Below are 54,924 nucleotides of genomic sequence, written 5' to 3'. Positions count from 1 at the left end.
GAGAGGCGGCGCATATCGATCTGCGTCGTGGGCGTGCCCTTGCCGGGGAAAAAGCTTTCTGCGGTCAGCACGACATAGAGATTGCCGTCCTCACGCTCAATGATATTGCCCTTGCGAATCGAGCTGGCGATGACTTTCACAGGTTCGGTTCCTTCATTGCCGGCGCGCCGGCTCGCGTTCATTGCCGGCTTCGGCCGGGCTGGTCTATGAACGGGGTAAGACCATATTTCGCGCGCGTCGGCAAATCCGGCCGCCGGATCGGACCGTCCCCGTAATTGGAGTCCTCATGACGCGCGTTTCGCCCTGGTGGGCTCGGGATGTTTACGCCGATCGCAAGCCATTTCTCAAGGCGCGCGGCGCAATAACGGTCGCGACGCGGCGTTTTTTTGAAGGGGAGGGCTTTGCCGAAGTCGAAACCGCCGCGCTGCAGGTTTCCGGCGGCAATGAGACCCATCTGACCGCTTTTGGCACGCAGATGATCGGGCAGGACGGCGCGCGTTCGCAGCTCTATCTCCACACCTCTCCCGAATTCGCCTGCAAGAAGCTGCTGGCCGCGGGTGAGGAGCGGATTTTCACTCTGGCGCGGGTGTTCCGCAATCGCGAGCGCTCAGCGCTGCATCATCCCGAATTCACCATGCTCGAATGGTATCGCGCCGGCGAACCGACCTTGCGCATTTATGAAGACTGCGCCGGGCTGATGGCGGCGGCGGCGCGGGCGGCGGGGACGCGCGATTTCTCCTGGCGCGGCCGGGTCTGCGACCCCTTCGCGGAGCCGGAGATCGTCACGGTCTGCGAGGCCTTTGCGACCCACGCCAGCATCGATCTTGAAAAGCTGCTGGGGGATCGCGAGGGGTTGGCGAAGGCCGCCGCGCGAGACGGTATTCGCGTCGCCGAGGACGACACATGGTCGGACCTCTTCAGCAAGATTTTGTCCGAGAAGATCGAGGAGAAGCTCGGGAGCGAGCGGCCGACGATCCTGACCGACTATCCCGCCAGCGAGGCGGCCCTCGCTTGCACGCGCGCGGACGACCCGCGCTTCGCCGACCGTTTCGAGCTTTACGTCTGCGGGGTGGAGCTGGCGAATGGCTTCGCCGAGCTGACCGACCCGGCCGAGCAGCGAGCCCGCTTCGAAGCGCAGATGGCGGAGAAAGCGCGGATTTACGGCGAGCGCTATCCGATCGACGAGGATTTTCTAGAAGCGCTCGGCCACATGCCGCCGGCCTCGGGCGTGGCGCTCGGATTCGACCGCCTCGTGATGCTTGCAACGGGTGCGGAGAGAATAGAGCAGGTGCTGTGGACGCCTGTGGCGGCGCGCGGAAAGGCGTGACGCCCTCCTACGGACCGCGGGCCTTCAGGCCCGCACTTTTAAGCGCGCCGGAAGGCGCGCGCGTTTGTCGACAAACCTCCGAGGCGGCCTCGTCCTTCGAGACGCGAGCGTCGCTCGCTCCTCAGGATGAGGCCTAAGTGTTTGACGAAGTTGCAGAAGCTCCTCATGCTGAGGAGCCTGCGCAGCAGGCGTCTCGAAGCATGAGGGGCGTCATCGCCACTTTGTCAGAAGTCTGCGCGCCTGAAGGCGCGCGGTCCGGTTTTTCTCAAGAGGCCACGTAATTTTCGACCGTTTGCTCCGCGATGATCCGCATCAGCGGGATTTCGTCGAGCGGCGCGCCGGCGGCAAGGTCCCGGCCCACGACCGCCAGCGCGCGCCAGACCGGATCGACCGGATTCTCCGCATGCAGCGACAGAGCGGTGAGCGCGCATTGGCGCGCCCAAAAATCGCGCCGGCCCGGCAGATAGGATTTCAGAACGGCCTCGGCGCGGCGCTTCTTGCCTTTCACCTTCGCGAAGATGTCGTCGATGTCAGGCCCGGCCTCGAACCAGTCTTGCGTGTAGTCAGAGGCCGCTGCGAGGGCGTCCGCCGCAGCCAGGGCGTCCTGCTCGGCGCCGGTTGCTGGAAACTCCGAGAGCAGGCGATCGGCGATCTCGGCCGGCGTGCTCGACTCCGGCGCCAGCGGCGGGAAATCGAAAGCCTCGGCCGCATGGGCCAGCTCGAAAGGCGGCAGGGTTCCCGCCGCGAGATTTTCCGCCAGCGCCAGCGACAGAATCCGCAGCAGCAGCGGGAGTTCTACTTCCGACAGATGCGCCGCAAGCGACGCGCCGTGAAGCAGCAAATCCAGCTCGTGCTTGCTCATGGGGTCCGACACGATGACGTTGGCCACGCCCTTTTCGCTCAGCATGAAGAGCGCCGTCTGAAATTTGGCGCCTTCCTTCTTCGCCGCGACCAGCGTGCGCGCGCCTGTCGCGTCGCAGACCGAGGCGTAGCATTTGTGCAGCTTCACATTGGTCTTGGCGGCGCCGCCGATCTCGGGCGCGGTCTTCATCGCCGCATCGACCCACTCCTGCCGCTGCGGCGGGAGCCAAGGGCGCATGCGCGCGAGCAGCCGGTCCCGGCTCTTGTCTTGCGCCCTTGCGGCAAGATTGCCGAGCGCCGCTTGCGCCAGCGCGGCGTCGGGGTGGAGGGCGAAGCCCGCGATCGCACCCCCCATGATCGGTTGGCCGATAGACGCAATTTCGCTCAGGCAGCGCAGGGCGTCCTCCGAGGGGAAAAGCGCGAAAGTCTTGCGCAATTGCTCATGCGCGCCGAAAAGATCGAGGCCGGATTTCTCCACCAGCTCGGCGAGGCCGGCTCCCAGGGCCGTGACTGCGCCGACGGCCGGCTGGTCCTGCAATTTCGCGACGACCGCCTGTTTCAGCGACTCCGGCGCCTCCAGCTCCGCCTCGATCATGACTCGCCCGAGGAGCATCAGGTCGTCGACCGCCAGATCCTCCACCTCAACGGCGCCCTCGACAAGTTCGCAGATCTCCAGCAATTCGCGGCGGGCGGCGCGGTCTCCGCCATTTGCCTGGATGCGCACATCGACGAGGGCGTCGATGAGCGAATGCGAGAAATCCTCCCTTTCGACGTCGTCCATGTCCCCTTCGACGCAGGCGGAGATGAACTCGTCGAAAAGATCGGCTGCGTCCTCGGGGCCACGGGTAGCGCCGCCAGCCGCCTCGAGGAAAGCCGCGAGGTCCTCCGGGTTGACGCTGTTCAGCAGTTCCTGCAACTGCGCGGACTTGTCTGGCGCGCTTTCCTTGTTCTTGGGCGCGCCAGCGGCTTTCTTCTTGCGGCTCATCGGCTTTCTCCGTGGAAGCCCAATGTCACGCCGGCGGAAGGGCCCCGCAACCTTGCGGATGGCTTTTCCCCATCGAAGTAGAGGCGCCTCGCGGACCGCGGGCCTTCAGGCCCGCATTTTTGAGCGCGCCCGAAGGCGCGCGGTCCAGCGACTATTGCGGAACGGCGTCGCGGCGCTTAATCCGGCCGCTATGGCGTTACAACACGATCCGCGGCCGGCGCTGCCCGCAAGGACATTGGCGTCGAGCGCCGATCTCGCGTCCGCCGGGCTTATCCCCGCGAGGCGCGCCGCGGCGCTGGCCGAGGTCGAGTCCCGCTACAGCGTCGCTGTCACGCCTGAGATCGCGGGGCTGATCGATCCATCTGATCCCGCCGACCCGATCGCGCGGCAATTCCTGCCCGACGCGCGCGAAATCGTGACCCTGCCGCAGGAACTCACCGACCCCATCGGCGACACAGCGCGCAGTCCTGTGCCGGGAATCGTGCACCGCTACCCCGACCGCGTGCTGCTCAAGCTGCTCACGGTCTGCCCGGTCTATTGCCGCTTTTGCTTTCGCCGCGAGACCGTCGGGCGGGGCAAGGGCGATCTGCTCGGCGAGGCCGAGGTCGAGGTGGCGCTGGATTACATCGCCGCCAACCCGCAAATTTTCGAGGTCATTCTCACGGGCGGCGATCCGTTGATGCTCTCCGCCCGGCGCCTGACGCAAGTCGCGCGGCGGCTGGCGGCGATCCCGCATGTCGCCGTCTTGCGCGTTCACACCCGCGCGCCGACCGCCGCGCCCGATCTCGTGACGCCGGAGCGGCTCGCGGCGCTGCGGGAGAGCGGCAAGGCGCTCTATGTCGCTTTGCATGTCAATCATGCGCGGGAGCTCTCAGTGAACGCCTGCACGGCCATCGCGCGCTTGCGCGCGGCGGGCGCGACGCTCCTGTCGCAGACCGTGTTGCTCGCCGGCGTCAACGACGACGCCGCGATCCTCGAGCAGCTCATGCACGCGCTTCTCGCCCAGGGCGTGAAGCCCTATTACCTGCATCATCCCGACCTCGCGCCCGGAACGGGCCACTTCCGCACGAGCATTGCGGCCGGCAAGGTCCTTCACGCCGAGCTGGCGCGCCGCATCACCGGGATAGGCCTGCCTTCCTACGTGCTCGATATTCCTGGCGGCTTCGGGAAAATTCCCGTCTCGGCGTTGGAGCCGGACGGGGCGGGGGGCTGGCGCGTCCTCGATCGGGCGGGGCGCCTGCATCTCTATCGCGACGATCTCTAAGATCGCCTCAAGATTGTCGCGATTCGGCGCTTTGTCGCGGTTTCGCCTTCTGGAGAGATGCGTTGCGCAGACTGACGCTTATTCTTGTGCTGTGTTTCAGCGCCCTCGCTTTGGCGATGGCGCGCGCCGATGAATCCGCGACGACCATCGAGCATTACAACGCCCGGCTCGACCGCGCTCACGCCAGTTTGGAGAGCGCGCAAAAGAGCATGGAAGATCCGGCGCTGAACGACCGGGCCCTGCGCCAGTTGCGCGACCGGACGGAGCCGCTGCGCCAGGAGTTCGAGGATATTATCGAGGCGCTCACGCCGCGTCTCGCCGCGATCGACGCGCGGCTCAAGGAGCTGGCGCCGACGGAAACCAAGGCGGCCGAGTCGCCGGCGCCAGCCAAGGCGCAGCCTCAAATTCAACCCGCCCAGATGCAGCCTGCGCCGCCGCAAGCCGCTCCGCCCCCGGCTGTGCAAACGAAGGCGCCGGCCCCGCCGCCCGCCGCGCGGTCTGGCGCGCCGAACCAACAGCCCAAGCCCGACGCGGTCAAATCGCAGCCGCCGCCCGTTGTGACCGCGCCGGAGCAGCCGGCCGCCTCGGCGGAAGCGAGCGTGAACGCCGAGCTCGACGAGCAGCGCAAGCTCCACGACGCCACGGACGCGACGCTGAAGCGCGCCCGCGCTTTGCTGCTCGAAACCCGTCAGCTCACGGTCGCCATCGTCGCGCGGCAGCGCGCGCTTTTCGCCAAGACGGTTTTCCTGCGCGCGAAGAGCCTCTTCTCTGTGGATCTGTGGCGGGAGGCCGTCAGGGACGCGCCCGGCGTCTTCGGCGCTGCGGAAGCCTTTCTGCGCGACCGTTCCGCCAATTTCGTCGCCCGGACGGAAGGGCATCGCCTGCCGCTCATCGCCTTCGTTCTGGCGATCCTGCTCGCCTTGCCGCCCGCCCTCCTGCTCGCGCGCCGGGTGTTGAGGCGCAATCACGACGGCGTGAAAGTGACGCCGATGCGGCGCGCCGCGGCGGCCGGCTGGACAGCCCTCGTCGCCGCCGCCGCGCCGATCGCCGCCGCGGCGGCTTTGGGTTCGGTCCTCGAAGCCTATGATCTGCTCGACTCGACTCTCGAGCCCCTGGCCGAGCGGCTCTTTGAGGGGGTCGCGCGCATCGCCTTCGTCTATGGCGTCGCCCGCGCCGTTTTCGCGCCAGGGCATCCCGATTGGCGCGTGATCGATCTCGGCGACCGCCTCGCCAGATTGTTCGTTCGTCTCTTCGTCTTGGGGGCGGCCGTCCTTTCCGTTACGCGGATCCTCGAGCAGATCGAGGAGACCGTGCAGGCGAGCATGCCGGTTGTCATCGTGACGCTTGGGACGAGCGTCATGATCCACGCGGGCCTGCTGCTCTGGGGGCTCGTCGCGCTCGCGCCGCGAGAAGAGGAAACCGCAGCGGGCGCTGGAAAGACGCGCGACTGGCTCGTCGCCTTGCGTCTGTCGGGCGCCTTGATGCTCGTTGTCATCCTCGGCGCCTGCGTCGCCGGCTATGTGACCTTCGCCAATTTCATGATCCTTCACGCCAGTTGGATCGCGGCGGTCGCCTTCGTTCTCTATGTCGTCGTCGTCCTGGCGGCCGGCGGGGTGGAGCATGCTTTCTCCGCCGAGGGGCTGCTCGGCCGCGGCATGATCGAGGCGTTGGGCCTTAAGCGGGAGCAGCTCGCGCCGGTCGGCGTGCTGCTCGCCGGCATTGTGACGCTCGTCGCCTGGGGCGCCGCCGCGCTGCTCGCCATCGCGCCTTTCGGCTATTCGTCGAACGACATTCTCGCCAATCTCTGGAGCTCCTTCGTCTCCTTCAAGATCGGCGACGTCACCATCTCGCCTTCGGCGGCGCTGACGGCGGTCGCGCTGTTCCTGCTGGTGCTGGCGGCGGCGCAGGGGCTGCGGCGCTGGCTCGACACCCGCCTTCTGCCGCTGACCCGCCTCGACACCGGCCTGCGCAGTTCGATCAGCGCCACGCTCGGCTATGCCGGCGTCATCGCGGCGGTCATGACGTCCCTGTCGAGCATCGGCATCGGCGTCGAGAAGCTCGCCATCGTCGCGGGCGCGCTGTCGGTCGGTATCGGCTTCGGCCTGCAGTCCATCGTCAACAATTTCGTCTCGGGGCTGATCCTGCTTTGGGAACGCGCCATCCGCGTCGGCGACTGGGTCGTGGTCGGCGACGAGCAGGGCTATGTGCGTCGCATCAATGTGCGCTCGACCGAGATCGAGACCTTCGACCGCGCGACGATGGTCGTGCCGAACTCCAATCTCGTCACCGGCGTCGTGAAGAACTGGCTGCGCGGCGATCGGGTGGGGCGCATCAAGGTGGCGCTTTCTCCGCATCCGGGCGTCGATCCGGAGCAGATGCGCGACATCATGATCGCCGCCGCCCGCGCGCAGGAGGGCGTGCTGCGCATCCCCGCGCCGCAGGTGATGTTCCTCGGCATGGAGACGACCGCGTTCAAATTCGAGCTTTGGTGCTATGTCGAGGACGTCGAGAAATCCTCGCGCGTGCGCAGCGATCTGCATTTCGACCTCTATCGTCGGCTCAGCGAGGCGGGCATAAAGATCGCAGCCGAGCCGGCGCCGCCGCCCAAGACGATCCTGCAGCTTCCCGAGCTGGATAAACTCGCCGCCGCCGCCGCGGCGAGCGCGCTCGCCATCGAGGCGGGGATCGTGCAGCTTTCGTCTCCGGACGATTCCTCGGTGGACCAGGCGCCGGCGGAGGAGCGGGAGAGCGAGAAGGTCGAGGCTTAACGGGTCAGTTAGTCGGGCCGAATTTCCGCTTATGACCCTAAATCGGCCAACTGAGCAAATCGCCTGGGTTGTATCGAGCAAAATAGAGCGTGGCGGGTTTGTCACACTGCGCTAGAAACGGCCGCTGCGGCTTTAACTTAGCATACTTTTTGCCTGGACTGTCCTGGTGGGAAGGCTTCTTTTTAAGGGGATGCGTTCTTAGCTCATCCGCTTAAAGGATAATCCGATGGCAAAACCACTGATTTCGGCGACCGCCCTCAGCTTCGCAGTCGCCACTTCAGGCTTCGCCGCCGACCTCCCCAGCGCAAAGGCTCCGCCCTTATCCCCGCCGCCACCCCCTGCTCTTTGGACGGGGTTCTATGCTGGCTTGAACGCTGGCGGAGGCTGGGGCGCCACGAATAATGCGACCACTGTTAGCGCACCGCTGCTTGATGCTGTGGCTTTCGCCGCCAACAATCTTGACCCCAAGAACCAGCTTCCAGGGACCGGCCTCATTAATGGGAGCACCGCGCTAGCGAATAGCGGCGTCGCCAACGTGAATCAGAGCGGCTTCATCGGCGGCGGCCAAATCGGTTACAACTACCAGTGGGGCCAGAACATTGTCGCCGGCCTTGAAGCCGACATCCAAGGATCCACCATCCGAGGGAGCGGGTCATACACCGGCGCGTCGCAGGACCACATAGCTTGGCGAGACCCGATTGGTATCCCTCCCATTGTTGTTGTCGGCGGGGTCCCTCTTACGAACGCTGGGCCCTGCTGGGCTGGCTGCAACCTTACCCGCAGCGCTCTGGGCTTCGGACAAGTCACCGCTGGCGTGGACTGGATGGGCACCGTTCGTGGTCGTCTTGGTTATCTCGTCACGCCCACCATGCTGATTTATGGTACGGGCGGTCTCGCCTTTGGCGGCGTTCATGGGTCGTCGACTCACGGCGGTGTAACGCAGGCCGTCCTGACAGGGCTGAATGCCTCTGCTCTTCCAGTGCCATTTAATTATTCGCAATTTAATGGCACATATACTATTCCAAACATACCGGGAGCAGCCAGTTACTCCAATACACGGGTCGGATGGACAGCCGGCGGCGGCGTGGAATGGATGTTCATGCCCAATTGGAGTCTGAAAGTTGAGGCGCTTTATTACAATCTTGGGAGCGCGGCACTCTACTCTACCCCAGTGAGCCTCGTGTCACCATTTACGATCAACCTTGGCGGCGTCAATGTTTCAGCCGGCCAATTACTGACTGCTAACGCGCCTGTGACTCGCATCAAATACGATGGCATCATCGCCCGCGCGGGCGTGAACTATCACTTCAATTGGTTCGCTCCGCCGGCTCCGGTTCTCGCCAAGTATTGATCGGTCTGCGGTTTGGGGCCTTCCATTAGTCGGTGGTGCTGACCATTCCATCGCGTCACATGTCGCTCAGGAACTCAGCAACATCCGCCATTGATGGGCGGCTCGCTGTGTGTGGTTGCACGCAAGCGTGGACCAGCTCTTGCAGTTTAAGCAGCTCTGCAGAAGCAGCAGTACACCGCTCTAGCAATTCGCCAAGAAGCAGACCCCAGGCACGGACTTCGGTTCGTTGCCAAAGACTCCCTTCTTCACCGACCGGAAGCACACACGCCGCGCCGAAATCGCTAAGCGCCGCGTCGCCGTCTTGCCCGTCCCAAAGAACATTATGAGCGTAAAGATCGCCATGCAGTAACCCCCTCGCATGCAGATGAGCAGTGGCCGACGCGACGCCACGCGCTAGCTGAAGGGCAGCCGTCGGTGTTAGACGCAATTCGGAGGAATACACGTCACGGCTACAGGTCGTGAGGTTTGGAGGGGCCGCGAGCGGGCGCCAATGAGCCGGTAGCAGCGGCATCAATAGCCCATCTCTCCCCTCGGGGTGATCCACCAAACGACCCAAAGCCGCCGTAAGGTTAGGATGTTCCCCCGCAGCCAGGCACGTCGTTATTTCACTTAGAGGGGAACCGTCGCTCGTCATGGCGCCCAGGAAAAGTTTCACCGCCACAGAGATCGGCTCACCGGCTTTCTCTGCTCGCCAAAGCCCGTGATGCACTTCTCCGGAGGCGCCTCGGCCTAGACGCGCTCCGATGTCGAGATCCGCCCAAAAAACGGGCGCAGCGACTGCGGGCGGCAAATCGCGCTGCAGAGGATTTCCGTTCCAGGAAATCCAGGCGAGGCTGGGAAGCTGCACAAGCCACGGTGGAAGCGCATCAAAGCGGTTGGAGCTCAGCCGCACAAGCTCCAGAGACGACGCGTCGGCCAGACTGCTCGGAAGATTGCGGAGCCGATTCCCCGCCAGCATCAACTTCTGTAAATGCGGTCGCTCGCCAAGAGCTTCGGGGAGCTGCTCAATGCGGTTTTCAGTGAGGATCAGCCAGCGCAATTTTGGCGGCAGAGCTTCTTCGGGAACTTCTCGTAGCCCGGACGCCCGGAACCCGATCTGGCTCAAGGAGCGGCAATCCCCAAGCGCCGAGGGAAGTCGCTCGAAGTTATTGCCTGAGCAAAATAATACGCGCAGCCGATGAAGGCGGCTCATGTCATTGGGGAGTTCAGTAAGCCGGCCACCGCTGAGGTCCAAGACCTCGAGCGTATCAGCCAAGCCAAAGATCTCCCGCGGGAATTCGGTCAGCCCCGGCAAACGAAGCTCGCGTATGCCGGCGAGATCGCCGCGACGAAGACTTTGCAGGTCCGACTTTTGAAATTCTGACACGACTTCCTCTAGCGGCGACTTTCCCCCACGGCGCCGACCTTCCTACGGTCTCCTCGGCAGCGATGGAAGCGCGCCGGCGCCGGCAACATTCGGGAGGATCTTCCGTCTGATCTCTCCCACTATCTCAGCTCAGCAAAGACGCCAATTTGTCAGCAGCCTGTGCGGGCCTGAAGGCCCGCGGTCCGGGGCGCTTTGGACCGCGAGCCTTCAGGCTCGCATTGCAGGAACGCGCGTGCTAGAGGGGCGCTCTCGAAATTCGCGACCGGCCGTCATTGCGAGCGGAGCGAAGCAATCCAGGGCCGTGATGGCCGCTCTGGATTGCTTCGTCGCTTCGCTCCCCGCAATGACGGGCGCTCGCTCCGCTGGATCATCGCCGCCCCATGTCCGAGGTCGTTACCCGCTTCGCCCCGTCGCCCACCGGCTTCCTGCATATCGGCGGGGCGCGCACGGCTTTGTTCAATTGGCTCTACGCGAGGCGCCATGGCGGGCGGATGCTGCTGCGCATCGAGGACACCGACCGCGAGCGCTCCACCGAGGCGGCGATCGAGGCCATTCTCGACGGCATGAAATGGCTCGGCCTCGATTGGGACGGCGACGCCATCTACCAGTTCTCGCGCGCCCCGCGCCACGCCGAGGTGGCGCATGAGCTGCTGGCGAAAGGCCTGGCCTATCGCTGCTATGCGACGCCGCAGGAGCTCGAGGAAATGCGCGAGAAGGCGCGCGCCGAAAAGCGCCCGCCGCGCTACGACGGCCGCTGGCGGGATCGCGATCCGGCCGAGGCGCCCGCCGGCGCGCCCTTCGTCTTGCGCATCAAGGCGCCCGAGGCGGGCGAGACGGTGATCGAGGACGCTGTGCAGGGCAGGGTGGTCTTCCCCAACAAGGACCTCGACGATTTCATCCTGCTGCGCTCCGACGGCACGCCGACCTATATGCTCGCCGTCGTCGTCGACGACCACGACATGGGCGTGACGCAAATCATTCGCGGCGACGACCATCTCACCAACGCCGCGCGGCAGAAACACATTTATGAGGCGATGGGCTGGGAAACGCCGGCTTTCGCCCATATTCCGCTCATTCACGGGCCGGACGGCGCCAAGCTCTCCAAGCGCCATGGCGCGCTCGGCGTCGACGCCTATCGCGCCATGGGCTATGTGCCGGCGGCGCTGCGCAATTATCTCGTGCGCCTGGGCTGGAGTCAGGGCGACAAGGAGTTCTTCACGCAAGAGGAGATGATCGAGGCGTTCGATCTCTCCCAGGTGCATCGCTCGCCGGCGCGCTTCGATTTCGTGAAACTCGAAAATATGAACGGGCATTATCTGCGCGATACGCCCGACGACGAGCTGTTCCAGATTTTGGTCGACACCCTGCCTTATCTCCAGGGCGGCGAGGCGGTGCTGGCGGCCCTCGACGATCATAAGCGCGCCCAGTTGCGCGCGGCGCTCCCCGGCCTGAAGGCGCGCGCCAAGACGCTCAACGAGCTTGTCGACGGCGCCGGCTTCCTTTTCGTCCAGCGTCCGCTGCCGATGGACGAGAAGGCGCAAAAGCTCCTCTCGCCGGAGGCGAAGGCGCGCCTCGCCGCGCTCGGACCAAAGCTTGCGGCGCTGACCGAATGGAGCGCCGCAGCGACGGAAGGCGTCGTGCGCGATCTTTCGGTCGAGCTCGGCGTGAAGCTCGGAGACCTCGCGCAGCCCTTGCGCGCCGCGCTCACCGGCCGCGCGACCTCGCCCGGCATATTCGACGTGCTCGAAATTCTCGGGCGCGACGAGAGCCTCGCGCGCATCGCCGACCAAAACGCGTGAGAAGGCGCTGAGCCGGGCGTGAGCCCATCCCTCCCCTTTACGGGGAGGGTGGCCCCGCGTAAGCGGGGTCGGGTGGGGTAAGGCCCAACCATGTCGTGGCGGCGTGAACCCCACCCGGCGGCCTTCGGCCGCCGACCTCCCCGTAAAGGGGAGGTATTGTGGCTAACGACGCTAGGCTGTTGCTTGCTTGATCGGCCTGTGCACCTGTCCGCGCATAGGCCCTCGTCAGCTTCAAAGCTTGACAGTCTTCGCGGTAGCGGTAACCTTTTTGCGCTGCACAAGAGGTCGTCCCCGCCCTAGATGTGCAAAAAACCAAAGGCCTGCCGGCATCGCGACGTATTTATAAGAGAGTGTCGCGGCGGCTGGGGCACGGCGCCGCCGCGCGTCCGGGCCGACTAACGAGGGTGCGCAATGGCCGACAACAAGGCTTCTTTCTCAGTGGGCGGCAAAACCATCGACCTTCCCGTCATGGAAGGCACGATGGGACCGTCCGTTATGGACATCCGTAGTCTCTACGCCGAGACCGAGATGTTCACCTTTGATCCCGGCTTCACCTCCACCGCCTCTTGCGAGTCGAAGATTACCTTCATCGACGGCGACGAGGGCGTGCTGCTCTATCGCGGCTATCCGATCGAGCAGCTTGCCGAGCACGGCGACTTTCTCGAGACTTGCTATCTGCTGCTCTATGGCGAATTGCCGACGGGCGCGCAAAAGGCCGATTTCGACTATCGCATCACGCGCCACACCATGGTGCATGAGCAGATGGCGCGCTTCTTCCAGGGCTTCCGCCGCGACGCGCATCCGATGGCGGTGATGGTGGCCTCGGTCGGCGCGCTCTCGGCCTTCTATCACGACTCGACCAATATCGCCGACCCGGTCGAGCGCATGGTCGCCTCGACGCGCATGATCGCCAAGATCCCCACGCTGGCGGCGATGGCCTATAAATATTCGATCGGCCAGCCCTTCGTTTATCCCAAGAACGACCTCGACTATACTTCGAACTTCCTGCGCATGTGCTTCGCCGTGCCGTGCGAGGAATATAAGGTCAATCCGGTTCTCTCCCGCGCGCTCGACCGCATCTTCATCCTGCACGCCGACCACGAGCAGAACGCCTCGACCTCGACCGTGCGTCTCTCCGGCTCCTCGGGTGCCAATCCCTTCGCCTGCATCGCGGCGGGCATCGCCTCGCTGTGGGGCCCGGCGCATGGCGGCGCCAATGAGGCCGTGCTGAAGATGCTCTCGGAGATCGGCACGCCTGATCGCATTCCGCAGTTCATCGCCCGCGCCAAGGACAAGAACGATCCCTTCCGCCTGATGGGCTTCGGCCACCGCGTCTATAAGAACTACGATCCGCGCGCAAAGATCATGCAGCGCACGACGCGCGAAGTGTTGAACGAGCTGGGCGTGAAAGACGTGCTCCTCGACGTCGCGCTGGAGCTCGAACGCATCGCGCTCTCCGACGACTATTTCATCGAGAAGAAGCTCTATCCGAACATCGACTTCTATTCGGGCATCACGCTGAAGGCGATGAACTTCCCCGTCGCCATGTTCACCGTGCTCTTCGCCGTGGCGCGCACGGTCGGCTGGATCGCCCAGTGGAAGGAGATGATCGAGGATTCCGGCTCCAAGATCGGCCGGCCGCGCCAGCTCTACACGGGCGAAAAGCGGCGCGACTATGTGCCGATGTCGAAGCGGTAGGAGTTCATGGACCGCGAGCCTTCAGGCTCGCTCTTGACTATGCGAGCCTAAAGGCTCGCGGTCCGCTCTCCCAAATTGGCGGCTCTTGGATTAGATGAGGTTCCGTCTCGTCTCTTCCCGGAGCCGCCGTGCCTTCCTCGCAAATGTCCGATCTTTGGTTCGAGACCCGGGTCGCCGCCGAGAGCCTCGCCGATTTCGTCTCGGGCGCCCGTCTGCGGCTCGGGGTCACCGGCCTGTCACGCTCAGGCAAGACGGTTTTCATCACATCTCTCGTGCATCATCTCACCCGTGCGCTGGCGGCCGGGCGCAAGGCGCATCTGCCGGTTTTTCGCGCGCTGGCGGAAGGTCGCATCGTTTCCGCCCATCTCGATCCGCAGCCGGACTTCAACGTGCCGCGCTTCGCCTATGAGGAGCATCTCGAGGCGCTGACGAGCGGCGAGGAGCGTCATTGGCCGCAATCGACGCGCCGCATCTCCGAGCTGCGCGTCGCCATCGAATTCAAATCCAACGCCTGGTCGCTGCGCCATATCGGTCAGGAGACGGCGCGCCTCGACATCGACATTGTCGATTATCCGGGAGAATGGTTGCTCGATCTGCCCTTGCTCGGCAAATCCTATGCGCAATGGTCGCATGAGACGCTGGAGGCGGCGAGCGCGGCCGCGCGCGCCCCGATCGCCGCCGAATGGCGCGGCGCAACCGTCGGCGTCGATCCCAAGGGGCGCTACGCGGAGCAGTCCGCCCAGAAGCTGGCGCGGCTCTTTACCGAATATCTGCGTCTCGCCAAGACCGAGCGCTTCGCGCTCTCGACCCTGCCGCCCGGGCGCTTTCTGATGCCCGGCGATCTCGAAGGTTCGCCCGCGCTGACCTTCGCGCCGCTGCCGGTGGAGGAGGGGGAGGAGCTGCCGTATCGCAGCCTCGGGCGGGAGATGGAGCGCCGCTACGAAGCCTATAAGACCCATGTTGTGAAGCCGTTCTTTCGCGACCATTTCGCCCGCCTCGATCGGCAGATCGTCTTGGTCGACGCGCTGGCGGCGCTGAACTCCGGCCCGGCGGCGGTGCGCGATCTCGAAAACGCGCTCACCGACGTGCTGAACGCTTTCCGCACCGGCCGCTCCAATCTGCTCTCCACGATCTTCCGGCCGAAGATCGACCGCATCCTGTTTGCGGCGACAAAGGCCGACCATCTGCACCATACGAGCCACGACCGGCTGGAGGCGATCCTGCGCCATCTGACGGGCCGCGCCATTGCCCGCGCCGAAGGCGTCGGCGCGGAGATCGACGTGATCGCCATGGCCGCCGTGCGGGCGACGCGCGAAGCCGTCGTGCGCCATGAGGGCGAGAAGCTGTCGGCCATCGTCGGAACGCCGATCGAGGGCGAGCGCATCGGCGACGATGTTTTCGATGGCGTCGCGGAAGGCGCAATCTTTCCCGGCGAATTACCTGACGATCCGAAAGCGGTGTTTCGCGGAGATGCTTTGGCGCTCGACGAGGAGGAAGCCGAGTTTCGCTTCCTCAAATTTCGCCCGCCCGTTGCGAAGTTTGCAAAGGACCGAGAGCCTTTGCCGCTTCCGCATATCAGGCTCGATCGCGCGATGGAGTTTCTGGTCGGCGACAAGCTGGTTTGAAGCTGCGGGAGTTTGCGCGGGGCGTATAATACCATTTCCTTCTGAACAGCTCGCGTCGAATCCAGAGCCACAAAAGTGCGGGTTGCTCTGGACTCCCGATCGCTCGCTACGCGAGCGTCGGGAATGACGCCGACCCCATCTAAGCGGAACCGATAAAAACAACTCCGTCATTGCGAGCGCAGCGAAGCAATTCAGGGCGTCATCGCTGCTCGGGATTGCTTCGCCGCTACGCTTCTCGCAATGACGGGGCGGGCTCCGTTTATATGCTTTCGCCCAACGCGCGTTCACCAACAAAAAACCGGCGGTCGCGTGACCGCCGGCTCGTGAAGCTTCTCAGCGCTTCGAGCGTCAGGCGCCGCCCGGCTCGCCGCTGAACTTCACCAGAATATCTTGGTCACGGACAATATACTGACACGCAAGGCGATATTTTGGCGCCACATCTTCCACTTCGGCCAAGCGGATTTCCTCGGCGGTGATTTTGCCGAGCGATTTGAGCTGGGCCTTTTCCTTCTCGGTCAGAAGCGAGCCCATGGTCTTTCCCGACAGCGTGACGACCTCGATCAAGCAGGAGCCGCATTCGCCGTCGCGACAATCATGCGGGATCGCAATCTTGTTCGCATCGGCGACGGAGAGGATCGTCGACGTATCGCCCGCGATCGCATAAACCGTGACATTCTTATGCAACAAGGGCGACTGGAAAGTGACATTGGGCATGGCGTTTCCTATCCGAACTTGAACAGCACGCCGAAACCGCCGCGCGGGTAGTTCCAGGTGATGTCGCCGGACGCTTCGCACAACACCCGACAGGTGCCGCATTCGAGACAGCCGTCCGGCGTGATTTCGACCTGTCCCGAACTGGTTTCAGAATAGCAGCCCGCGGGGCAGATGTGAGTCATCGCCAGGAGATTTTCAGAGGGTTTTTCGTGCGGACGGATGGCGATATGCGGCTTGCCTGCGTCCACGAGATAGCGATTTTGGTAGAGTTTTTCCTCAACTCGGGCGGCGAGGGACATGGGATCTCTCCTCTCGGAATGTTCTTTCCTCGACTACGCAAGAACAACGCCAACTCGATGCGTCAACGCCAGGCGCGCGCAAGCTTCCATGCGTCGCCAAAGAGACCCGACCATTTGCGTTCCTTTATAAAGGCGCCGATGGTGGCCTTCTCCTTGTCCAACTTCGGCGTGCCGTCGACGCGCAGGAAGTTTTCCATGGCCTTCGAGACGAGCTGCGGATAGGCCAGGAAGTAATTTTGCGAATTGGCGTGCAGAAGCGCCGGCATATCCTTGTATTTCTTGAGGTCCTTCATGACGAAGCTGTCGTCGAGGAGCTTTTTGTAAAGCGCCAGATTTTGCTTCGTCATCGCGTCCTTGCGGGATTTGATCTGGAAGATCGCTTCGCCCGCGAGGCGCCCCGAGGTCAGCGCGAGATTGGAGCCTTCGCGGTGAATGGCGTTGTTGAGTTGCGCCGCATCGCCGCAAACCACCCAACCATCGCCGAAAAGCTCCGGAATTGTGTTGTATCCGCCCTCGGGGATGAGATGGGCGGCATATTCCTTCACTTCCGAGCCTTCGAGCAGCGGTTTGATCGAGGGATGGTTTTTGAACGCCTCCAACAGGCCGTAGGGCGTATCTTTATTTTCAGCAAAGTCCGAAACCAGACAACCCATGCCGACCGAAATGCTCTCCTTGTTGGTATAGACGAAGCCCATGCCCGTCATGCCTTTGGAGATGACGCCGGCCGCCTCGACGACGACGCCTTCGTCGCCATGGAGATTAAAGCGCGCTTCGATCGTTTCGCGCGGCAGGAAGTGCATTTCCTTCACAGCCAGCGCGACATGCTCGGGCTTTGGCGACGGGCGCAGGCCGGCGCGCGTGCCGAGCAGGCCGTTGACGCCTTCGCACAGCACGACGACATCGGCGAAGATGGTGCCGCCGCGACGGTCGGTGCGCACGCCGATGACCTTGCCGTAAGCGTCGCTCACCAGCTCCATCACCGTCGTTTCGCAGATGACGATCGCGCCCTGCGCCTGCACTTCTTTCGAGAACCAGCGGTCGAACTGCGAACGAACAATCGTGTAGCGGTTCGGCTTGTCTTCGTTGAAGTCGTCGTTGCGATATTGGATGGCGGTATGGGAGCGATCGCCCATCATCCAGAAACGCTGTTCGACGAGATGGCGCTCGAGCGGCGCCTCCTCGCGGAAGTTCGGGATGATCTTCTCGACCATATCTGCATAGAGGATCGCGCCCTGAACATTCTTCGAGCCCGGATACTCGCCCCGCTCGAGCTGCAGCACTTTGAGGCCGCGGGACGCCATGGTGTGCGCCGCGGCGTTGCCGGCCATTCCGGCGCCGATCACGATCGCGTCGAATCTTTCTTCGATCATGGCAGTCTCCATTCACATGCAACCGGCGCCAGGCCGGACAATTTCGAAGTGTTCATTAGCCGGCGAGCCGATCACGCTGATGGGGCGATAGTCTCGCGCGGAAAGCTTCGGTGAGCGCCGGCAGCAGGCGGATGGCGTCCGTGGCGATGCCGATATGCGCGAAATCGAAGATCGGCGCATTCTTGTCGGTGTTGATCGCAACGATGCAATCCGCGCCTTCGACGCCGACGCGATGTTGAATCGCGCCAGAGATGCCGGCGGCGATATAGAGCTTCGGCCGGATCGTCTTGCCGGTCTGACCGATCTGGCGCTCGGCGGGGAGCCAGCCTTTCTGCACGACCGGACGCGAGCAGCCATATTCGGCGCCGAGCACGGAAGCGAGGTTCTTCACGAGCTGGAAGTTCTCGGCGCTCTGCAGGCCCATGCCGCCAGCGACGACGACATCGGCAAAAGCGAGATTGCTCTTGTTGGAGTCGCGGTCGGGAATGAAGCGCAGCAGCTTGGTGATGATCGAGTCTTCGTCGAGATCGGGCGTGAAGGGCACGATGCGGCCGACGCGATCGGCGACGCGCTCCGGCATCGGCATCACGCGCGGACGCACGGTCGCCATCTGCGGGCGATAATTCAGCGTGTAGATCGTGCAGAGCAGCGAGCCGCCGAAGGTCGGGCGCGTCGCGGCGAGCGAGCCGTCGGCGTCCACCGCAAGCTCGGTGCAGTCGGCGGTGAGGCCCGTGAGCAGCGTCGTCGCCACGGAGCCCGCAAGGTCGCGGCCCAGATTCGTCGCGCCCAGCAAAAGGATTTCCGGCTTATAGGCGTTGACGAGCTGAGTCACCGCCTTGGCGTAAGACTCGTTGCGATAATCCGTCAGCACCGGATGCTCGACGAGATAGGCGACATCCGCGCCGTAGCGGAAGGCCTCGGCCGCCGCTTCCTTGGTGCCTTCTCCGGGGCCGCCGAGCACGACGGCGCCGAGCTCGACGCCGAGCTTGTCGGCAAGCTTGCGGCCTTCGCCGAGAAGCTCCCAGGAGACGGGGTGAACGTCACCGCGCTCCTGTTCAACGCAGACCCAAACATGCTTGTAACCGCGGAAATGCTCCGGCAGCTCTTTTTTTGCGCTAGCGCGAGTGGCGGGCGGCGGCGTGGGGGACATCGTCAGCTCCTGTTTCGAATTTTCGAGCGCGCTTCGCGCAAAAAACCGGTTTCCACTTTTTCGCCACGCGCTCTAGAGTCCGGAAGCGAGTTTGGTCATGTCGGCTTCGAGCGCCGGATGGCGTCCGAAGATGGAGGCGATCAGCGCCTCGGCGGAATCGCCCGCCGTCTTGCCGGGCTCTACAAAGGCGGCCTTCTCGGAGCGCGGCGCCGGCGCGAAGACCTTCTTCACGATGGTCGGCGAGCCCTTGAGACCGCATTTGGTGAGATCCTCGATCTCCGCGTCCTTGGCGCTCCAGGTGACGATCTCGGCGCGGGCGGCGCGCAGGGCGTCGTTGAAGGCGCCGCGGCGCACTTCATTGGAGCCCTCGATCATGGTGATGAGGCAGGGCATGGCGGTCTTGAGAACCTGCACGCCGCCCTCGGCGCGGCGCTCGACGACGACTTCGCCCTTCTCGGGATCGCAGTCGACGAGCTTCGAGATATAAGTGAGCTGCAACAGGTTCAGGCGTTTGGCGATGCCGGGGCCGACCTGCGCCGTATCGCCGTCGATCGTCTGCTTGCCGGTGAAGACGATGTCCTGCTTGCCGAAGGTCTGCTCGATCTTGCGGATCGCCTGCGCGAGCGCATAGGTGGTGGCCAGCGTGTCGGAGCCCGCAAAAAAGCGGTCGGTGAGCAGCACGGCGCGGTCGGCGCCGATCGCCAAAGCCTTGCGCAGCGACTCGGAGGCCATGGGCGGGCCCATGGTCAGCACAGTGACTTCGCCGCCAAATTTGTCGCGCAGGCGCAGCGCCTCTTCCAGCGAGAAGAGATCGTAAGGATTGATGATCGTCGGCACGCCCTGCCGCATGATCGTATTGGTCACGGGATGAACGCGGATCTGCGCGCTATCCGGAACCTGCTTGATGCAGACGAGGATTTTCATTTGTCTTTTCCTGGCTCAGCTGCGGGCGACGGTCAGCGTGGTCAAGGGAACGAAGGGCTTCGCCGGCTCTTCCTTCGGCTTCACGGCGTCCTTGTGGACCTTGAAGACGCGCTCGGCGATGGGCGAAGAGGCCGCGAAATCCTCATAGGCTTTGGTGAGCGTCTCTTTGCAGGCGGCCCGCGTTTCTTCGTCGGGGACGCCGTCGAAGTCGTTCTTGGAGAGATATTCCGCCATGCGGCGCAGAATATGGAGGCGCGCGACGCGCACCACGGCCGGGTCGTAGTCGACGCCGAGCGCTTCGAAGAAGTCTTCGGCGGAGTGAAGCTTCCGCAATTCGTCGAACACGCTCATGGCGTCGTCTCCTTTTCACTGGTCTTCGAAAGGGTTTCATTCTTGCGCGCCTGCAGATGCGCTAGGCGCGTTTCGAGGAAGTCGAGCCGGTCGATCAGCACCGAAATGGCGTCGCCGACCGGATCGGGAATGAGATGATGTTCGAGATCGATGCGGCCGTCCGGGCCGGAGCGGCGCCGTTCCACTTTCACGATGCGACCGGGAATGCCGACGACCGTCATTTCGGGCGGAATGTCCTCGATCACCACTGAATTGGCCCCGATGCGGGAGCGCGCGCCGACGGTGATCGGCCCGAGTATTTTCGCGCCGGCGCCGACGAGCACGCCGCTTTCGATCGTCGGATGACGCTTGCCCGGCGCCCATGACGTGCCGCCCAGCGTGACGCCGTGATAGAGCGTCACATCGTCGCCGATGACCGCCGTCTCTCCGATCACGACGCCGGCGCCGTGATCGATGAAGAGACGCTCGCCGATCGTCGCGCCGGGATGGATGTCGATATTGGTGATCAGCCGCGCGAACCAGGAGAGGAAGCGCGCCGGGAATTTGACGCCCCGGCGCCAAAGGCTGTTGGCGATGCGATAAAACAGGATCGCATGAACGCCCGGATAGAGAAGGGCGACTTCGAGCGAGTTGCGCGCCGCGGGATCGCGGCTCAGAACGCAGGAGACGTCGCCGCGCAATTTGACGAAAAGGGTCGGTGTTGTGGCGGTTGTCAGCGGAGCTGAGGCGGCGAGACTCATGGCGCGCCTCCGCATGCGCTTTTGAAGAGGTTCTTCAACTCACGCTTCGTCATTGGCGCCGCCTTCTCGTTCGCGCGCTGGCGGATTTGCGCGAGAAGCGCATTCGCCAGATCGCGGTCGATGTCGAAACCCAGTTCCGCGCCCTTGCTTTTCAGCGCCGCGACGCCCGAGTGCTTGGCCAGCACGACAGTGTTGCGCCGGCCGAGCAGCGCAGGGTCGATCCCCTGATAGGTGCGCGCGTCTTTCAAGAGCGCGGCGACATGAATGCCCGACTCATGGGTAAAGACGTCGGCGCCGACGATCGCCTTCGAGCGGCCAATGCGCCGGCGGGCAGCGCGAGCGACGAGCTTCGACAGCCCAGGGAGCTGGTCGGCGCTGATATTGGTCTGGCCCCGAGCGACATGGCCGAGCGCGACGGCGATCTCTTCGAGAGCGGCGTTGCCGGCGCGTTCGCCCAGACCGAGCACGGTGACGGAAGCATGTGTGGCGCCGGCGCGGGTGGCCGCGAGCGTATTGGCGGTCGCAAGGCCGACGTCGTCATGGCCGTGGAACTCGATCGGCAGATCCGTCTCCGCGCGCACATTGGAAATCGCCTCGAAGGCGGAGAACGGATCGAGCAGGCCAAGCGTATCGGCGAAGCGATAGCGCCAGGCGCCGGCTTGCTGCGCGGCGCGGAGAATGACGCCGACGTCGCGCGGATCGGCGCGGGACGAGTCCTCGCCGCCGAGCGCCACTGTGAGACCGCGTTCGCGTGCGTAGGAAACGACCGAGCGCACGCGTTCGGCCACAGCCGGGACGTCGACGCCGAGCTTGACGCTGATCTGCAGCCGCGACATGGGCGCGGAGATGTTCACATGGGAGACGCCGGCCGACAGAGCCGCATCGACGTCATTCTTATTCAGCCGGCACCAGGCCATCACGCGGCAGGGAAGACCTTCGGCCACGACGCGGCTAATGGCGTCGATTTCGTCGCGTCCCATGGCCGGCGTGCCGGCTTCGATTTCATCCACCCCCGCGGCCGCGAGCGCTTTTGCGATCGCAACCTTGTCGCGCGCCGTGAAGGCGACCCGCGGGGCCTGCTCGCCGTCGCGGAGCGTCGTGTCATTGATAAAAATGCGGGGGTGGTCGACGTTCACGGCTTCAACTCACGCATAGACGGGTTTGAAATCTTTGGGGTCCTTGTTCGCGCCGTCCCAGAAGGGTGAGAGCTCGCGCAGCTTTTCGAGGATCTTCGGCAGCGCCTCGATCACCTGATCGACATCCTCCGGCACATTGTCGCGCGAGAGCGAGAAGCGGATGGAGCCATGCGCCGCCGTGAAGGGCACATTCATCGCCTTCATCACATGCGAGGGCTCGAGCGATCCCGAGGTGCAGGCCGAACCGGACGAAGCGGCGATGCCCTGGCGCGTCAGATGCAGCAGGATCGCTTCGCCTTCGACATATTCGAAGGCGATGTTGCTCGTGTTGGGCAGGCGCTCGCGCGGATCGCCATTGACGAAGCAGTTGGGAATGCGCTGCAGGATCGCCTTTTCGAGACGGTCGCGCAGCTCCTTCACGCGCGTCTGCTCGTCGACCATATGTTCAATGGCAAGCTCCGCCGCCTTGCCGAGGCCGATGATGCCTGGCGCATTCTCGGTGCCGGCGCGGCGTCCGCGCTCCTGATGGCCGCCGCGCAGCAGCGGCTTGAAGCGCGTGCCCCGTTTGACATAGAGCGCGCCAATGCCCTTGGGCGCATGCAGCTTGTGGCCGGAAAGCGACAGCATGTCGATCGCGCTGCCTTTGAGGACGATCGGCACTTTGCCGACGGCCTGCACAGCGTCGGTATGAAACAACGCGCCATGCTCCTTGGCGAGCTCCGCAAGCCCCTCGACCGGGAACAGCGTGCCGGTCTCATTATTCGCCCACATCAGCGTGACGAGAGCGACCTTGTCGGAGAGCGCGTTGCGATAGGCTTCGATGTCGAGCCGTCCGAGCGAGTCGACGCCGATGTAATGAACCTTGGCGCGGCCGGTCTTCTCCAGATGCTGGCAAAGCGCGAGAACGGCGGGATGCTCCACCGCGCTGGTGACGATCTCGTCACGCCCGGGCATGGCCTCCAGCGCCGAGAGAATGGCGGTATTGTCGGCTTCCGTGCCGCTCGCCGTATAGATGATCTCGTGATCATGCTCGGCGCCGAGCAATTGCTGCAATTGCTGGCGCGCCTTCTTCACAGATACGCCGACGCTCGCGCCGAAAGAGTGGATCGACGACGGATTGCCGAACTGCTCCGTGAAGAAGGGGAGCATGGCGTCGACGACCACCGGATCAACCCGCGTCGTCGCATTATTGTCGAGATAGACTGGACGCATGGTCTTCCCCCTCAATGAGTGTTCTTCACGGGAATGATGCGGATCGGCATGCCGAGCTTGGCGATCAGGCGTTCCTGAATGCCGGAGATGGTGACGCTCGCCATCTGGCAGCCCATGCAGGCGCCCTTGAGATTGACCATCACATTATTGCCGTCGACGTCGACCAGCTCGCAGTCGCCGCCGTCCTTTTTGAGATACGGCCGAAGCTCCTCGATCGCCTCTTCGATCAGCCGGATCTTCTTGAGGTTGGTCATGCCGGCGGAAGGCGGCGGCAGGGGAGACGAGGGCGCGATCGGAGACGTCGCTTGAGCGGCAACTTCCCGCACGGGGGCCTTTTCTGCTTCCTTTTTCGCCTTCGCTTTTGCCTTCAGTTCGGCGGCGTCGGAGCCGCCGATGCGATAGGCCGCATGTTCGGCAAGAAGCCCCTCCGCGACGAGTTCGCCATTCACCTTGGCGAGAAGCTCTTCGAGCTTGTCGAAGCAGGTGAGGCAGCCGCCGCCGGCCTTGGTGTAATCCGTGACCTGCTCGATCGAGGTCAGCTTGTTCATGCGGATCGCGCGTTCGATGACGCCTTCGTCGACGCCGAAGCATTTGCAGACGAGGGCGCCTTCCTCATGGTCGTCGTGCCATTCCTCGCCGCGGAAATTGGCGATCGCCGCCTGCAGCGCCTCATAGCCCATCACCGAGCAATGCATCTTTTCCGGCGGCAGGCCGCCCAAAAAATCCGCTATGTCCTGGTTGGTGATGGAGACGGCCTCTTCCAGAGTCTTGCCGATGATAAGCTCGGTAAGCGCAGAGGAGGAGGCGATGGCGGAACCACATCCGAAGGTCTGGAACTTCGCGTCCTGAATGGTTTCCGTTTCCGGGTCCACTTTCAGCATCAGCTTCAGCGCGTCGCCGCAAGAGATTGCGCCGACTTCGCCCACGGCATTGGCCTCGCCCAGAACGCCGGCGTTCTTCGGATTGAAGAAGTAGTCCTTGACCTTGTCAGAATAATCCCACATCGCCAGCCTCCTGGGCGCTTCCCGCGTCGCGTCTGAACCGTCGAGATGTCGTGGGTTCAGCCGAACGACTTGCCGCAGGAGCAGCTCGATTTGGCTTGCGGATTGTCGAAGGTGAAACCAGAGCCTTCGAGGCCGATGACGAAGTCGATCTTGGTGCCGTCGAGATAGACGAGCGAACCTTCCTCGACATAGACCTTCACGCCGTCATTCTCGAAGATATGGTCGTTGGGGTCCGCTTCATTGACGAGACCCATTGAGTATTTCAGGCCCGCACAGCCGCCGGCCTCCACCATGATACGCAGGCCTTCAACTTCCTGGCCGGCGCCGGCAATAGCCGACCTTACCGCCGTCACCGCGCTATCCGTCAGCTCGATCATCGCGACAGCTCCCTCGTTAAGATTGTCTGACAAGGGAAAAGCAACCGATGTGCCAGCGCTGAATCTTATGGAAATCCAAAGGGTCTTTATGATCTTGCTTGTCTGTAATGCAGACATTGTCAGAGAACTGACAAAGCTGTTTCAGGCGCTCGGCGGAATGCGTCGGGGGAGGATCAGCGCTGTGACAGACGCGCGAGCACGCTCGCGCCATCTTCCGCGCCGAAACAATTGTCGAAATCGCCGCATTCGCGGCAGGTTGGCGCCGCGCAGAGCGAAAAGCCCTCGAGCTCACAAAGCTTGCGGTAGAAAAATTTCTTCCATTTCATATTGTCGACATTGGCCGCCGCAAGCGCTGGAAACCACTGCGCCATCAGCTTGGTGAGCTCGCCGCGCTCGATCAGGCCGAGATCTTGCCAAAGGTGGCGCGGCGACATGGCGCGACGCGCGACGATCGAGATCATCCAGGCGCAGAGCGGCGTCGTGTCCGACTTGAAACGGGCGAGCAGCTCGTGAAGCTGAGTCTCTTCTTCGTCGAGATCGAGTTTTTCCGGTTCGGCTTGAAGGTCGAAAAATTGCCGCGCGCCCGGAGCCCATTGCGTTGTCAAAGCTTCCAGGCTGGCGCGGTCGAGCCCGAGGCCGGAAGAGAGCGTATCTCCACGCTCCAACGCTTCGGAAAGGCCGATGGTCAGCGCGCAGCCGAGGACATGCGCGGTAAAAGGATCGGCTGCGGCAAGATTGGTGGCTTCTGCGCGGACGGCGCAGTAAATCTGCTCGGCCGTCGGTAAAGGGCGCGCGCCCGCCATTTGTCGATGGGGGGGCGCGAGCATATTCATCGGTCAGGCCGCGATCTCTTCCGCGGGCAAATGGGTCTGGCAGTTTTTCGGACAGACCCTCGAGCAGGCGTTGCAGCCGATGCAGGCGCCGGCGTGCTCCACCTTCATGATCTTGCGGTTGAGATCGCCGTCGAAATCATCGTCGTCGTCCTCGGTGACAATGCCGAGGATTTCGCCCTCGTCATTGACGCCGTAAAGCGCCATCACGCTTTGCGGGCAGACCTTGAAGCAACGTCCGCAGCCGATGCAGGTCTCGGCGTTGATGTCGGTGAGATAGAGCGGCGTATAAGGCGAGCCGTCTCGCGTCTTGAACTCGCTCATTTAGGCAGCCTCGAGTTCCTTGAGTTTTTTGCGCGCCGCCTCCAACGCCGCATAGGCGTCATGAGTCTCCTGCGCAATCGACATGATGGTCGTCCAATTGACCGGCAGCTCCTCCGAGAGGTCGTGCAGGTTCATCTTCATATTCATCGCTTTGGCCGAGAGCTTTTTGATCTCCGCCTTCAATTCATCGACGCTGCTCATTCTCCGCGCCTCCGATCAGAACTTGGCTACTTCGGGGAATTTCTCGATCATCTCGACGCCGGCGTCGACGAACTTCTCGCCTTCCGACGCAAGCTTCTCGAACGACTCGAAGCCGAAACGATGCACGTCGCGCAACTGCTTGTTCACCACGATGAGACGGCCGGTGGTCAGGATCATGCGGCCGAAGCCCTCATGGCTCATTTTCATCATCGGCTGCACCATGCAGCCTGTGCGGCGCTCGATGGCGAGGCCGACAGCGTTGTAAAACAGCTCGAGACGCCAGAGCATCTCAGGGTCCGGATCGCCGATGATCGGGATTTCCTTGCGCTGCTCCTTGGTGACGATATAGGGATCGAGGAGGCTGAGATCGGTCTTCTTCTCCCAGGTTCCATGCGTGTCCTGCGCGCGCCAGACCTTGATCAGCTCCTTGAGGAAGATGCTGTCCTCGGGCTTCGATGCGGCTTCTACAGCGGCGGCTTCAGACATTTTCGGTCTCCTCCTCGAAATCGAAGTTGCGGTCGCCGCTCTTCGACAAAACCTTACGCAGCCATGGGGGCGGATTTCCGCGCAGCACGACCTGGAGCTTCTCGATCAGATCGGTGATCTTTTCGGGCTCTTTGACCTTCATCGGGTGAATGTTCGATGCAACGACGCGCGCGGCGCCCGAGCCGCCGATCGCGGCCACATAGAGGATCGCGCAATCCTTGATCGCTTCGAGCTTCGGCTGCAGCTTATCCTCGTTGCCGTCTTCCTGAAGGTCGCCGGAAAAAGCGACGGCCTCGACGAAAGTGTAGGAGTCGGGCGAGAGATCGTAGATCGCGATGTTCTTGGCCCAGCCGAAATGGGCGTCGACCCTTTCGAGGTCTTGGGTGGCGAATGCGACTTTCATGACGCCTCCTATGTCGTCAGTGAGCGCTGATCGGCGCGATGTCATTCTCCGACGCAAGCGTCGTGCCGTCGTTCCGCACTTTCTCCGCGCCACGTCTCGGTGGTGGGCTCGGGAACCTGGTCGATGAACAAATTGCCGAGCTTGAAGATGAGATCGCGCGTGCCGCGGTACCCGACAGACAGCTCATGCGCCGCGCCGATGCGGTCGAACATCGGCAGGCCCATGCGATAGAGCGGCACGCCGCTGCGTTCGGACGCCTGGCGCCCGTGGGAATGGGTGATCATCAGATCGCAGCCGTCGAGGCGGTTTTCCAAATCCTCGAGGTCGCCGATCAGCACTTCCTCTGTCATGATCTTTTCGAGCACCGGCGAGTGCGTCGTGGTCACGGCCGCCGTCACTTCCGCGCCCATTTCCGTCAGCCATTGGCTGATCGCGAACAAAAGATCGGGCTCGGCGCCGATGGCGATGCGCTTTCCGCCGAAGTGGAAGTGCCCGTCCAGCATGGCGTCGACAAGCTGGCCCCTTTGGCGCCTGAATTTGATCGGAACCGGACGACCGCTGATCCGCGACAGCAGGCCAATGAGTTCGTCATTGGGCGCGAGGCCAGTGAGGCGATCGAACAGCTCGTAGCGCACGCCGGCGCGCTTTTGCAGCAATTCCGCGGCGGCGCGCATCTGCTCGCCCACCGCGATCGTCCAGGCCGCGCTGCCCATTGCAGCGATGTCTTCCTTGGTGACGCCGCCCAGCGTCGTGGGCGTGAAGTCGTCCGGAATATGCCCGTCGAGCGAGCCGGAGAGATCCGGCAGGAAGGTCGGCTCCAATCCAAAGGCTTCGATGATGTCGCGCAGCTCGTCGATGTCGCCGGGCGTGAGATGGCAGCCGGCAAGCACATTCACGCGCTGCGGCGCGCGCCGCGAGGGGATTTCGTCCGGCACAAAGGTTTCGATCAGCTTGGTGACGGTCTTGCCGAACCCATCCTGGAACGCATCCTTGAAATCGGGTGTCGAGACATAGACCATGCCGATGTCGTCGAGTTCCGGGTGGCGCTTGCGCACCAACTGCAGATAGCCGTCGACGTCGTCGCCCTTGGTTTCCGTCACGCCGGTCGAGCAAATGCCGATGACCTGCGGCTTGGCGCGCTTCACGATGTTGAGTATCGCCTGCTCGATGTTTTCGAGCCCGCCCAAAACCGTCGCGACTTCATTCATCGCCGTGGTTTGCAGCGGGATGGCTTCCTTGAAGTGCCGAACGAAGAGCACGAGGCCGAACGACGTGCAGCCTTGCGAGCCATGCAGCACCGGCATGCAGCCTGAGACGCCCATGAAGGCAAGGGCGCCGCCGATCGGCTGGCTCATTTTCAGCGGATTTACCGCGCAGGATTTCTTGGAGACGGTGACGCGCGCCATATCGAGCCTCAAGCCGCTTGCGGCGCGGCGACCGCGCTCGCGTTGGACGCCGCTTCGAGCAAGGCGGCGATGCGTTCCTGACAACCGCCGCAGCCCGTGCCGGCGGCCGTCGCCTTTCCGACAGCGGCGACGTCGTTGGCGCCGTCACGGATCGCGTCTTCGATGGCGCCAACCGAGATGAGATTGCAGGAGCAAACTTGCTTGTCGCGACGTGCGGCGTCCGCCGCGACGGGATCGGCGGCGAGCGCCGCCGCTTCCGCGGCTATGGCCTCGTCGGCGCGCTGTTCCCAGCTCTTTTCTTCCCAAGGCGCCGGTCGACGGACCTGCTCCCACACCGGGTTGTAAAGCGCCTTGTCGATCTCGTGGACGAGCTCGACCATGCCCTCATAACCGGCATAGGCGTGATGGCGCTCCTGGTTGATGTCCAGCCAGGGCATTTTCGCCTTCAGCGCAATGAACTGTGAGCGGCCGCCGGAGAGCATGATTTCGGCGCGCGCCTCGCGAAGCATTTTGTACATCTCGCGCGGCGTCATGTCGTCGATCATATGAGCGTCCTGGCCCATCAGCTCCTTGATGCGCTCCTTGTCTTCCTTCGTCGACTTCTTGACGCTTGTGCCGACGAGTTCGAGACCGGCCTCCTGCAACGCCGCGACAACCGACCAGCTTTTCACGCCGCCTGTGATGAGCAGCACGCGCTTGCCCTCAAGGCGTTTACGATAAGGCGCGATGCGCGCCCAGGCCTTCGCCTCCTCGCGGGCGATGACCGCTTCCGTGCGGTCCATCAGCTCCGCAGGCGCGCCGCGCTCGATCAGCAGCCGCGCGATCTCGCGCAGACTGTCGCTCATATCGCCGATGCCGTAGAAGGAGCCCTCGAAGAAGGGGATCTCGTAACGCTCCTCCATCTTGCGCGCGACATTGATCATCGCCTTGGAGCAGACCATCATCGCCGCGCGAGCGCGATGCGACGATGCGACCTCATGATATTTCGCGTCGCCCGAGATGCAGGCGAGAATGCGGATGCCGAGCTCGTCGAGCAGCGGCTTCACCTGCCACAATTCGCCGGCGAGATTATATTCGCCGATGATGTTGATGTCGTAGGGGGTGGTGTATTCGGGCTCTTGCGTGCCGATCACATGGTCGAGGATTGCCTCGCCAGCGAGCTTATTGCCCAAATTTTTCGGGCCGACGAAGCCGGGCGAGATCACCGGGATCACCGGCTTGTTGAACTTCGCCGCAGCCGCCTTGCACACCGCTTCGATGTCGTCCCCGGTCATCGCCGGCACGCAGGTCTGATAGACGAAGACCGCCGGAGGATTATATTTGTCGATGATCTCCTTGATCGACCGATAGAGCCGCTTCTCGCCGCCGAACACGACGTCATTTTCGGCGATGTCGGTCGTGAAGCCAGTGCGATAGAGCGAGGAGCCGGAGGTCTTGGCGCCGCGATTGTCCCAGCTATTGCCTTCGCAGGCGATCGGGCCATGCACGAGATGGGCGACGTCGGTAATGGGTTGCAGGGCGATCTTCGCGCCGTCGAAGGCGCAGCCGCCGGCGGCGGCGCCGGGCGCGAGCTGCTTGGTGCAGCCCTTTTTGCGCTCTTTCTCGGATTTGCCTTGGTTTTTATCGCAGCCCGGCTCGTTGAAGACGTCCTGGATTTTTTCCGACAGACTCGCCATTCAAATGCCTCCTGCTGACTGCGTCGCGCGTTCGTCGCGCCTTGATGCCGTTCCGCTCGAGCGCTTCAGGGTGGGTTGCTCATCCCCGAGGCGCTGAATGATCGTTCGGGTATCCAGAGCCAAAATCGCGCCAGCTTTACTCTGGATGCCGGATCGCTCGTTCCGAGCGCGGGAGTGACAGCGAACTAATTGAACTTACGCTTAGAGAAGCATTCGCCGGGCCAATTGGCCCGGCGAAGCGTTGATGTTAGCGAATGATGTCGAAGGAGTAGTCCGACTTCGCCACGACATTGGTGTTGCGGTCGATGTCCTCGAAGATCGCGTCGAGGATCCACACCAGGACGTTCATCGAGCCCTGATAGCCCCACACCGGATAACGGTGCTTGTGGTGGCGATCGAAGATCGGGAAGCCGATGCGGATGAGCGGCGTGCCCGTATCGCGGTCGAGATATTTGCCGTAGGTGTTGCCGATGAGGAAGTCGACCGGCTCCGTGAAGAGCAGCGAGCGCATGTGCCACAGATCCTTGTTCGGATACACGTGGCAGTTCTTGCCGAAGGGCGAGGAGTCGAACAGCGCCTGCACCTTCTCCGCCCAGGCCTTGCCGCCATTGGTGGCGAGGACGTGAACCGGCTCGCCGCCGAGCTCCAGCAGGAAGGCCGCGAGGCCGTAGCACAGGTCCGGATCGCCGTAGATCGCAAACTTCTTGCCGTGGATATGGGCGGAAGAGTCGGCGATGGCGTCGACGAGACGGCCGCGCTCCTTGGTCAGCTCCGCGGAGATCGGCTTGCCCGTGATACGGGAGATCTCCATGAGGAATTTGTCGGTCGCGGCGACGCCAACCGGATGGTTCAGAGCGACGACTTCCTGGCCCTTGGTGGCGATATAGGGCAGGGTCTTTTCGGTGCAGAACTCCTGCATCGAGATGGTCGCCTTGGCGTGCAGCGCGTTGGCGACGTCCTCGAGCTTGGTGCCGCCGTCATACATGCGGAATTCGCCGTCGGTCGGCGTGTCCCACACGTCGCTGTTGTCGCCGAGCAGCGTATATTCGACGCCCATGGACTCGAAGATGCGCTTCACTTCGCGCATATTGCCGACCGTGTAGCCGTCGAAGCCGCCGAGGAAGTTGATGCTGTTGTTCGGCTTGCGCTCCAGAGCCGGGGCCGTGCCGGCCTTGCCGTCCCAGAAATGCTCGAGCACGCCCTTGATGACATTGTCGTAGCCGGTGATGTGGCTGCCGACGAAAGCCGGGGTATGCGCGAAGGGAACGTCGAACTCCTGCGGAACCGAGCCCTTTTCCTTCGAGGTCTTGATGAAGGCGTTGAGGTCGTCGCCGATGACTTCCGCCATGCAGGTGGTGGAGACGGAGATCATCTTCGGCTTATACATATTGTAGGCGTTCGCCAGGCCGTCGATCATATTGTTGAGGCCGCCGAACACCGCCGCGTCTTCCGTCATGGAGGAGGAGACGCAGGAGGTCGGCTCCTTGAAGTGACGCGAGAAGTGCGAACGATAGTAAGCGACGCAGCCCTGCGAGCCATGGACGAAGGGCAGGGTGCTCTCGAAGCCGACGGCCGCGAAGACGGCGCCGAGCGGCTGGCAGGCCTTGGCCGGATTGACGGTCAGCGCTTCGCGGGCGAAGTTCTTTTCCTTATATTCTTCGGTCTTGGTCCATTCGCGAACGCGCTCGAGCTCGGCGTCCGCCACGGGGTTTTCGAAGTTCTTCTTCTTGTTCTCGAACATCTCCTTGTATTCCGGCTGGCGGAACAAATTAAAGTGGTCGAGAACGTTGTCAGCATTCTGTGGCATTCGGAGTTCCTCTCGTTTCCGCTAGCCGGTCTCGCCCCCAGGGGAGAGGCGAGACCTTTTTGTTACGGAGATCAGGCGGCCCAGGGAGCCTTGGCCATCTTCCAGACCGGCGAGTTGATCGCCATGTCCATGTCGCGCGCGAAGATCGCGAAGCCGTCGTAGCCGTGGTAGGGGCCCGAGTAGTCCCAGCTATGCATCTGACGGAAGGGCACGCCCATCTTCTGGAAGACGTACTTCTCCTTGATGCCCGAGCCGACGAGATCCGGCTGGATCTTCTCGACGAACTTCTCGAACTCGAAGCCCGTGACGTCGTCGTAGATCAGCGTGCCGTCCTTCACATAGTGGGACGTGCGCTGATAGTCGTCGTTGTGGCCGAACTCATAGCCCGTGCCCACGACTTCCATGCCGAGGTCTTCGTAAGCGCCGATGACGTGGCGCGGACGCAGGCCGCCGACGAACAGCATGACCTTCTTGCCTTCGAGGCGCGGACGATACTTCGCGATGACGGCGTCCATCAGCGGACGATATTTCGCGATGACGCGCTCGGCGCCTTCCTTGATCTTGTCGTCGAAGTGCGACGCGATCTTGCGCAGCGACTCTTCGATCTTGGACGGGCCGAAGAAGTTGTACTCGCACCACGGAATACCGTATTTCTCTTCCATGTGGCGGGAGATGTAGTTCATCGAACGGTAGCAGTGCAGAACATTCAGCTTCGCCTTCGGCGTCGCTTCGAGCTCAGCGATGGTGCCGTCGCCGGACCACTGCGCAACGACTCGCAGGCCCATTTCTTCGAGCAGAATGCGCGAAGACCAGGCGTCGCCGCCGATGTTGTAGTCGCCGATGATCGCGACGTCATAAGGCGTAGCCTCGAAGCGGGCGGGCTTGCCGTCCATCTTGTCGAACACCCAATCGCGAACCGCGTCGTTGGCGATATGGTGGCCGAGCGACTGCGACACGCCGCGGAAACCTTCGCAGCGGACCGGGACGATCGTCTTGCCTTCATATTCCTTCGACTTGGCCTTGGAGACGGCTTCGATATCGTCGCCGATGAGGCCGATCGGGCATTCGGACTGAACGGTGATGCCCTTGTTCAGCGGGAAGAGGACCTGAATTTCGTCCATGATCTGGGCGAGCTTCTTGTCGCCGCCGAACACGATGTCCTTCTCCTGGAAGTCGGAGGTGAACTGCATCGTGCCGAAAGTGTCGATGCCGGTCGTGCCGATGTAATAATTGCGGCGCGACGCCCAGGAATATTGGCCGCAGCCGACCGGGCCGTGCGAAATGTGGATCATGTCCTTGATCGGACCCCACACAACGCCCTTCGAACCGGCGTAGGCGCAGCCACGAATGGTCATGACGCCCGGAATGGATTTGATGTTCGACTTGACGCCGCAATCCGGCTTACCGTCTTCGAACGTGCCGAGGTGCTTGGCGCGACGCTTGGCGGTCTTTTCCGGATAAACCTTCAGGACTTCCTGAATGAGTTCCTTATTGCGGGCCTTGATGTCTTCGATGGATTCAGCTTGCGCCACACTCATGACGGAGGCCTTTCTAGAGGATGGTAGGCCCGGCTCTCGAAAGAGCCGGGCAGTTGGCGAAATTTAGGCGACCGACAGTTCCGCGGCGGTCTTGCCGACCTGGGACTCGTCGACGGCCTTCATGATGCCGTGCTCCATGAGCAGATCCTCGAGCTCGTCCATGGTGATGGGCGTCGGGATCGTGCCGTTGCCCGCATTGCCGTCCACGCGCTGGGCGAGGTTGCGGTAATGGGCGGCCTGCTGGGACTCGGGCGCATACTCGATGACCGTCATGCGGCGCAGCTCGGCGTGCTGAACGATATTGTCGCGCGGCACGAAGTAGATGAGCTTGGAGCCGAGCTTCTTGGCGAGGGACTCGGCAAGCTCGAGCTCCTTGTCCGTCTGACGCTCGTTGCAGACCAGCCCGCCCAGGCGCACGCCGCCGGAGTTGGCGTACTTCAGAATGCCCTTGGAGATGTTGTTGGCCGCATACATGGCCATCATCTCGCCGGACATGACGATGTAAATTTCCTGCGCCTTGTTCTCACGGATCGGCATCGCGAAGCCGCCGCACACCACGTCGCCGAGCACGTCATAGGAGACGTAGTCGACGCCTTCGTAAGCGCCGTTCTCTTCGAGGAAGTTGATCGAGGTGATAACGCCGCGACCCGCGCAGCCAACGCCCGGCTCCGGACCGCCGGACTCGACGCAGCGGATGTCCTGGTAGCCGACCTTCATCACGTCTTCGAGCTCGAGGTCCTCGACCGAACCGGCCTCAGCGGCGAGCGACAGGATGGTGTCCTGCGCCTTGGCGTGAAGGATCAGACGGGTCGAGTCGGCCTTGGGGTCGCAGCCAACGATGAGGATCTTCTTGCCCATCTCGGCGAGCGCCGCGAGGGTGTTCTGAGAGGTGGTCGACTTACCGATGCCACCCTTTCCGTAGAAAGCGATCTGTCGAAGCGACATTGCATTCTCCTTGTTTGGACCTAACATCATGATCGGCGCGCGCCACACGCATGCCGAAGTTCACTCACTCTGCGACGAGGCGCGGGCGACCGGCGTTTCCCAATTGACTATTTGAACCGGCAGCCAAAAGCCTTGCGTGGGGTATTGCGCAAAGGGCGTGCCAGCTCGGTAACAAATGCTTAAGATATTGGATTTGCTTGAGTTATGGTCGGCTCGGAGGGCGCTCGGGCACGTGTGTCAAAGCCGACAGTGATGTTCGCAAGCGAACTGACAAACGCCAAAGCTCAGCTTCCCACAAGCGCCTCGGCATGTCGCTTGCTTGAAAAACGGGCAATCGCAACGTGAACGAGGTCAGGGAAATGCAGATCGGCGTGGAAATGTCGAAGGCGCTGGAGAACAAGCGGGTGTTCATTGTCGACGACAATGAGATCTTTCGCGCAGCGCTTCAGTTCATGTTGCACGACGAATTCGAGGCGCATGAAGTGGCGAGCACGGCGATCGCTTTCGAAAAGGGTAAGACGCAGCCGCCGGATCTCATTCTGCTCGCGGAAACTTTGCCGCAGGCCGAAGGATTGGCGCTTCTGGGCAAATTTCGGCAGGAGCAGCCTCAGGCGAAAATTCTGATCGTGGTCGAGCCGAACAACAATGCATTCGGCAAGGAATGCGTCGCGGCGGGCGCCCATGGCTTCATCGCCAAGCCGCTCAAGGTGGAGTTTGTTCGTCAGAAGGTGGACGCGATGCTTGGCCGCGGCACGGGAGGCGTGACAATTCCGCTGACTGTTCTCAATGTGCGGTGAGCGACGAGGAGGCGACAATGGAAACGGCGGTTGAGGAGGCCAAAGCGGACAATGCCAGCGCGGAAGCGGCCATCCGCGCCTGCGTCACGCGCTTCTACGAGAAAGGCGGCACCGATCCCTTGCTTGGTCCCGTCTTCGAAAAGACGATCCCCGAGCTGGAGCCGCATCTGGAGATCGTCTCGAATTTCTGGTCGCATGCGCTTCTGGGTACGACGCGCTATCAGGGCACGCCTTTCGGCGTTCATGTGAAGCTGCCGATCGAAGTCGAACATTTTCCCCGCTGGTTGTCGCTTTTCACCGAGGCTGCGAAAGAGACGATGCCCGAGGAGCTGGCCTCGGCCGCGATCGCGCGGGCGGAACATATGACGCAGTGTTTTCAGTCGGGGTTGTTTCCCTTCAAGGATGCGGAGGGGAACCCGTCGAAGGAACCGGTGTAAGCGAATTCCGTCATTGCGAGCGGAGCGAAGCAATCCAGCGCAGCTACGGCGGCCCTGGATTGCTTCGTCGCTTCGCTCCTCGCAATGACGGTTCTGAGGCTGTCCGCGCCGTGCCGGGTTCGGGGCCAGCGCCAATCTCGTCATTGCGAGCGAAGCGAAGCAATCCAGAGCAGCTACAACGGTCCTGGATTGCTCTCGTCGCTCTGCTCCTCGCAATGACGGCTCTGCCAAAATGGAAAAGCCGCCGGTTTTGCCGACGGCTTCTTTTCTTATGCGACGCTCGATCTCAAAGCTGAGGCACGATAATCAACCGCTCGACCGGCTTGCCCTCGGTGAAATGCGATTGGAAGATTTCGTCGATGTCGGCTTCCGTGCGCGGCGTATACCAAACGCCCTCCGGGTAAACGACCATCAGCGGGCCCGCGCGGCAAAAGCCGAGGCAACCGGTCGCCGTCACGGAAATATCAGGGTTGGGCTGCACATTGAGCTTTGCCTGCAGGCGATCCCACAAGGGCTTTCCGCCGGAGGTCATGCAACTGCCGCGCGGATGTCCCGGCGGGCGCTGCTGAAAGCAAGTGAAGACGTGGTATTTGAAGACTTGCGGAAGATCCTCGATCATTCTCTCTCTTTCACTCAAGCGGCGACAGCGGCGAGATTGGATTGGGCCAGCTCGGCGGCAAAATCCGCAAGCTTGGCGTCGATGCGCTGGATATTTTGCTCGCGCAGGAATTTCTCCTCGTTGCGCGTCAGCTCGCCCTCGATCAAAGCCCAATGCGTGTCCGAGGAGCGCTTCATGATCTGGCGCGCGAAGCTGCGCTCCAATTGGTTGGTGAAGCGACAACCGAGGAAGAGGAAGTTGCGTCCCTTGCGGATGGTCTGCACCGAGTCGGGGATCGGCGTTTGGATGTCGATCTCCGTCAGCACTTCGACATAGTCGGAGTCGGACACGATGAAGTTCGACGCAGGCGTCACGGCGCCAAGCGGTTCATAGACGAGCGTGCGCCATTTGAGCGTCTCGTCCGGCGCCTCCGCCGGGGCCTTGGCGCCGGAGCCGTCGCGGATGAATTCCTTCGTCGGCACGGCGGAGAGGTCGGCGCGGAACCAATTCACCCAGTCGCCGAAATGTTCGCTTTGCGTCACGCCCTGCACAAGCCCCCAATCGCTCCGCGCCGCCATGGATTTGACGACGAGATCGTCGTACCAGGCGTGCACGATCAACGGCAGTTGCTCCTGCGTCGCGAGCCATTTGTGAAAGGCGCTCGGCTCACACTCGACTGCAAAGGCCTTGGCCATCAGACAAGTCAGCGTCTTGCGATGTTTGAAATTCTCGATATATTGCGAAGCCGCTGTGAGATTGTTGCGGATTTTATGCGGCACCGTCGCGCCAGCGACGAGTTGCTGCACGAGAATTTCGGGAAGCGACGGTGGCGCCGCCTCCCCGGGGAGGCCGGTCACGCCCGGCCCCAGATAAGGAATCACGTCGCCTCGACGAAAGGCCGTTACGATTTCACTGAGCATGTTTCAAATCCTCTCGCCAAGCGATCGACGTTGAGCCTTACTGCAGGACAGCCGCCTTCAGCGCCGTGACGTCGTCGGACGAAACGCGGAACACGCCGCGACCGCCGGTGAGCGCCTGGAAGCTGTTCGCGGCTTTCTCCGAGAGCTTGGTGAACCATTGCTCGGGCGTGAGGCTCGTCGGACGATCCTGGATCTCGAGCACGCTGCCGTCATTGTTGAAACGGACGTGGATCAGGACTGTGTCTGTCATTTTTGTCTCCTTTGTCGGACTAAAAGCCGGAGCCGAAGCCCAGCAACTCCACCGTTACATTTTCGGCGCCGAGCGTGGCCTGACAGGCGAGACGTGACTTCGAACCGACGCCGACAATGGAGTCGAGCTTTTCATTTTCCGCGCGGGTGGTTTTGGAGAGACTCTTCCTGCCTTCCTGCACGAAGAGATGGCACGCGCCGCATTTCGCTTCGCCGCCGCATTTGCTGACGATCGGTTCGCCTGCCGCGAGAATGGCGTCGAGCAGACGGCTGCCGGTCGCGGCTTCGACGGTCTTGCCCGAGGGAAGAATGGTCACGGTAGGCATTTTGTTACGCTCCTTGCGTGTTGGCCCCGGAGGGCAGTTAAAGGTAAATGGCGGTGCCCGCGCCCACGTTGATCGAGGCGTCCTTCATCGTGCCCACGATGAACGCGACCTGGTCTTCGGAGAGGTGGGCGTGGAAGGGCAGGGCGACGGCGCGGTCCGCGACTTTTTCGGTTACGAACAAATCGCCGCGCCGATAGCCGAGATCGAAGTAGTGACGTTGCAGATGCAATGGGCTCGAAAAGGCGGCCGCTTCGACATTTTCCTGACGCAAATCGTCGATGATCGAATCGCGGCTGGAGCGCGAGAAGCGCGTCCCGAGATGCACGACGTAAAGGAACCAGTGAACCTGATCGACCTCGGGCGCGATATAGGGATCCTTGATGCCTTCGAAGGAACGCACATATTCGAGGAAGTAGCGCTCGACGCGCTTGCGGCGCGCCAGCAGAAGCTCGATGCGGCGCAGTTGCGCGAGGCCGAGCGCGGCGGCAATGTCCGACAGACCAGCCTGCAAGGGCGGCCAGGCGCCGAGCACGACCGAGGAGCGCTCCTCGATCTTGCGATTGCGCAGCCGGCGCAGCATGGTGGCGGTATCGTCATTGTCCGTGACGATCATCGCGCCTTCGCCGGAGATCAGTCCGCCGGGTTGTGAGAAGTCGAACAACGAACAATCGCCGAAGGAACCGACAATCTTGCCTTGGTAGATCGATCCGATCGCCTCGGTCGAATCCTCGATCAGCGCGAGATCATGCGCGGTCGCGATCTCACGCAGCGGACCCCAGGGCGCCGGATGGCCGTTGGTGTTGCCGGCGACAATGGCGCGGGTCTTTTCCGTGATCGCTTTGCGCGCCTTTTCCGGATCGAGCGTGCCGGCCCAATAGTCGATGTCGGCGAAGACCGGACGGGCGCCGCAGAGCGTGATCGCATGCGCGGTCTCGCGAAAGGAGTAGGAGGAAGCGATCACCTCGTCGCCGGCGCCGACGCCGATCGCGCGCAGGATCAGCAGCAGGCCGATCGTGCCGCTGGAAACGCAGACAGCATGTTTGCGGCCGATGTAGCGGGCGAACTCTTCCTCGAATTGATCGACGACGCCGCCCTGCGAGACGCGCGCGGATTGAAGAACGCCGAGAACCGCTTCAAGATCGGTTTGCGCAAGATCCGGATCGTTCAACGGCAGAAGAGTAGTCTTCATGCGGCGCCTCCATTGGGGGCGAGGGCGATGCCCGTCGCGCAGCCTGGATCCTGGGTGATTTTCCAGCAGTGATCGCGCCCGTCGACGAGATAGAGCGAGCAGTTCTCGTAGATGCGGAAGGGAGTCTCCTCGCGCATGTCGAGCGCGTCGCAGCGCGTGACCATCAGCCCCGGCGCAAGCTGGCGAATGGACGCGAGCGTCTGCGAGTCGGCGCTGGCCTTCACGAGCGCCGCGTCAATTTGTGCAACCTGCGCAGGGGCGAGAGTCATCTTATTCTCCTCCGATCTTTTTCGCTTCGACGGTGATCGGGAGAGAGGTGCCGGCCGCCATTTCCGGAAGCTTGAGCACCCAGCCATTCGCAAGCGTGACAGAGCCGCCCCACAGTTCGGGCCTCTCGACCTCGACGATCGGTTCCTCGAGATCCTTCTTTGGAACATAGGCCGAGAGGCTGCCTTCTGCGTCTCTGCGGATCATGACTTTCACGTTGCGCCTCTTTCGTTGGCGGGTTGCAAAGAGATTAATCAGGCTGGCTCAGGCAGGCTCGATTTCGTCCTCCAGGCAACCGATGACGAGCTGCGGCGAAAATTCGACGAGATAGATGACCATCTCCGTATCGACATGGGTTCCGATATTCACGATCTCACCCAAGTCGCCATTCTTGACCAGCAGCTCGTCCAGGGCGCGATCCGGGTACGAGCCATCATTGACGAGGTCGGTGGCGGCGCGCACACGCTGGCCCCAGTCATATCTCGCGCTCATCGGTCATCCTCTCTGTCGATCTCGACCATTTCCAGCTCTTTGCGTTTCATACCCACGCGATTGCCGGTAGATTCAAATTCTACGCCATAGATGTAGAACTGCTGCAGAAAGGTGCCGATATTGACGATGTAGCCAATCTCGCCCTTCTTCGCGAGAACTTCGCCAATGTCCTTGCCGGGGAAAGTGCCGTCGTTACGGATCGTGCGTTTTGCGCGCACCTTGTCGCCATAGTCGAAATAGGGCGGGCCATCGACTTCGACGTGATCGCTGTCTCTGCTGATATTTGTCATTGATCACTCCGCTTCTGCGTCATGATGACATTGGGGGATGTTTCCAGTCCGGCCGCCTTGCGCCGATCCCTTGCGCATTCGCGCACGAGCGGATCGTCGTCGTCGACCAGCGCGCCGATAAAGTTGACGTCGGCTCTCTGCGCCACTTCGTAACGAATGCGCCAATCGGCGTCTTTGATCAGCGTTTCGAGGTCGTCCGCTTCGAGGCGCTTGGCGGCTTCGAGACGCACGACCGGATCGTGGTCTCGCGTCAGACGCATGAGCGCCTCTTGCGCGATGCGGCTCGCAATGACTCGGCGCACGCCTGCGTCTTCGTCATTGATCATCAAAACGAGAAGGTCCGGCGGCAGCTTTTTCGCGACGGCCTGTCGCACCGCATAATCTTCGTCGTTGATCATCGGCAGCAGGTCGGTGCCCTCGAGGCGGAGCGCGATGCGGATGCGCACCTCGCGGTGCGGATCGTTGCGCAGGCGCAGAATGTAGCGGTTGGGGAGGCGGCGCGCGGCGCTCCAGCGAACGGCCTCCTCAGGATCGTCGAGCATCGCGGGCAGTAGAAAGATCTCCGCCGCCTTCGACGCGCAGGCCCGGACCTCGAAATAGCCGTGGGTGAGATAATTGCGCGCGAGATCGGGATTCCAGTCGAAGAAACGGTCGATGCGCCGGGCGTAGCGATCGTGCACGCAGGCGCGCAGCGGCTTGCAGCGCTCGGCGTTCAGGCGATCTTGATGGTCACAGTCCGCGCAATCGACGGCGTTTCCCTGCCAGTCGATTGCTTCGTCGATATCGTCAGTCGACATCTTCCAGCCCTCTGCGTTCGAGGACGCCGAGCAGCACTTTCGCGCCGATCTTGTCCGCCGGGTCGAGCTCCAGAAGCTTGTCGATCGCCGCGGCGCTTTCCTCGAAATCGCCGAGGCGCATGCTGAGATAGGCGTAGCCTTTCAGCGAGAACATGAAGAAGCGCGGGGCGATGGCGTCGTAGTCGCCGAAAGCGGCGTCTTGCGCCGTGACTTGCCGCCAGTCGAGCGGCAGCGAATTGTCGATCGCTGCGCGGGTCAGGCAGGATTCGGCGACGCCGAGACACTCCCTGAGGCGGCCCTTGTAGAAGTAGAAGCGGTAGAGGCCGATCAGCGTGGCCGGATGGGTCGGCGCGAGCGCGCGCGCCTCCATCAGATATTTATGCGCCACGTCATCCTGGTCGTAAGACAAGGCCGCGGCGTGCAAAAGGCGTTCGACCTCTTCCGGGAGCCCCTCTCCGAGGACGATGGAAGCAAGAAAGTCCTGCTCCGCCGCGCCTGTTTGCACTGCCGCGTCACGCGTCATGTCACACTCTCACGCCGTTTCCTCGAAGGCGGGAGCTTCGGTCTTGGATGAGCAACCGCAGCTCTTCGCCTTGGGATCGATGAAGGCGAAGCCCGTGGAGGTCGCCGTTTCCTTGAAGTCGATCGTCACGCCGTCGAGCAGCAGGCGGCTTTGCGCGGGCAAGAACATCTTGAACTGCGCATGCTGGAAAACCTGCTCGCCCTCTTTCGGCGCGGGCTCGACGGAGAATTCCGCCGACATGCCCGAGCAGCCGCCCGGCGACACGAGGAGACGAAGGCCATAGCCCGGGCCGCCGTCGAACATGACGAGGCGGCGGATGAATTTTTCAGCGGCGGGGGTGAAGGCGATATTCATTAGGCGCTCGGCTGGTAGCGGGGGAGGGAGTTGTCGATGACGCAGGTGTCGTCCACCGGGCAGACGGCGACGCATTGCGGAACGTCGAAGTAGCCGATGCATTCCGTGCATTTCTTGGGATTGATAACGAAAGTGCCGTTCTTCTCGGAGATGGCGACGTTCGGGCATTCCGCCTCGCAAGCCGAGCACGACGTGCATTGAGAAGCGACAATCTTGTAAGTCATGACCTGAGCTCCTTTGCTTGGCTTCGGAGCAAGCTCCTCGAGAACCTGCTCCGACATCTCGATAAAGCGCGATTTGTTATCGATCGGGCGTTTCCGCCCGATCGGAAGCGCGCTACGCGTCCACGGAGACGAAGGCGCCCTGACGGATCGTGGCGTCGCCGCGTGTGACATGGGTGATCTCGCCGCTCTTGATCTTGGCGAGGTAGTCTTTGAAGTAGGCGATCGCCGACTGCTCGATGAACTCGTAGGCGTATTGATCCACGGGTTCGATGCCGGCCTTCAGCAGATCTTCCTTGGGGCAGTGGCCGATCTTGGCGACGAAGACCGCGGTGCAGTCGTTGATCGCGCGGATGACAGTCTCGAGCGCCTCTTCCTCGCCATAGCCGCCCTGGCAGTAGAGGTCGACGCGACGATGGCCGACGAACTTCGCGCCATTGCTGGAGAGTTCGTAAATCTGGAACTCGTCGGCATGGCCGAAATGCTCGTTGATGCGGCCCGAGCCCTTGGTCGCGACGGCGACGAGGATCTTGAGATCCGCGTTTTCGCCAGCGAGCGTTTCCAGCTCGGCGTTGCGCGCGGCGACTTTCGCCTGGCGCTCTTCCTCGACCTTCTCCTGATAGGCCTGACGCGCGGAGAGGTCGTAATTGACATCCATCTCCATGATCTTGTCGGTCGTGAATTCCGCGCTGCGGTCTTCGCCGAGCAGGCCCACCGCGTCGGCGCGGCACTGGCGGCAATGGCGCATCATGTTCATCTCGCCTTCGCAGCTATCCTGCAGCGCCTTCAGCTCCTGCGCGGACGGGCCGCGTTGGCCGTTGAGGCCGAAGACCGTGCCATGCTCGGGCGACGAGATGAGCGGCATGATGTTGTGCAGGAAGGCGCCGCGCGACTTCACCTCTCTGTTCACCGTCACGAGATGATCGTCGTTGATGCCCGGGATCATCACCGAGTTGACCTTGCAGAGGATGCCGTTCGCCGTCAGCATCTCGAGGCCCTTCAACTGACGATCGGTGAGGATCTTCGCGGCTTCCTTGCCGGTGACGCGCTTATGCTTCCAGAACACCCAGGGGTAGATCTCAGCGCCGATGTCCGGGTCCGTCATGTTGATCGTGATCGTGACGTGATCGACGTTGAACTTCTTGATCGTCTCGACATGGTCGGGCAGCGAGAGACCATTGGTCGAGAGGCAGAGCTTGATGTCCGGAGCGGCTTCCGAGATCAGCTCGAAGGTCTTGAACGTCTTGCCGGGATTGGCGAGCGGGTCGCCGGGGCCGGCGATGCCGAGCACCGTCATCTGCGGAATGGCGGAGGCCACCGCGAGCACTTTCTTGGCGGCTTGCTCGGGGCTCAGCTTCTCGGAGACGACGCCGGGACGCGATTCATTGGCGCAGTCATATTTGCGGTTACAATAGTTGCACTGAATGTTGCAGGCCGGCGCGACGGCGACATGCATGCGCGCATAGTGATGGTGGGCTTCTTCGCTGTAGCAGGGGTGGTTCTTGACTTTCTCCCAGATTTCGGTGGGCATGTCGTTTTCGCCCGCGCCGGTGCCGCAGCTAGCTTTGCCGCTGCCGCCCGACGTGCCGCAGCCTTTGTGCTCGGCCATCTTCTGCATGATGTCGTCGAGCTGCGCGGGTGCGGGAGTGGGTTCGGCTTCATAGGTTTCGAAAGAGCGAGAGTCGTCCATTGCGTAATCCTCTCAAGCATTTTGTTGTGGTCCCCCTGAGGGGGCGTCTGGAACAATTCCAATGTCGGCCGTTGGCGTTGGCGGGTTGACCGCAACAAGCGTGCCATGGGTAAATATCTGCAGTAACTAATTGGAAATGCTGTCGTAGAAGGTTTGGCTGGCCGCCTCGGAAAGGCGCGGCGAGTTGTCGCAAAGCCTTCGGACAAATGTTCGCAAGGCGACATTCAATCGAGCGCGTCACATGCACTCGAAATGGGCGCCAACGGAAGCGGCGCCAGGGACAATTTCGTGGCGCCTTCTTTGTTTTTATAATCGTTCCAATGACTAGGCGGCTTTTTGCAATAGCTTGATCTTCCATGTCTTATCGATGATTTCGGCGTTGGCGTGATGCTTGCATATATGACGTGATGCACAACAACGCCTGTCATGAGGCTCCCATGGGTCTTGAACTCGGCGGCTCCATTGGCGCCCCTCCCCCGCGCACGATGGTTTCCGGCGAAACCGCGCTGGTCGGTATCTACGAAATCTCGAAACTGCTCGCGTCGCCGAACCGGTTGGAGAATGTGCTCGCGGGCGTCTTGACGCTTCTCTCCAGCTTTCTCGATATGCGGCATGGGTTGATCGCGCTGCTCGATTCAAAGGGCGCGCCCGAGGTTGTCGTCGGCTCGGGGTGGAGCGAGGGCGCGGCGAAAGTGTTTTTCGATCGGCTGCCCGAGCGCGCCGTCGGGCAGATCGTTGCAACGAAAATGCCGGTCGTCGTCGACGACGTCGCGACGTCGCCGCTCTTCGAAGGGATGGACCTTGCCGACTGGGGAAACGAAGACGGCCAGTCCTTCTCGATGATCGGCGTCCCGATCAAGGATGGCGACGCCGTTGTCGGCACGCTGACCGTCGATCGGGCGCGCAACACGCGCTCGTCGGTGCTCTTTGATCACGACGTGCGCTTTCTCACGATGATCGCCAATCTGGTCGGGCAGACGCTGCGGCTTCACAAGCTCATCGCGCGCGATCGCGAGAGATTGATGATCGAAAGCGCCTGGCGCGAGAAATCGGCCATTCCGCCGGAAGTGAAGGCCGAAGGCCTCAAGGGGATTGTCGGCGACAGCCCCGCAGTACGCGCCGTGGTCGAGAAAATTCGCATCGTCGCCAAAGCGAAATCGACGGTTCTGCTGCGCGGCGAATCAGGCACCGGCAAGGAGTTGTTCGCCGCAGCGATCCACGATCAATCGCCACGGCGCAACAAGCCCTTCGTCAAGCTCAATTGCGCGGCCTTGCCCGAAAGCGTGCTGGAATCCGAGCTTTTCGGCCATGAGCGCGGCGCCTTCACCGGCGCGGCCAATATGCGCAAGGGCCGCTTCGAGCTGGCCGATGGCGGCACGCTGTTTCTCGATGAGATCGGCGAGATCACGCCAGCCTTCCAGGCAAAGCTTCTGCGCGTGCTGCAGGAGGGCGAATTCGAGCGTGTTGGTGGCGCGCGCACGTTGAAAGTCGACGTTCGACTCGTTTGCGCGACCAACCGCAATCTCGAAGAAGCGGTGCAGCGCGGCGAATTCCGCGCGGACCTCTACTATCGCATCAGCGTCGTGCCGATCTTCTTGCCGCCGCTGCGCGACCGAAAGGGCGACCTCGATCTTCTGGCCAATGAGTTCCTGCGCCGCTTCAACACGGAGCAGGGCGGCAAGCTGAAGCTCTCCGAATCCGCGATGAGCGTGCTCAACGAATGCGGCTTCCCCGGCAATATTCGCGAGCTGGAGAACTGCATCTATCGCACGGCGACTCTCGCCCATGGCGACATCATCATCGACAAGGATTTCTCCTGCCGAAAGGACGGCTGTCTTTCCTCCATCCTCTGGAGCGGCTCATCGTCGAAATGGCCGACGGGGGTGACGCCGCTGCCGATCGTCGCGCCGCAACCGGTGCGCCCGCCCGCGCCGCCGCCCCCCGCCGAGGCGCCGAGCGTTTGCGCGCCGGCTCCTGGCGACACCTGTCCCGGCGCCGAGAACTGCACGGTCATCGAGAAAGACCCGCGCACCGATTACGAGAAGCTCGTGGACGCGATGGAGCGCGCCGGCTGGGTAAAGGCGAAGGCGGCGCGTCTTCTCGGCCTCACGCCGCGCCAAATCGGCTATGCGCTGCAGAAGCATGGGATAGAGGTCAAGAAGTTCTAGCGCGTCGTCACAACCGCGGCCGATGACCTAACGCCGCTCCGCTCTACATTCACGTTCAGTTCGAGCGGCAGGGGCGTTTCATGGAAAGTTCGGTCTATAAAATTGTCGAACTCGTCGGCACCTCGCCAGACAGCGTCGAAGGGGCGATCGGCACGGCGATACAGCGCGCCGGATTGACCTTGCGCAATCTCCAATGGTTCGAGGTCGTGCAGATCCGCGGCCGCATCGACAAGGGCAATGTGGAGACATATCAGGTGACGATAAAGGTCGGCTTCACGCACGACCGCGAGACAGAATAATATGGGGTCGAAGCCATCCCCGACGCTCGCGCCGCTTTGACACATAGGAAATCGCCGCCGTCATTGCGAGGAGGCGAAGCCGACGAAGCAATCCAGGGCCGCCCTGGATTGCTTCGCTTCGCTCGCAATGACGGGCTCTGGGCGTGCGGGCCTTCGAAGAGATCCGCTTGCTTTGCTCAGTGTCATTCCCGACGCTCGCGCAGCGAGCGATCGGGAATCCAGAGCAACACGAGCTACGATGGCTCTGGATTTCCGGTCGGGCCTTCGGCCCGCCGGGAATGACGAAGCTCCATAAGAGCGTTCAAACGAAAATGGTATGAATGTCGCAAAACGCCGCGTTAATGCCCGCGGCTCTTGCCATTGCCGATATTCGTCCAAAAGCGCGTGCCCGCGGCAATGATTTCCTGCGTGTCGGAGAGCATGCGGCGTGCGTCTTCGGTGGCCATTTCCATATGTTTGACCGTCCAATTCTGGAAAATGTTGGCGGTTTCCGTGAAAGATTTGGCCGCGGTGAGCTTATTGGCGAAGTCGGCGGCGATGGAAGCCTCGCTCTGCATCCGGTCGAGCCATTTGCGGTTGGAGTCCTGAATGCGGTCCCAGAACTGAGTCTGGGCGTCGGTAAAATCCTCGATCCTTTGCCGTCCCTCGCTCATAATGTCCGAAGCCGCCCTCGTGGCGCCGCCGCGTTCTCCCCGGCGCTCCTCTTGCTGGGTCATTTTGCGCTCCCGTTCTCGAGTTTTCATGGCCAGCCGCCCCGGCAAGGCTATATAGGTCGGGCGCCATAAGGAGCCTCCCCGGCGCGCCACTTTCTTTTGCGGCGCGGGAGGGTTCTTTCGCGCATGCGCACTCGACAAACGCCGCCCCCTGCTGTAAGGGGAGCAGCCTCAACTAAAACAGCGTTCCGAAACGCTCGTCGGCCGAAAGGCTACAGACGAAACGGCAGGAGTTTTTTATGAACATCATCGAGCAGCTCGAGGCCGAACAGGCCGCCAAGCTCATCGAAGGGAAGGCGATTCCCGACTTCCGTCCCGGCGACACGGTCATCGTGAACGTGAAGGTGAAGGAAGGCGACCGCAGCCGCGTGCAGGCCTATGAGGGCGTCGTGATCGCCCGCAACGGCGGCGGCCTCAATGAGAGCTTCACCGTGCGCAAGATTTCCTACGGCGAGGGCGTCGAGCGCGTCTTCCCGGTGCATGCGCCCCTGATCGATTCGATCAAGGTGGTCCGCCGCGGCAAGGTCCGCCGCGCCAAGCTCTATTACCTGCGCGATCGTCGCGGCAAGTCGGCCCGCATCGCCGAGCGCGTCGAGACCAAGCCCAAGGCCGCGAGCGAGTAATCCTTACGGATTACGAGACTATTTTCCGCCGCCCGGCGCCGAGAGGCTCCGGGCGGTTTTGTTTTGGGCGATGCGGTCCCTCTTCCCGCTTGCGGGGAGAGGAGCAGAGCGTGGCCGTCATGCGCCGTTGAGGATCAACTGGAACTACGACAAGGCTGGGCGCGAGCCGCCTCCCTCCCCCTTGCGGGGAGGGATCAAGGGTGGGGGTCGTCTCAGTGATGAGAATGCGGCGCGGCTGCCGCCGCCTATTTGTCCAACGGCCCGTTCAAAATCCAACGATGCCCAAACGGATCGCGCAGCGTCGCGTAACGCGTGCCCCAAAACGAATTCGTCGGCTGCGTTTCGATCTTGGCGCCGAGCTTGGCGGCGCGGGAGCAGGTGTCGTCGACTTGCTTGCCCGTGTCATATTCCAGGCTGATCGAGACGGTGGCGCTGTCGCCGGGCATGGGGACGCGCGTCTGGCCGAGCTCAGGAAAGAAATCCGCGAGCATCACCGAGGCGCCGTTGATCAGCAATTCACAATGGGCGATGCGCATACCGTCGACCGAGGGCATCAGCGCGCGCTGCTTGGCGTCGAAGGCGCCTGTATAGAAGGCGATGGCCGCGGCCGCCGGGCTGACGGTGAGGTAAGGCGCAACCCTCGGTCTGTTCATCAGGCTTCCTCCGGCGGGACGTCGAGCGCGTCGCCCCATTCTTTCCTGCGAATGCTTTCATAGCGAGCCTTATCGCGCTTTGGCAGGAAAATTTCCGCCGATCCATTCGCGTCGCAGAGCTTTACAGTAACGCCAGCCTTGTTGTGGCGCGGGGGCGCGAGGATGCGCGCCTTGGCGCTTTCGCCCTGGCGCGCCGCTATGAGGTAGCTGTATTTCTCGTCTTCGAACGGCGCCGCTGCGCCTTTCAGCAATTTATGTTCTCTGGAGCGTGGCAGCCGCACCGAAAAGTGGCACCAGTCCGGAGCCGCGAGCGGGCAGGGGCGCGCATGGGCGCAAGGCGCGAGGATGGTCGCGCCTTGCGCAATCAGCCGCGCGCGCACGCCCATCAGCCTCTGGTGATCACGCGGCGTCCCCGGCTCGAGGATAAATAGCGCGCCGCCGGTCCGCGCCCAAAGCCTCTCGGTGACGCCCGGCAAATCCGCGTCGCCGAGCTCGGTCAGCGCATAGGCGACGGCGACCAGGTCGAACTTGTCTTCGAGGTTCGGCAGGCGCGTCATATCGCCGGCGACAGCCTTGGCCGCCGTCAGCAGCCCGGCCTCGGCAGCGAGGGTCTCACCCATCGCCAGAAAGGCGCGGCTGCTGTCGACCATCTCGATGCGACCCAGCGCTGGCCAAACCGCGCTGGCGGCGTAGCTTGCCGCGCCCAGCCCGCAGCCGACGTCGAGCAGGCTCTTCGGCGCAAAGCCAGGCTGCTCCTCCGCAAGCCGATCCAACACGGTGACGGCCGCGGCGTAAGTCGCGGGCATTCTCGTGAGCGCATAGGCGAGCGCGTCGGTCTCGTCGCGGATCGCCGCATTCGTGGGCTTATGGGCGCGATAGTTCGCGGAAAGACGCTCGGCGCTCTCGGCGAGCGCCTTGCGCGGCCGGCGCTCCAATTGCGCCGCGAGCGCCGCGGCGAGTCCGGCGGGCAAAGCGGGGGAGGTCACGAGTCAACCCCGGGAATCCCGGGCGTGAGCGAATCCCTCGCCTTCACGGGGAGGCTGGCGCGCGAAGCGCGGCTGGTGGGGTTCGGTCCCAGCCGCAGCCGTTGCGGCTTTGGCCCCACCCGGCGGCCTGCGGCCGCCGACCTCCCCGTAAAGGGGAGGTATGGGGTCCCTCCTCGCCAGACTGCCATTTGCCCAATCGGGAGGGGATGCGAACGCTCTTCCATGGCGCTTGCGTTACGGTTAGAAGACCCTCAATTCAAGTGGGGCCGCAAGAGCGGCGTTAAGGAAAGACCATGTCCAATTCGACCGGGCCGCGCACGCTTTACGACAAGATCTGGGACGACCATGTCGTCGACCGCCAGGATGACGGCGCCTGCCTGCTCTATATCGACCGCCACCTCATCCATGAGGTGACGAGCCCTCAGGCTTTCGAAGGCCTGCGCATGTCCGGCCGCAAGGTCCGCGCGCCGCAGAAGACGCTCGCCGTCGTCGATCACAATGTGCCGACCACCGACCGCTCGCTCCCGATCGAAGACCCGGAGAGCAAGGCGCAGGTCGAGCAGCTCGCGGTCAACGCCAAGGAATTCGGCGTTGAATATTACAATGAGCACGACCACCGTCAGGGCGTCGTCCATATCGTCGGGCCGGAGCAGGGCTTCACGCTGCCGGGCATGACCATCGTCTGCGGCGACAGCCACACCTCGACGCATGGCGCCTTTGGCGCGCTGGCGCATGGCATCGGCACTTCCGAGGTCGAGCATGTGCTCGCGACCCAGACGCTGATCCAGAAGAAGGCCGCGAATATGCTGGTGCAGGTCGACGGCAAGCTCGCCGACGGCGCCACGGCCAAGGACATCATCCTCGCCATCATCGGCGAGATCGGCACGGCTGGCGGCACGGGCCATGTCATCGAATTCGCCGGCGAAGCCATCCACGACCTTTCGATGGAAGGCCGCATGACCGTCTGCAACATGACGATCGAGGGCGGCGCCCGCGCCGGCCTCATCGCGCCGGACGAGAAGACCTTCGCTTATCTGAAGGATCGCCCCAAGGGACCCAAGGGCGAGGCCTTCGACATGGCGCGCAAATATTGGGAGACGCTCTACACCGACGCGGGCGCCCATTTCGACAAGATCGTGAAGCTCGACGCCGCCAATCTGCCGCCGATCGTCACCTGGGGCACGAGCCCCGAGGACGTCGCCCGCATCGACGGCCGCGTGCCGACCCCCGATTCGGCGAAGAGCCCGCAAAAGCGCGCCGCGATCGAGCGCGCGCTCGCCTATATGGGCCTCGCGGGCGGGGAGAAGATGACCGACATCGAGATCGACCGCGTCTTCATCGGCTCCTGCACCAACGGCCGCATCGAGGACCTTCGCGCCGCCGCGAAGATGGTCGAGGGCAAGAAGGTCGCCGAGCGCGTCAACGCCATGGTCGTGCCGGGCTCTGGGCTCGTGAAGGAACAGGCGGAGGCTGAGGGGCTCGATAAGATCTTCCTGGCCGCCGGTTTCGAATGGCGCGAGCCGGGCTGCTCCATGTGCCTCGCCATGAACCCGGACCGCCTCGCGCCGGGCGAGCGCTGCGCCTCGACCTCGAACCGCAACTTCGAAGGCCGCCAGGGCTTCAAGGGACGCACCCATCTCGTCTCCCCCGCCATGGCGGCGGCGGCGGCGATCGCCGGACGCTTCGTCGACGTGCGTAGCTGGGGATAAGCGGCGCCATCTCCGTTTGAACAGCCCGCGTGGGGCTTGTCATTCCCGGCGGGCTGAAAGCCCGACCGGGAATCCAGAGCCACAAGAGCGCTGGTTCGGCTCTGGATTCCCGATCGCTCGCTTTGCGAGCGTCGGGAATGACTTAAGCCGCCGCGCGCACGCGGTTGCGGCCCGCGGATTTCGCAGCATAAAGCGAATGATCGGCGCGTCTGAGGACGGCCTCGGCGTTCTTGTCGGCAGGGTCCGACGCGGCGACGCCGATGCTCGTCGTCACCGTGAGGCGGTTCCCTTCGTGCAGGAAAACCGCGAGTTCGATGGCGTTGCGCAGACGTTCCGCCATAACCAACGACTCTTCGAGCGTCTGCTCGACGATCAGAACAACCAGCTCGTCGCCGCCGAGCCGGCCGATGGCGCAATTCACGGAGCCCGCGGTCTGGCGCGCAATCTCGACCACTTGCGCGATGACGGCGTCGCCGGCGGCATGTCCGTGATTGTCGTTGATCGTCTTGAAGCGATCGATGTCGATGACGATCGCGCAGAATTTATCTTTCTCTCTGCGTTCCGCGAAAGCCTTGTCGGCAAATTCCGTAACCCCGCGCCGGTTGAGCGCGCCGCTCAGCGGGTCCGTGCGCACCAGCTTCTCCAGCTCGAGGCGCATTTCTTCCAAGCGCATGGAAAAACGCGCAATCGTCCAAACCATCCAGGGCGCGAGCATCAGCGGGATGACGACCGCCCGAATGAGCGATGGGCCCATTGGCGTGCCCGCCCAAAGGCTGCTGACCACGACGACGGCGATTGCAACCGTGATGGCGATCGCCGTGAAAGCGCAGACCAGGCGTATCGATTCTTTCTTGGTGCGCGGCTCGAAGAGACGTCTTGCGCCTTTGAGCATGCTGAACTCCGCAAACACTGGGAAATTTTCCCGGATAGAGCGCGATACTCTGGCGAGAGAATCCTTAATCGTCTCGAAAGTGCTTCATTAAATTGTTGCGAAAACTGAGGAGTTGTTTCGTCACGGCAGAAAATGGCATAGTTCGAATCATGGCTGATGCATCACTTGAATGGGCACAATTGAGCGCGCCGACGCTTGCTGAAATCGAAGCGCTCGCTGACGCGGCCTTTGCGGCGTTGCCCGAGAAATTCACCCGCCTCTGCGAAGGCGTTGTGTTCCACGTCGAAGACTTCCCCGACGAGGAGACGCTCGACGAGATGGAGTGCGAGACAGAGTTCGATCTTCTCGGGCTCTTCCGCGGAAAGGGCCTGCCGGATGGCGCGCATCTCGCCGAGACCGGGGCCGAGCCCAACATGGTCTGGCTCTACCGTCGGCCGATCCTGGATTTTTGGGCGGAGAGCGAGGACACGCTCGGCGACATCATCACCCATGTGCTCGTGCATGAGATCGGCCACCATTTTGGCCTTTCCGACGCGGATATGGAAGAAATCGAGCGCGGCGCGGTTCTGTAGATTCTCCGGCGCAGTCAAAAGCGGGTCAGGAGAGGCCGAACGCGTCGAGCGTCGGCTTCACGGATGGCGGCGTCGCGGGGAGGAGCTCGGCCAGCGCCTATTGCGCTTGGAGCCGGGAGAGAATCTCGCTCGCATCGACCGGCCGGCTAAAACGGAATCCCTGGAAGAAGTGGACGCCCGCCCCGCGGAGAAATTGCTGCTGCTCGGCGGTTTCGACGCCTTCCGCGGTGATATGCATGCCAAGCGCGCGTCCGATGTTCACGATGGCGTGGATGATGACGGCGCTCGCCGAGCTCGATTCGATATGCGAGACAAACATCCTGTCGACCTTCAACTTGTCGAAGGGAAGCGACAATAAATAACTGAGACCGGAGTGGCCGGAGCCGAAGTCGTCGAGCGCGATGCGCACGCCGTGATTTTGGAGAACGAGCATTTTCGTCCGCGCCAGATCGAGGTCGACGACCGCCAAAGTCTCCGTGAGTTCGAGCTCCAGCCGTGACGGCTCCAAGCCCGTTTCACCCAGAATTTTCAGGACGGCCTCGGGAAACCGCTCTTCTTTGAATTGGCGTGGCGAAACATTGACCGACACGATGACGCCCGGCCATTTGCGGGCGTCGAGACAGGCTTGCCGCAGTACGAAAAGACCAAGCTGATCGATCAGCCCGGTTTCCTCCGCGATTGCGATGAAGTCTGACGGCGGCGTCTCGCCGCGAACAGGGTGGCGCCAGCGACAGAGCGCCTCGACGCCGACCATTGTCTCGCCCTTCGAGTCGATGATCGGCTGATAGAGGAGTCGGAAATCGCCGTCTTTCAGAGAGCGGCGCATGTCCCTCGCCATCCGTTCGTGATCACGCGTCTTCCGGCGTAGGAAACCAAACATGAGAAGCCCGTCCAAGGTAACGCAGCGCAAATCATCCGCCAATTGACGCGATTTACCATTTGCGCGGCGTGAATGGCGAGGCGGATTTAAAATTGACCGCGCGTCGGCGCAGCGAACATCCCATCGGCCGTAGATGGGGCTGGGTCAGGATACAGCTTTATCCTCGCCGTCTGGGCTCCATTGGTGAGAACGACGCCATCGCTCTCGATCGCGGAGACGGTCCAGGAGTCGATCGTTTCGCCGATCTTCTTCCAGAAGCCGTCGGGCGACTCGGGCGAGGTGACAAAAGCCTGCGTCACATTCTTATTCTTGACGATGGCGCTGACCGTCAATCCGGGGGGCGCCGCGGCCATTTCAGCCGCCATCGGCGCCGCCGCCTTCGCGCTCTTCGGCGCGGGCTTGCGGTTCTTCGAGAAAATCGGCCGCGATAGTGTCTCCGTGTCGGCGCTTGCCGGCTTGGGCGGCGCGAGCTCGGCGACAGAAAGGGTCGGCGGCGTCCAGTCGGGGGCGGAGACGGTTGCCTCCGAACCGATCGGCCCGAGGAATGCGAATGCGGCAAACAGCGCCGCGAGGAGAGTAGCCGCCGCGAGGACCGCCAGCATGATCGCCGACAAGGGCGACAGGCGCGCTTTCTGAATCGGCGAGACGAACAGGCTCGAGCGCCCGAAGAACTCCTTAAGGCTTTGCGCGAGTTGGTCGGGTCTCATTGGCGGCCCTTCTGCGGCGCGCCGCCGAACACGTCGAACTGAGCCTCGATCTCCGTTTCGCCCTGTTGCGGCGCGCCCCACATCATCGCCTGGTTGCGCAGCGTCGCGGCGGCGATAATCATCAAAGGCGGCTCGCCTTCGAGCGCGCGCGCCAGCGCATGCAGATTCTCATAGCTGCCGACGACGTCGAGGCGCGCGCCCACGAGCGTGACGCCCTGGAACGGTTTCTCCGGCAGCATCTGGATCGATCTGACGGTGACTTGCGCGCTTTCGGCGATCGATTTGAGGCGCGCCTGCAAATTGGCGTTGATGACGCCGTCGCTATCGCCGTCGAAAAGCTCGCCGCGGCCATTGGTGTCGGCGACCTGCCGCGCGTAATCTTGAATCTGCCCCTCGTGCAGCGCGACCGCTTCGTAACGCGCGAGCGTCTGGCGGCGCTCGGCAATCGCTTCGGCGCCATCGGCGATCATGCGGCGCGCCGGTTCGATGAAGAGGAGGTAGAAGAGCGCAAGGGCCAGCAGATTGACGCCGACGAATAAAGCGCGTCCTCCTCGCGGGCCTTGAAGGAAGTCCTTCCAGTTCATTTCGTGGACCCCGGCTTCTTCTCGAACTTCACCTGAAGCGAAAAGCCCTCGCGCTTTTCACGCGGATCGGGGGTGATCGGGGCCGTCAAACCAGCGTCTGCGAAGAGGGGCGATTTGTTGAAGAGCGCCGGCAGGCCGACGGCCGAATCGGCGAAGCCGACAAGGTCGATGGTTTTGTCATTAGGCTTCGTCTCGCTGAAGCGAAAATCGGTGGCGTAGGCTCCGTCCGGCATAACGCGCGCTACTTCTTCCCAGAGATCGGCGAATAGCGGTTCGTCGCGCCGCGCCTTGCGCAACACCGCAAGGAGACGGCTTTCCGCCGAGGCGCGGTCGACGACCTGTCGCACTTTCGCCGCGCGCGCCGACATCTCCTGAATCTTTGCGTCGAGTTCTTCATTGAGAGCCGATTGGCGCCACAGCGTCGCGCCGAAGCCCGCCGCGAGGAGGAGGGCGGTCGCCGCGGATAGGCCGATCGCGATATTGCGAAAGGAGTGGGAGACTTCTGTCTTGCCGCCGATGACGATCGACGGCGCTTCGGCCGCGGCGTCGCGCAACCCGACCGGCTTGATGAAGGAAATATCGCCTGGCGCGAGTCCCGCGGCCGCAATCGCGCCGTCGATGAAGTCGCGGCGCAAGATCCACAGGCTCACCCGCAGCTTGTCCGCCGACGCCGGATGCGCGGCGATCGTGTGGCCGTAGACGACGTCGGCGAGCCGGAACGGCGTCTTCCGCTCTATATCGGCGATCAGCAGCCTCGGGAGATTGGCCTGAGCGACGGCAGGGATGTCGAAGCGGCGCACGAAGAAGGCAGAACCGTCGATCTCCAGCCTGATCCGCGCGGCCTGACGGGCGACGCCGCGGCGCGCCAGCGCTTCGTCCAATGACGACGCCGCGATTTCGTCGGCGGAGAGGCTCCAAAGCGGCGCGCCGCGGGCGTCGAGGAGCCAGAGGTTTCGCTCTCCAGCCCTGAGAACGAGCTGACGATCGCCCCGGTCGGTCAGCCAGGCGAGCGTCTCGGGCGGAAAGAAGGCGAAAAACTCGCGTCGGTACC

60 protein-coding genes (2 of these 60 cut by a window edge) are annotated in these 54,924 nt (G+C 62.8%); 14 read left to right on the top strand and 46 right to left on the bottom strand.

The features are described 5' to 3' along the window. A protein-coding gene (efp, locus tag QMG84_RS11900; protein ID WP_202073551.1) for an elongation factor P crosses the window boundary here: on the bottom strand, nt 1-140 show its 5' portion. Its footprint begins 430 nt before the window's first position; only the first 140 of its 570 coding nucleotides appear in the window; the start codon lies at nt 138-140; the stop codon falls past the left edge of the window. A 146-nt stretch (nt 141-286) separates the two neighbouring features. Between efp and epmA the strand changes: the two genes are divergently transcribed. After that, a complete protein-coding gene (gene epmA, locus QMG84_RS11895; protein ID WP_281928095.1) occupies nt 287-1,327 on the top strand; it encodes an EF-P lysine aminoacylase EpmA in 1,041 nt (346 codons plus the stop codon). A gap of 265 nt (nt 1,328-1,592) precedes the next feature. Here epmA and QMG84_RS11890 read toward each other — a convergent pair whose 3' ends face one another. Next, nucleotides 1,593-3,173, bottom strand: coding sequence for a hypothetical protein (locus QMG84_RS11890; protein WP_281928093.1), 1,581 nt, complete (start codon nt 3,171-3,173; stop codon nt 1,593-1,595). Between the two features lie 190 nt (nt 3,174-3,363). Between QMG84_RS11890 and QMG84_RS11885 the strand changes: the two genes are divergently transcribed. The 3 genes from QMG84_RS11885 to QMG84_RS11875 all read left to right on the top strand — a co-directional run bounded on the left by QMG84_RS11885 (nt 3,364) and on the right by QMG84_RS11875 (nt 8,556). Beyond that, nucleotides 3,364-4,437: a lysine-2,3-aminomutase-like protein gene (locus QMG84_RS11885; RefSeq protein WP_281928092.1), complete on the top strand. Its 1,074-nt coding sequence runs from the start codon at nt 3,364-3,366 to the stop codon at nt 4,435-4,437. 62 nt (nt 4,438-4,499) lie between these two features. Continuing rightward, a complete protein-coding gene (locus QMG84_RS11880) occupies nt 4,500-7,205 on the top strand; it encodes a DUF3772 domain-containing protein (protein ID WP_281928090.1) in 2,706 nt (901 codons plus the stop codon). Nucleotides 7,206-7,431: 226 nt separating this feature from the next. Beyond that, nucleotides 7,432-8,556 carry an outer membrane protein gene (locus tag QMG84_RS11875; protein ID WP_281928089.1) on the top strand — a complete coding sequence of 375 codons (1,125 nt, stop codon included), beginning with the start codon at nt 7,432-7,434 and terminating at the stop codon, nt 8,554-8,556. Between the two features lie 55 nt (nt 8,557-8,611). On the opposite strand, the gene QMG84_RS11870 is transcribed toward QMG84_RS11875, so the two are convergent. After that, a complete protein-coding gene (locus QMG84_RS11870; protein ID WP_281928088.1) occupies nt 8,612-9,922 on the bottom strand; it encodes a leucine-rich repeat-containing protein kinase family protein in 1,311 nt (436 codons plus the stop codon). Between the two features lie 380 nt (nt 9,923-10,302). On the opposite strand from QMG84_RS11870, the gene gltX reads away from it, so the two are divergent. The 3 genes from gltX (at nt 10,303) to QMG84_RS11855 (ending at nt 15,044) form a co-directional block, all read left to right on the top strand. Further along, nucleotides 10,303-11,721 (top strand): glutamate--tRNA ligase, encoded by a 1,419-nt coding sequence (gene gltX, locus QMG84_RS11865; protein WP_281928087.1) that lies wholly within the window; start codon nt 10,303-10,305, stop codon nt 11,719-11,721. A gap of 411 nt (nt 11,722-12,132) precedes the next feature. Then, nucleotides 12,133-13,419 carry a citrate synthase gene (locus QMG84_RS11860; protein WP_281928085.1) on the top strand — a complete coding sequence of 429 codons (1,287 nt, stop codon included), beginning with the start codon at nt 12,133-12,135 and terminating at the stop codon, nt 13,417-13,419. A 143-nt stretch (nt 13,420-13,562) separates the two neighbouring features. Next, nucleotides 13,563-15,044: a YcjX family GTP-binding protein gene (locus QMG84_RS11855; RefSeq protein ID WP_281931991.1), complete on the top strand. Its 1,482-nt coding sequence runs from the start codon at nt 13,563-13,565 to the stop codon at nt 15,042-15,044. 348 nt (nt 15,045-15,392) lie between these two features. On the opposite strand, the gene QMG84_RS11850 is transcribed toward QMG84_RS11855, so the two are convergent. The 21 genes from QMG84_RS11850 to nifH all read right to left on the bottom strand — a co-directional run bounded on the left by QMG84_RS11850 (nt 15,393) and on the right by nifH (nt 33,937). Next, nucleotides 15,393-15,758: a 2Fe-2S iron-sulfur cluster-binding protein gene (locus QMG84_RS11850; protein ID WP_281928084.1), complete on the bottom strand. Its 366-nt coding sequence runs from the start codon at nt 15,756-15,758 to the stop codon at nt 15,393-15,395. Between the two features lie 8 nt (nt 15,759-15,766). After that, nucleotides 15,767-16,057 carry a ferredoxin family protein gene (locus QMG84_RS11845; RefSeq protein WP_165049071.1) on the bottom strand — a complete coding sequence of 97 codons (291 nt, stop codon included), beginning with the start codon at nt 16,055-16,057 and terminating at the stop codon, nt 15,767-15,769. 62 nt (nt 16,058-16,119) lie between these two features. Then, complete coding sequence (locus tag QMG84_RS11840; protein WP_202073377.1) at nt 16,120-17,427, bottom strand: FAD-dependent oxidoreductase; 1,308 nt, start codon at nt 17,425-17,427, stop codon at nt 16,120-16,122. Nucleotides 17,428-17,482: 55 nt separating this feature from the next. After that, nucleotides 17,483-18,577 carry an electron transfer flavoprotein subunit alpha/FixB family protein gene (locus tag QMG84_RS11835; protein WP_281928080.1) on the bottom strand — a complete coding sequence of 365 codons (1,095 nt, stop codon included), beginning with the start codon at nt 18,575-18,577 and terminating at the stop codon, nt 17,483-17,485. A gap of 72 nt (nt 18,578-18,649) precedes the next feature. After that, nucleotides 18,650-19,501 carry an electron transfer flavoprotein subunit beta/FixA family protein gene (locus QMG84_RS11830; protein WP_202073375.1) on the bottom strand — a complete coding sequence of 284 codons (852 nt, stop codon included), beginning with the start codon at nt 19,499-19,501 and terminating at the stop codon, nt 18,650-18,652. A 15-nt stretch (nt 19,502-19,516) separates the two neighbouring features. Then, nucleotides 19,517-19,852: a nitrogenase stabilizing/protective protein NifW gene (gene nifW, locus QMG84_RS11825; RefSeq protein WP_202073374.1), complete on the bottom strand. Its 336-nt coding sequence runs from the start codon at nt 19,850-19,852 to the stop codon at nt 19,517-19,519. Beyond that, nucleotides 19,849-20,592, bottom strand: a complete 744-nt coding sequence (gene cysE / locus QMG84_RS11820; RefSeq protein ID WP_281928078.1) for a serine O-acetyltransferase — start codon at nt 20,590-20,592, stop codon at nt 19,849-19,851. The genes nifW and cysE overlap by 4 nt, the downstream gene beginning before the upstream one ends. After that, a complete protein-coding gene (gene nifV / locus QMG84_RS11815; protein WP_281928076.1) occupies nt 20,589-21,728 on the bottom strand; it encodes a homocitrate synthase in 1,140 nt (379 codons plus the stop codon). Before nifV ends, cysE begins: the two co-directional genes overlap by 4 nt. A 9-nt stretch (nt 21,729-21,737) precedes the next feature. Then, entirely contained in the window at nt 21,738-22,940 is a 1,203-nt protein-coding gene (gene nifS, locus QMG84_RS11810) for a cysteine desulfurase NifS (protein ID WP_281928074.1), read from the bottom strand. Nucleotides 22,941-22,951: 11 nt separating this feature from the next. Further along, nucleotides 22,952-23,944 (bottom strand): Fe-S cluster assembly protein NifU, encoded by a 993-nt coding sequence (gene nifU / locus QMG84_RS11805; RefSeq protein ID WP_281928073.1) that lies wholly within the window; start codon nt 23,942-23,944, stop codon nt 22,952-22,954. Nucleotides 23,945-24,000: 56 nt separating this feature from the next. Next, nucleotides 24,001-24,321 (bottom strand): HesB/IscA family protein, encoded by a 321-nt coding sequence (locus QMG84_RS11800; RefSeq protein WP_202073369.1) that lies wholly within the window; start codon nt 24,319-24,321, stop codon nt 24,001-24,003. 173 nt (nt 24,322-24,494) lie between these two features. Continuing rightward, nucleotides 24,495-25,154 carry a nitrogen fixation protein NifQ gene (locus QMG84_RS11795; protein ID WP_281928072.1) on the bottom strand — a complete coding sequence of 220 codons (660 nt, stop codon included), beginning with the start codon at nt 25,152-25,154 and terminating at the stop codon, nt 24,495-24,497. Nucleotides 25,155-25,157: 3 nt separating this feature from the next. Then, complete coding sequence (gene fdxB, locus QMG84_RS11790) at nt 25,158-25,475, bottom strand: ferredoxin III, nif-specific (protein ID WP_202073367.1); 318 nt, start codon at nt 25,473-25,475, stop codon at nt 25,158-25,160. Further along, nucleotides 25,476-25,676, bottom strand: coding sequence for a CCE_0567 family metalloprotein (locus tag QMG84_RS11785; RefSeq protein ID WP_202073366.1), 201 nt, complete (start codon nt 25,674-25,676; stop codon nt 25,476-25,478). It abuts the gene before it with no gap. Between the two features lie 15 nt (nt 25,677-25,691). Next, the gene (locus QMG84_RS11780; protein ID WP_202073365.1) at nt 25,692-26,162 is read right to left on the bottom strand and encodes a NifX-associated nitrogen fixation protein; all 471 of its coding nucleotides are present in this window, start codon (nt 26,160-26,162) and stop codon (nt 25,692-25,694) included. Then, nucleotides 26,155-26,565 (bottom strand): nitrogen fixation protein NifX, encoded by a 411-nt coding sequence (nifX, locus tag QMG84_RS11775; protein ID WP_202073364.1) that lies wholly within the window; start codon nt 26,563-26,565, stop codon nt 26,155-26,157. The genes QMG84_RS11780 and nifX overlap by 8 nt, the downstream gene beginning before the upstream one ends. 41 nt (nt 26,566-26,606) lie before the next feature. After that, nucleotides 26,607-27,971: a nitrogenase iron-molybdenum cofactor biosynthesis protein NifN gene (gene nifN / locus QMG84_RS11770; protein WP_281928068.1), complete on the bottom strand. Its 1,365-nt coding sequence runs from the start codon at nt 27,969-27,971 to the stop codon at nt 26,607-26,609. A gap of 8 nt (nt 27,972-27,979) precedes the next feature. Further along, entirely contained in the window at nt 27,980-29,647 is a 1,668-nt protein-coding gene (nifE, locus tag QMG84_RS11765; protein ID WP_281928066.1) for a nitrogenase iron-molybdenum cofactor biosynthesis protein NifE, read from the bottom strand. Nucleotides 29,648-29,894: 247 nt separating this feature from the next. Continuing rightward, nucleotides 29,895-31,454 (bottom strand): nitrogenase molybdenum-iron protein subunit beta, encoded by a 1,560-nt coding sequence (nifK, locus tag QMG84_RS11760; protein ID WP_202073361.1) that lies wholly within the window; start codon nt 31,452-31,454, stop codon nt 29,895-29,897. A 71-nt stretch (nt 31,455-31,525) separates the two neighbouring features. Then, nucleotides 31,526-32,992 carry a nitrogenase molybdenum-iron protein alpha chain gene (gene nifD, locus QMG84_RS11755; protein WP_202073360.1) on the bottom strand — a complete coding sequence of 489 codons (1,467 nt, stop codon included), beginning with the start codon at nt 32,990-32,992 and terminating at the stop codon, nt 31,526-31,528. A 63-nt stretch (nt 32,993-33,055) separates the two neighbouring features. Beyond that, a complete protein-coding gene (gene nifH / locus QMG84_RS11750) occupies nt 33,056-33,937 on the bottom strand; it encodes a nitrogenase iron protein (RefSeq protein ID WP_202073359.1) in 882 nt (293 codons plus the stop codon). Nucleotides 33,938-34,278: 341 nt separating this feature from the next. Here nifH and QMG84_RS11745 point away from each other — a divergent pair, with 341 nt between their 5' ends. Further along, complete coding sequence (locus QMG84_RS11745) at nt 34,279-34,734, top strand: response regulator (RefSeq protein ID WP_350356488.1); 456 nt, start codon at nt 34,279-34,281, stop codon at nt 34,732-34,734. A 17-nt stretch (nt 34,735-34,751) separates the two neighbouring features. After that, nucleotides 34,752-35,171, top strand: a complete 420-nt coding sequence (locus QMG84_RS11740; protein WP_281928064.1) for a group III truncated hemoglobin — start codon at nt 34,752-34,754, stop codon at nt 35,169-35,171. A gap of 286 nt (nt 35,172-35,457) precedes the next feature. Here QMG84_RS11740 and QMG84_RS11735 read toward each other — a convergent pair whose 3' ends face one another. The 14 genes from QMG84_RS11735 to nifB all read right to left on the bottom strand — a co-directional run bounded on the left by QMG84_RS11735 (nt 35,458) and on the right by nifB (nt 43,015). Continuing rightward, on the bottom strand, nt 35,458-35,790 hold the full coding sequence (locus QMG84_RS11735; protein ID WP_281928063.1) for a (2Fe-2S) ferredoxin domain-containing protein: 333 nt from the start codon (nt 35,788-35,790) through the stop codon (nt 35,458-35,460). A 14-nt stretch (nt 35,791-35,804) separates the two neighbouring features. Further along, nucleotides 35,805-36,689 carry an SIR2 family NAD-dependent protein deacylase gene (locus tag QMG84_RS11730; RefSeq protein WP_202073355.1) on the bottom strand — a complete coding sequence of 295 codons (885 nt, stop codon included), beginning with the start codon at nt 36,687-36,689 and terminating at the stop codon, nt 35,805-35,807. A gap of 37 nt (nt 36,690-36,726) precedes the next feature. Further along, nucleotides 36,727-36,939, bottom strand: coding sequence for a hypothetical protein (locus QMG84_RS11725; protein WP_165049023.1), 213 nt, complete (start codon nt 36,937-36,939; stop codon nt 36,727-36,729). Between the two features lie 19 nt (nt 36,940-36,958). After that, complete coding sequence (locus QMG84_RS11720; protein WP_281928059.1) at nt 36,959-37,264, bottom strand: 2Fe-2S iron-sulfur cluster-binding protein; 306 nt, start codon at nt 37,262-37,264, stop codon at nt 36,959-36,961. Between the two features lie 37 nt (nt 37,265-37,301). Beyond that, the gene (locus QMG84_RS11715) at nt 37,302-38,453 is read right to left on the bottom strand and encodes a DegT/DnrJ/EryC1/StrS family aminotransferase (protein WP_281928058.1); all 1,152 of its coding nucleotides are present in this window, start codon (nt 38,451-38,453) and stop codon (nt 37,302-37,304) included. Next, nucleotides 38,450-38,722, bottom strand: coding sequence for a DUF6129 family protein (locus tag QMG84_RS11710; RefSeq protein ID WP_202073353.1), 273 nt, complete (start codon nt 38,720-38,722; stop codon nt 38,450-38,452). Before QMG84_RS11710 ends, QMG84_RS11715 begins: the two co-directional genes overlap by 4 nt. A 1-nt stretch (nt 38,723) precedes the next feature. After that, a complete protein-coding gene (gene nifT, locus QMG84_RS11705) occupies nt 38,724-38,936 on the bottom strand; it encodes a putative nitrogen fixation protein NifT (protein WP_281928057.1) in 213 nt (70 codons plus the stop codon). A gap of 48 nt (nt 38,937-38,984) precedes the next feature. Next, nucleotides 38,985-39,212: a nitrogen fixation protein NifZ gene (locus tag QMG84_RS11700; protein WP_202073352.1), complete on the bottom strand. Its 228-nt coding sequence runs from the start codon at nt 39,210-39,212 to the stop codon at nt 38,985-38,987. Continuing rightward, complete coding sequence (locus tag QMG84_RS11695; protein ID WP_202073351.1) at nt 39,209-39,502, bottom strand: nitrogen fixation protein NifZ; 294 nt, start codon at nt 39,500-39,502, stop codon at nt 39,209-39,211. Before QMG84_RS11695 ends, QMG84_RS11700 begins: the two co-directional genes overlap by 4 nt. Next, entirely contained in the window at nt 39,499-40,299 is an 801-nt protein-coding gene (locus QMG84_RS11690) for a 4Fe4S-binding leucine-rich repeat protein (protein ID WP_281928056.1), read from the bottom strand. Before QMG84_RS11690 ends, QMG84_RS11695 begins: the two co-directional genes overlap by 4 nt. Then, complete coding sequence (locus tag QMG84_RS11685; RefSeq protein ID WP_202073349.1) at nt 40,289-40,822, bottom strand: hypothetical protein; 534 nt, start codon at nt 40,820-40,822, stop codon at nt 40,289-40,291. Before QMG84_RS11685 ends, QMG84_RS11690 begins: the two co-directional genes overlap by 11 nt. Before the next feature lie 9 nt (nt 40,823-40,831). Then, entirely contained in the window at nt 40,832-41,176 is a 345-nt protein-coding gene (locus QMG84_RS11680; RefSeq protein WP_202073348.1) for a HesB/IscA family protein, read from the bottom strand. Then, nucleotides 41,176-41,400, bottom strand: coding sequence for a 4Fe-4S dicluster domain-containing protein (locus tag QMG84_RS11675; protein ID WP_281928054.1), 225 nt, complete (start codon nt 41,398-41,400; stop codon nt 41,176-41,178). Before QMG84_RS11675 ends, QMG84_RS11680 begins: the two co-directional genes overlap by 1 nt. Before the next feature lie 112 nt (nt 41,401-41,512). Then, complete coding sequence (gene nifB, locus QMG84_RS11670) at nt 41,513-43,015, bottom strand: nitrogenase cofactor biosynthesis protein NifB (protein ID WP_246744915.1); 1,503 nt, start codon at nt 43,013-43,015, stop codon at nt 41,513-41,515. 509 nt (nt 43,016-43,524) lie between these two features. On the opposite strand from nifB, the gene nifA reads away from it, so the two are divergent. Next, the gene (gene nifA, locus QMG84_RS11665) at nt 43,525-45,255 is read left to right on the top strand and encodes a nif-specific transcriptional activator NifA (protein WP_281928053.1); all 1,731 of its coding nucleotides are present in this window, start codon (nt 43,525-43,527) and stop codon (nt 45,253-45,255) included. An 80-nt stretch (nt 45,256-45,335) separates the two neighbouring features. After that, nucleotides 45,336-45,554, top strand: coding sequence for a dodecin (locus QMG84_RS11660; protein WP_202073345.1), 219 nt, complete (start codon nt 45,336-45,338; stop codon nt 45,552-45,554). Between the two features lie 338 nt (nt 45,555-45,892). Here QMG84_RS11660 and QMG84_RS11655 read toward each other — a convergent pair whose 3' ends face one another. Then, nucleotides 45,893-46,270, bottom strand: a complete 378-nt coding sequence (locus tag QMG84_RS11655) for a hypothetical protein (protein ID WP_246744905.1) — start codon at nt 46,268-46,270, stop codon at nt 45,893-45,895. 236 nt (nt 46,271-46,506) lie between these two features. On the opposite strand from QMG84_RS11655, the gene rplS reads away from it, so the two are divergent. Further along, nucleotides 46,507-46,890: a 50S ribosomal protein L19 gene (rplS, locus tag QMG84_RS11650; protein WP_202073344.1), complete on the top strand. Its 384-nt coding sequence runs from the start codon at nt 46,507-46,509 to the stop codon at nt 46,888-46,890. 245 nt (nt 46,891-47,135) lie between these two features. Here the strand turns inward: rplS and QMG84_RS11645 are convergent, their stop codons facing one another. Together QMG84_RS11645 and QMG84_RS11640 are read right to left on the bottom strand one after the other, a co-directional pair. Beyond that, the gene (locus QMG84_RS11645) at nt 47,136-47,543 is read right to left on the bottom strand and encodes a VOC family protein (RefSeq protein WP_281928049.1); all 408 of its coding nucleotides are present in this window, start codon (nt 47,541-47,543) and stop codon (nt 47,136-47,138) included. Beyond that, the gene (locus tag QMG84_RS11640; RefSeq protein ID WP_281928047.1) at nt 47,543-48,529 is read right to left on the bottom strand and encodes a small ribosomal subunit Rsm22 family protein; all 987 of its coding nucleotides are present in this window, start codon (nt 48,527-48,529) and stop codon (nt 47,543-47,545) included. Before QMG84_RS11640 ends, QMG84_RS11645 begins: the two co-directional genes overlap by 1 nt. 293 nt (nt 48,530-48,822) lie before the next feature. Here QMG84_RS11640 and leuC point away from each other — a divergent pair, with 293 nt between their 5' ends. Beyond that, nucleotides 48,823-50,238, top strand: a complete 1,416-nt coding sequence (gene leuC / locus QMG84_RS11635) for a 3-isopropylmalate dehydratase large subunit (RefSeq protein WP_281928045.1) — start codon at nt 48,823-48,825, stop codon at nt 50,236-50,238. Between the two features lie 142 nt (nt 50,239-50,380). On the opposite strand, the gene QMG84_RS11630 is transcribed toward leuC, so the two are convergent. Next, entirely contained in the window at nt 50,381-51,130 is a 750-nt protein-coding gene (locus QMG84_RS11630) for a GGDEF domain-containing protein (RefSeq protein WP_202072009.1), read from the bottom strand. Between the two features lie 149 nt (nt 51,131-51,279). Between QMG84_RS11630 and QMG84_RS11625 the strand changes: the two genes are divergently transcribed. Next, a complete protein-coding gene (locus QMG84_RS11625) occupies nt 51,280-51,702 on the top strand; it encodes a metallopeptidase family protein (protein WP_202072008.1) in 423 nt (140 codons plus the stop codon). A 97-nt stretch (nt 51,703-51,799) separates the two neighbouring features. On the opposite strand, the gene QMG84_RS11620 is transcribed toward QMG84_RS11625, so the two are convergent. From QMG84_RS11620 to QMG84_RS11605, 4 genes are all read right to left on the bottom strand, one after another. Then, a complete protein-coding gene (locus tag QMG84_RS11620) occupies nt 51,800-52,528 on the bottom strand; it encodes a putative bifunctional diguanylate cyclase/phosphodiesterase (protein ID WP_281928042.1) in 729 nt (242 codons plus the stop codon). 140 nt (nt 52,529-52,668) lie between these two features. Then, complete coding sequence (locus QMG84_RS11615; protein ID WP_281928041.1) at nt 52,669-53,289, bottom strand: hypothetical protein; 621 nt, start codon at nt 53,287-53,289, stop codon at nt 52,669-52,671. Beyond that, entirely contained in the window at nt 53,286-53,873 is a 588-nt protein-coding gene (gene gspM, locus QMG84_RS11610) for a type II secretion system protein GspM (RefSeq protein WP_281928040.1), read from the bottom strand. The genes QMG84_RS11615 and gspM overlap by 4 nt, the downstream gene beginning before the upstream one ends. After that, nucleotides 53,870-54,924, bottom strand: the 3' portion of a protein-coding gene (locus QMG84_RS11605; RefSeq protein ID WP_281928039.1) for a PilN domain-containing protein. 73 nt of this gene lie beyond the right edge of the window; the window shows 1,055 of its 1,128 coding nt (coding positions 74-1,128); its start codon lies beyond the right edge, outside the window — the gene reads right to left on this strand; its stop codon occupies nt 53,870-53,872. Before QMG84_RS11605 ends, gspM begins: the two co-directional genes overlap by 4 nt.

Source organism: Methylocystis iwaonis, assembly GCF_027925385.1.
GTDB lineage: Bacteria > Pseudomonadota > Alphaproteobacteria > Rhizobiales > Beijerinckiaceae > Methylocystis > Methylocystis iwaonis.
This window is presented reverse-complemented; position numbering and strand designations above follow the sequence as displayed.

Coding starts and splice junctions, on each gene's coding strand:
- epmA (WP_281928095.1), top strand. CDS start 287: ATGACGCGCGTTTCGCCCTGGTGGGCTCGGGATGTTTACGCCGATCGC.
- QMG84_RS11890 (WP_281928093.1), bottom strand. CDS start 3,173: ATGAGCCGCAAGAAGAAAGCCGCTGGCGCGCCCAAGAACAAGGAAAGC.
- QMG84_RS11885 (WP_281928092.1), top strand. CDS start 3,364: ATGGCGTTACAACACGATCCGCGGCCGGCGCTGCCCGCAAGGACATTG.
- QMG84_RS11875 (WP_281928089.1), top strand. CDS start 7,432: ATGGCAAAACCACTGATTTCGGCGACCGCCCTCAGCTTCGCAGTCGCC.
- gltX (WP_281928087.1), top strand. CDS start 10,303: ATGTCCGAGGTCGTTACCCGCTTCGCCCCGTCGCCCACCGGCTTCCTG.
- QMG84_RS11860 (WP_281928085.1), top strand. CDS start 12,133: ATGGCCGACAACAAGGCTTCTTTCTCAGTGGGCGGCAAAACCATCGAC.
- QMG84_RS11855 (WP_281931991.1), top strand. CDS start 13,563: ATGTCCGATCTTTGGTTCGAGACCCGGGTCGCCGCCGAGAGCCTCGCC.
- QMG84_RS11850 (WP_281928084.1), bottom strand. CDS start 15,758: ATGCCCAATGTCACTTTCCAGTCGCCCTTGTTGCATAAGAATGTCACG.
- QMG84_RS11845 (WP_165049071.1), bottom strand. CDS start 16,057: ATGTCCCTCGCCGCCCGAGTTGAGGAAAAACTCTACCAAAATCGCTAT.
- QMG84_RS11840 (WP_202073377.1), bottom strand. CDS start 17,427: ATGATCGAAGAAAGATTCGACGCGATCGTGATCGGCGCCGGAATGGCC.
- QMG84_RS11835 (WP_281928080.1), bottom strand. CDS start 18,577: ATGTCCCCCACGCCGCCGCCCGCCACTCGCGCTAGCGCAAAAAAAGAG.
- QMG84_RS11830 (WP_202073375.1), bottom strand. CDS start 19,501: ATGAAAATCCTCGTCTGCATCAAGCAGGTTCCGGATAGCGCGCAGATC.
- nifW (WP_202073374.1), bottom strand. CDS start 19,852: ATGAGCGTGTTCGACGAATTGCGGAAGCTTCACTCCGCCGAAGACTTC.
- cysE (WP_281928078.1), bottom strand. CDS start 20,592: ATGAGTCTCGCCGCCTCAGCTCCGCTGACAACCGCCACAACACCGACC.
- nifS (WP_281928074.1), bottom strand. CDS start 22,940: ATGCGTCCAGTCTATCTCGACAATAATGCGACGACGCGGGTTGATCCG.
- nifU (WP_281928073.1), bottom strand. CDS start 23,944: ATGTGGGATTATTCTGACAAGGTCAAGGACTACTTCTTCAATCCGAAG.
- QMG84_RS11800 (WP_202073369.1), bottom strand. CDS start 24,321: ATGATCGAGCTGACGGATAGCGCGGTGACGGCGGTAAGGTCGGCTATT.
- QMG84_RS11795 (WP_281928072.1), bottom strand. CDS start 25,154: ATGAATATGCTCGCGCCCCCCCATCGACAAATGGCGGGCGCGCGCCCT.
- fdxB (WP_202073367.1), bottom strand. CDS start 25,475: ATGAGCGAGTTCAAGACGCGAGACGGCTCGCCTTATACGCCGCTCTAT.
- QMG84_RS11785 (WP_202073366.1), bottom strand. CDS start 25,676: ATGAGCAGCGTCGATGAATTGAAGGCGGAGATCAAAAAGCTCTCGGCC.
- QMG84_RS11780 (WP_202073365.1), bottom strand. CDS start 26,162: ATGTCTGAAGCCGCCGCTGTAGAAGCCGCATCGAAGCCCGAGGACAGC.
- nifX (WP_202073364.1), bottom strand. CDS start 26,565: ATGAAAGTCGCATTCGCCACCCAAGACCTCGAAAGGGTCGACGCCCAT.
- nifN (WP_281928068.1), bottom strand. CDS start 27,971: ATGGCGCGCGTCACCGTCTCCAAGAAATCCTGCGCGGTAAATCCGCTG.
- nifE (WP_281928066.1), bottom strand. CDS start 29,647: ATGGCGAGTCTGTCGGAAAAAATCCAGGACGTCTTCAACGAGCCGGGC.
- nifK (WP_202073361.1), bottom strand. CDS start 31,454: ATGCCACAGAATGCTGACAACGTTCTCGACCACTTTAATTTGTTCCGC.
- nifD (WP_202073360.1), bottom strand. CDS start 32,992: ATGAGTGTGGCGCAAGCTGAATCCATCGAAGACATCAAGGCCCGCAAT.
- nifH (WP_202073359.1), bottom strand. CDS start 33,937: ATGTCGCTTCGACAGATCGCTTTCTACGGAAAGGGTGGCATCGGTAAG.
- QMG84_RS11740 (WP_281928064.1), top strand. CDS start 34,752: ATGGAAACGGCGGTTGAGGAGGCCAAAGCGGACAATGCCAGCGCGGAA.
- QMG84_RS11735 (WP_281928063.1), bottom strand. CDS start 35,790: ATGATCGAGGATCTTCCGCAAGTCTTCAAATACCACGTCTTCACTTGC.
- QMG84_RS11730 (WP_202073355.1), bottom strand. CDS start 36,689: ATGCTCAGTGAAATCGTAACGGCCTTTCGTCGAGGCGACGTGATTCCT.
- QMG84_RS11725 (WP_165049023.1), bottom strand. CDS start 36,939: ATGACAGACACAGTCCTGATCCACGTCCGTTTCAACAATGACGGCAGC.
- QMG84_RS11720 (WP_281928059.1), bottom strand. CDS start 37,264: ATGCCTACCGTGACCATTCTTCCCTCGGGCAAGACCGTCGAAGCCGCG.
- QMG84_RS11715 (WP_281928058.1), bottom strand. CDS start 38,453: ATGAAGACTACTCTTCTGCCGTTGAACGATCCGGATCTTGCGCAAACC.
- QMG84_RS11710 (WP_202073353.1), bottom strand. CDS start 38,722: ATGACTCTCGCCCCTGCGCAGGTTGCACAAATTGACGCGGCGCTCGTG.
- QMG84_RS11700 (WP_202073352.1), bottom strand. CDS start 39,212: ATGAGCGCGAGATATGACTGGGGCCAGCGTGTGCGCGCCGCCACCGAC.
- QMG84_RS11695 (WP_202073351.1), bottom strand. CDS start 39,502: ATGACAAATATCAGCAGAGACAGCGATCACGTCGAAGTCGATGGCCCG.
- QMG84_RS11690 (WP_281928056.1), bottom strand. CDS start 40,299: ATGTCGACTGACGATATCGACGAAGCAATCGACTGGCAGGGAAACGCC.
- QMG84_RS11685 (WP_202073349.1), bottom strand. CDS start 40,822: ATGACGCGTGACGCGGCAGTGCAAACAGGCGCGGCGGAGCAGGACTTT.
- QMG84_RS11680 (WP_202073348.1), bottom strand. CDS start 41,176: ATGAATATCGCCTTCACCCCCGCCGCTGAAAAATTCATCCGCCGCCTC.
- QMG84_RS11675 (WP_281928054.1), bottom strand. CDS start 41,400: ATGACTTACAAGATTGTCGCTTCTCAATGCACGTCGTGCTCGGCTTGC.
- nifB (WP_246744915.1), bottom strand. CDS start 43,015: ATGCAGAAGATGGCCGAGCACAAAGGCTGCGGCACGTCGGGCGGCAGC.
- nifA (WP_281928053.1), top strand. CDS start 43,525: ATGGGTCTTGAACTCGGCGGCTCCATTGGCGCCCCTCCCCCGCGCACG.
- QMG84_RS11660 (WP_202073345.1), top strand. CDS start 45,336: ATGGAAAGTTCGGTCTATAAAATTGTCGAACTCGTCGGCACCTCGCCA.
- QMG84_RS11655 (WP_246744905.1), bottom strand. CDS start 46,270: ATGACCCAGCAAGAGGAGCGCCGGGGAGAACGCGGCGGCGCCACGAGG.
- rplS (WP_202073344.1), top strand. CDS start 46,507: ATGAACATCATCGAGCAGCTCGAGGCCGAACAGGCCGCCAAGCTCATC.
- QMG84_RS11645 (WP_281928049.1), bottom strand. CDS start 47,543: ATGAACAGACCGAGGGTTGCGCCTTACCTCACCGTCAGCCCGGCGGCC.
- leuC (WP_281928045.1), top strand. CDS start 48,823: ATGTCCAATTCGACCGGGCCGCGCACGCTTTACGACAAGATCTGGGAC.
- QMG84_RS11630 (WP_202072009.1), bottom strand. CDS start 51,130: ATGCTCAAAGGCGCAAGACGTCTCTTCGAGCCGCGCACCAAGAAAGAA.
- QMG84_RS11625 (WP_202072008.1), top strand. CDS start 51,280: ATGGCTGATGCATCACTTGAATGGGCACAATTGAGCGCGCCGACGCTT.
- QMG84_RS11620 (WP_281928042.1), bottom strand. CDS start 52,528: ATGCGCCGCTCTCTGAAAGACGGCGATTTCCGACTCCTCTATCAGCCG.
- QMG84_RS11615 (WP_281928041.1), bottom strand. CDS start 53,289: ATGAGACCCGACCAACTCGCGCAAAGCCTTAAGGAGTTCTTCGGGCGC.
- gspM (WP_281928040.1), bottom strand. CDS start 53,873: ATGAACTGGAAGGACTTCCTTCAAGGCCCGCGAGGAGGACGCGCTTTA.